At 54.9% G+C, this 57,671-nt stretch carries 52 protein-coding genes (2 of these 52 running past the window's edge); 13 read left to right on the top strand and 39 right to left on the bottom strand.

The window, feature by feature from the left end:
- The 11 genes from QWT68_RS14035 to QWT68_RS13985 form a co-directional block, all read right to left on the bottom strand.
- Positions 1-504 carry the 5' portion of a GNAT family N-acetyltransferase gene (locus tag QWT68_RS14035; RefSeq protein WP_290148698.1) on the bottom strand. The gene continues 606 nt to the left of window position 1, outside the view, so only the first 504 of its 1,110 coding nucleotides appear in the window; the start codon lies at positions 502-504; its stop codon lies beyond the left edge, outside the window.
- Between the two features lie 27 nt (positions 505-531).
- The gene (locus QWT68_RS14030) at positions 532-2,640 is read right to left on the bottom strand and encodes a heavy metal translocating P-type ATPase (protein ID WP_290148697.1); all 2,109 of its coding nucleotides are present in this window, start codon (positions 2,638-2,640) and stop codon (positions 532-534) included.
- On the bottom strand, positions 2,627-2,989 hold the full coding sequence (locus QWT68_RS14025) for an ArsR/SmtB family transcription factor (RefSeq protein ID WP_040285688.1): 363 nt from the start codon (positions 2,987-2,989) through the stop codon (positions 2,627-2,629). Before QWT68_RS14025 ends, QWT68_RS14030 begins: the two co-directional genes overlap by 14 nt.
- A 678-nt stretch (positions 2,990-3,667) precedes the next feature.
- Complete coding sequence (locus QWT68_RS14020; protein ID WP_290150490.1) at positions 3,668-6,025, bottom strand: penicillin acylase family protein; 2,358 nt, start codon at positions 6,023-6,025, stop codon at positions 3,668-3,670.
- Positions 6,026-6,543: 518 nt separating this feature from the next.
- Positions 6,544-6,924, bottom strand: coding sequence for a Na+/H+ antiporter subunit G (locus QWT68_RS14015; RefSeq protein ID WP_040285592.1), 381 nt, complete (start codon positions 6,922-6,924; stop codon positions 6,544-6,546).
- The gene (locus tag QWT68_RS14010; protein ID WP_040285591.1) at positions 6,902-7,186 is read right to left on the bottom strand and encodes a Na(+)/H(+) antiporter subunit F1; all 285 of its coding nucleotides are present in this window, start codon (positions 7,184-7,186) and stop codon (positions 6,902-6,904) included. The genes QWT68_RS14015 and QWT68_RS14010 overlap by 23 nt, the downstream gene beginning before the upstream one ends.
- Positions 7,186-7,668 carry a Na+/H+ antiporter subunit E gene (locus tag QWT68_RS14005; RefSeq protein WP_040285590.1) on the bottom strand — a complete coding sequence of 161 codons (483 nt, stop codon included), beginning with the start codon at positions 7,666-7,668 and terminating at the stop codon, positions 7,186-7,188. Before QWT68_RS14005 ends, QWT68_RS14010 begins: the two co-directional genes overlap by 1 nt.
- A 24-nt stretch (positions 7,669-7,692) precedes the next feature.
- Positions 7,693-9,189 carry a Na+/H+ antiporter subunit D gene (locus tag QWT68_RS14000; RefSeq protein WP_290148696.1) on the bottom strand — a complete coding sequence of 499 codons (1,497 nt, stop codon included), beginning with the start codon at positions 9,187-9,189 and terminating at the stop codon, positions 7,693-7,695.
- Positions 9,182-9,520: a Na(+)/H(+) antiporter subunit C gene (locus QWT68_RS13995; RefSeq protein WP_040285588.1), complete on the bottom strand. Its 339-nt coding sequence runs from the start codon at positions 9,518-9,520 to the stop codon at positions 9,182-9,184. The genes QWT68_RS14000 and QWT68_RS13995 overlap by 8 nt, the downstream gene beginning before the upstream one ends.
- A 1-nt stretch (position 9,521) precedes the next feature.
- Positions 9,522-9,947 (bottom strand): Na(+)/H(+) antiporter subunit B, encoded by a 426-nt coding sequence (locus QWT68_RS13990; protein ID WP_290148695.1) that lies wholly within the window; start codon positions 9,945-9,947, stop codon positions 9,522-9,524.
- Entirely contained in the window at positions 9,937-12,339 is a 2,403-nt protein-coding gene (locus QWT68_RS13985) for a Na+/H+ antiporter subunit A (protein WP_040285586.1), read from the bottom strand. The genes QWT68_RS13990 and QWT68_RS13985 overlap by 11 nt, the downstream gene beginning before the upstream one ends.
- Positions 12,340-12,699: 360 nt before the next feature.
- Between QWT68_RS13985 and QWT68_RS13980 the strand changes: the two genes are divergently transcribed.
- Entirely contained in the window at positions 12,700-13,374 is a 675-nt protein-coding gene (locus QWT68_RS13980; protein WP_040285585.1) for a universal stress protein, read from the top strand.
- 72 nt (positions 13,375-13,446) lie between these two features.
- Here QWT68_RS13980 and murB read toward each other — a convergent pair whose 3' ends face one another.
- On the bottom strand, positions 13,447-14,364 hold the full coding sequence (gene murB, locus QWT68_RS13975) for a UDP-N-acetylmuramate dehydrogenase (protein WP_040285584.1): 918 nt from the start codon (positions 14,362-14,364) through the stop codon (positions 13,447-13,449).
- A gap of 175 nt (positions 14,365-14,539) precedes the next feature.
- Between murB and QWT68_RS13970 the strand changes: the two genes are divergently transcribed.
- Positions 14,540-15,919 (top strand): FAD-dependent oxidoreductase, encoded by a 1,380-nt coding sequence (locus QWT68_RS13970; protein WP_290148694.1) that lies wholly within the window; start codon positions 14,540-14,542, stop codon positions 15,917-15,919.
- Positions 15,920-15,989: 70 nt separating this feature from the next.
- Here QWT68_RS13970 and QWT68_RS13965 read toward each other — a convergent pair whose 3' ends face one another.
- Positions 15,990-16,916, bottom strand: a complete 927-nt coding sequence (locus tag QWT68_RS13965) for a manganese-dependent inorganic pyrophosphatase (protein ID WP_040285582.1) — start codon at positions 16,914-16,916, stop codon at positions 15,990-15,992.
- 53 nt (positions 16,917-16,969) lie between these two features.
- Positions 16,970-17,416 (bottom strand): RrF2 family transcriptional regulator, encoded by a 447-nt coding sequence (locus QWT68_RS13960; protein WP_040285581.1) that lies wholly within the window; start codon positions 17,414-17,416, stop codon positions 16,970-16,972.
- A gap of 159 nt (positions 17,417-17,575) precedes the next feature.
- Between QWT68_RS13960 and hmpA the strand changes: the two genes are divergently transcribed.
- Positions 17,576-18,763 (top strand): NO-inducible flavohemoprotein, encoded by a 1,188-nt coding sequence (gene hmpA / locus QWT68_RS13955; protein WP_040285580.1) that lies wholly within the window; start codon positions 17,576-17,578, stop codon positions 18,761-18,763.
- 56 nt (positions 18,764-18,819) lie between these two features.
- Here the strand turns inward: hmpA and QWT68_RS13950 are convergent, their stop codons facing one another.
- The 6 genes from QWT68_RS13950 to QWT68_RS13925 form a co-directional block, all read right to left on the bottom strand.
- Positions 18,820-19,863 carry a YkvI family membrane protein gene (locus QWT68_RS13950; protein ID WP_040285686.1) on the bottom strand — a complete coding sequence of 348 codons (1,044 nt, stop codon included), beginning with the start codon at positions 19,861-19,863 and terminating at the stop codon, positions 18,820-18,822.
- A gap of 422 nt (positions 19,864-20,285) precedes the next feature.
- The gene (locus QWT68_RS13945) at positions 20,286-20,801 is read right to left on the bottom strand and encodes a type 1 glutamine amidotransferase domain-containing protein (protein ID WP_040285579.1); all 516 of its coding nucleotides are present in this window, start codon (positions 20,799-20,801) and stop codon (positions 20,286-20,288) included.
- A 74-nt stretch (positions 20,802-20,875) separates the two neighbouring features.
- The gene (locus QWT68_RS13940; protein WP_040285578.1) at positions 20,876-21,469 is read right to left on the bottom strand and encodes a DNA-3-methyladenine glycosylase; all 594 of its coding nucleotides are present in this window, start codon (positions 21,467-21,469) and stop codon (positions 20,876-20,878) included.
- A gap of 168 nt (positions 21,470-21,637) precedes the next feature.
- Positions 21,638-23,395 carry an ABC transporter ATP-binding protein gene (locus QWT68_RS13935; RefSeq protein WP_290148693.1) on the bottom strand — a complete coding sequence of 586 codons (1,758 nt, stop codon included), beginning with the start codon at positions 23,393-23,395 and terminating at the stop codon, positions 21,638-21,640.
- Positions 23,385-24,077: a uracil-DNA glycosylase gene (locus QWT68_RS13930; protein WP_052461667.1), complete on the bottom strand. Its 693-nt coding sequence runs from the start codon at positions 24,075-24,077 to the stop codon at positions 23,385-23,387. Before QWT68_RS13930 ends, QWT68_RS13935 begins: the two co-directional genes overlap by 11 nt.
- An 80-nt stretch (positions 24,078-24,157) precedes the next feature.
- Positions 24,158-25,033 (bottom strand): MerR family transcriptional regulator, encoded by an 876-nt coding sequence (locus tag QWT68_RS13925; RefSeq protein WP_052461666.1) that lies wholly within the window; start codon positions 25,031-25,033, stop codon positions 24,158-24,160.
- Between the two features lie 222 nt (positions 25,034-25,255).
- Here QWT68_RS13925 and QWT68_RS13920 point away from each other — a divergent pair, with 222 nt between their 5' ends.
- The 3 genes from QWT68_RS13920 (at position 25,256) to QWT68_RS13910 (ending at position 28,253) form a co-directional block, all read left to right on the top strand.
- On the top strand, positions 25,256-26,776 hold the full coding sequence (locus QWT68_RS13920) for a phytoene desaturase family protein (RefSeq protein ID WP_290148692.1): 1,521 nt from the start codon (positions 25,256-25,258) through the stop codon (positions 26,774-26,776).
- Between the two features lie 15 nt (positions 26,777-26,791).
- Positions 26,792-27,649 carry a phytoene/squalene synthase family protein gene (locus QWT68_RS13915; protein WP_040285576.1) on the top strand — a complete coding sequence of 286 codons (858 nt, stop codon included), beginning with the start codon at positions 26,792-26,794 and terminating at the stop codon, positions 27,647-27,649.
- A 103-nt stretch (positions 27,650-27,752) separates the two neighbouring features.
- Positions 27,753-28,253 (top strand): glycosyl-4,4'-diaponeurosporenoate acyltransferase CrtO family protein, encoded by a 501-nt coding sequence (locus QWT68_RS13910; protein ID WP_040285575.1) that lies wholly within the window; start codon positions 27,753-27,755, stop codon positions 28,251-28,253.
- An 88-nt stretch (positions 28,254-28,341) separates the two neighbouring features.
- On the opposite strand, the gene QWT68_RS13905 is transcribed toward QWT68_RS13910, so the two are convergent.
- The 7 genes from QWT68_RS13905 to QWT68_RS13875 all read right to left on the bottom strand — a co-directional run bounded on the left by QWT68_RS13905 (position 28,342) and on the right by QWT68_RS13875 (position 36,502).
- Positions 28,342-29,577: an MFS transporter gene (locus QWT68_RS13905; RefSeq protein WP_040285574.1), complete on the bottom strand. Its 1,236-nt coding sequence runs from the start codon at positions 29,575-29,577 to the stop codon at positions 28,342-28,344.
- Between the two features lie 90 nt (positions 29,578-29,667).
- Positions 29,668-31,611 (bottom strand): FapA family protein, encoded by a 1,944-nt coding sequence (locus QWT68_RS13900; protein ID WP_290148691.1) that lies wholly within the window; start codon positions 31,609-31,611, stop codon positions 29,668-29,670.
- 111 nt (positions 31,612-31,722) lie between these two features.
- Positions 31,723-32,700: a siderophore ABC transporter substrate-binding protein gene (locus tag QWT68_RS13895; RefSeq protein WP_040285682.1), complete on the bottom strand. Its 978-nt coding sequence runs from the start codon at positions 32,698-32,700 to the stop codon at positions 31,723-31,725.
- Between the two features lie 28 nt (positions 32,701-32,728).
- Entirely contained in the window at positions 32,729-33,490 is a 762-nt protein-coding gene (locus QWT68_RS13890; protein ID WP_040285572.1) for an iron ABC transporter ATP-binding protein, read from the bottom strand.
- Entirely contained in the window at positions 33,487-34,437 is a 951-nt protein-coding gene (locus tag QWT68_RS13885) for an iron chelate uptake ABC transporter family permease subunit (protein ID WP_040285571.1), read from the bottom strand. Before QWT68_RS13885 ends, QWT68_RS13890 begins: the two co-directional genes overlap by 4 nt.
- A complete protein-coding gene (locus QWT68_RS13880) occupies positions 34,430-35,380 on the bottom strand; it encodes an ABC transporter permease (protein ID WP_040285570.1) in 951 nt (316 codons plus the stop codon). Before QWT68_RS13880 ends, QWT68_RS13885 begins: the two co-directional genes overlap by 8 nt.
- Positions 35,381-35,632: 252 nt before the next feature.
- Positions 35,633-36,502, bottom strand: coding sequence for a DUF6612 family protein (locus tag QWT68_RS13875; RefSeq protein WP_040285569.1), 870 nt, complete (start codon positions 36,500-36,502; stop codon positions 35,633-35,635).
- Positions 36,503-36,717: 215 nt separating this feature from the next.
- Between QWT68_RS13875 and QWT68_RS13870 the strand changes: the two genes are divergently transcribed.
- The gene (locus QWT68_RS13870; RefSeq protein WP_040285568.1) at positions 36,718-38,436 is read left to right on the top strand and encodes an ABC transporter ATP-binding protein; all 1,719 of its coding nucleotides are present in this window, start codon (positions 36,718-36,720) and stop codon (positions 38,434-38,436) included.
- 98 nt (positions 38,437-38,534) lie between these two features.
- On the opposite strand, the gene hflX is transcribed toward QWT68_RS13870, so the two are convergent.
- From hflX to putP, 3 genes are all read right to left on the bottom strand, one after another.
- Positions 38,535-39,818 carry a GTPase HflX gene (hflX, locus tag QWT68_RS13865; RefSeq protein ID WP_290148690.1) on the bottom strand — a complete coding sequence of 428 codons (1,284 nt, stop codon included), beginning with the start codon at positions 39,816-39,818 and terminating at the stop codon, positions 38,535-38,537.
- A gap of 27 nt (positions 39,819-39,845) precedes the next feature.
- Positions 39,846-40,535: a VOC family protein gene (locus tag QWT68_RS13860; protein ID WP_052461665.1), complete on the bottom strand. Its 690-nt coding sequence runs from the start codon at positions 40,533-40,535 to the stop codon at positions 39,846-39,848.
- Positions 40,536-40,626: 91 nt separating this feature from the next.
- Complete coding sequence (putP, locus tag QWT68_RS13855) at positions 40,627-42,111, bottom strand: sodium/proline symporter PutP (RefSeq protein ID WP_290148689.1); 1,485 nt, start codon at positions 42,109-42,111, stop codon at positions 40,627-40,629.
- Between the two features lie 151 nt (positions 42,112-42,262).
- On the opposite strand from putP, the gene QWT68_RS13850 reads away from it, so the two are divergent.
- Positions 42,263-42,769 carry a nucleoside deaminase gene (locus tag QWT68_RS13850; protein WP_052461664.1) on the top strand — a complete coding sequence of 169 codons (507 nt, stop codon included), beginning with the start codon at positions 42,263-42,265 and terminating at the stop codon, positions 42,767-42,769.
- Position 42,770: 1 nt separating this feature from the next.
- Positions 42,771-43,136, top strand: coding sequence for a DUF2188 domain-containing protein (locus QWT68_RS13845; RefSeq protein WP_040285565.1), 366 nt, complete (start codon positions 42,771-42,773; stop codon positions 43,134-43,136).
- 42 nt (positions 43,137-43,178) lie between these two features.
- On the opposite strand, the gene QWT68_RS13840 is transcribed toward QWT68_RS13845, so the two are convergent.
- A complete protein-coding gene (locus tag QWT68_RS13840) occupies positions 43,179-44,813 on the bottom strand; it encodes an AMP-binding protein (RefSeq protein ID WP_290148688.1) in 1,635 nt (544 codons plus the stop codon).
- Positions 44,814-44,937: 124 nt separating this feature from the next.
- Complete coding sequence (locus QWT68_RS13835; RefSeq protein ID WP_290148687.1) at positions 44,938-46,524, bottom strand: FMN-binding glutamate synthase family protein; 1,587 nt, start codon at positions 46,522-46,524, stop codon at positions 44,938-44,940.
- 73 nt (positions 46,525-46,597) lie between these two features.
- On the opposite strand from QWT68_RS13835, the gene nfsA reads away from it, so the two are divergent.
- Positions 46,598-47,329 carry an oxygen-insensitive NADPH nitroreductase gene (gene nfsA, locus QWT68_RS13830; protein WP_290148686.1) on the top strand — a complete coding sequence of 244 codons (732 nt, stop codon included), beginning with the start codon at positions 46,598-46,600 and terminating at the stop codon, positions 47,327-47,329.
- 47 nt (positions 47,330-47,376) lie between these two features.
- Complete coding sequence (locus tag QWT68_RS13825) at positions 47,377-48,549, top strand: class I SAM-dependent methyltransferase (protein WP_290148685.1); 1,173 nt, start codon at positions 47,377-47,379, stop codon at positions 48,547-48,549.
- Between the two features lie 308 nt (positions 48,550-48,857).
- Here QWT68_RS13825 and QWT68_RS13820 read toward each other — a convergent pair whose 3' ends face one another.
- A complete protein-coding gene (locus tag QWT68_RS13820; RefSeq protein ID WP_040285560.1) occupies positions 48,858-50,252 on the bottom strand; it encodes an L-cystine transporter in 1,395 nt (464 codons plus the stop codon).
- 192 nt (positions 50,253-50,444) lie between these two features.
- Between QWT68_RS13820 and QWT68_RS13815 the strand changes: the two genes are divergently transcribed.
- Positions 50,445-50,987: a GNAT family N-acetyltransferase gene (locus tag QWT68_RS13815; RefSeq protein WP_290148684.1), complete on the top strand. Its 543-nt coding sequence runs from the start codon at positions 50,445-50,447 to the stop codon at positions 50,985-50,987.
- 161 nt (positions 50,988-51,148) lie between these two features.
- The gene (locus QWT68_RS13810; RefSeq protein WP_290148683.1) at positions 51,149-52,774 is read left to right on the top strand and encodes an MFS transporter; all 1,626 of its coding nucleotides are present in this window, start codon (positions 51,149-51,151) and stop codon (positions 52,772-52,774) included.
- A 62-nt stretch (positions 52,775-52,836) separates the two neighbouring features.
- Here the strand turns inward: QWT68_RS13810 and QWT68_RS13805 are convergent, their stop codons facing one another.
- From QWT68_RS13805 to fumC, 6 genes are all read right to left on the bottom strand, one after another.
- Positions 52,837-53,412, bottom strand: a complete 576-nt coding sequence (locus tag QWT68_RS13805) for a hypothetical protein (protein ID WP_144036066.1) — start codon at positions 53,410-53,412, stop codon at positions 52,837-52,839.
- A gap of 18 nt (positions 53,413-53,430) precedes the next feature.
- A complete protein-coding gene (locus QWT68_RS13800; RefSeq protein WP_040285557.1) occupies positions 53,431-54,096 on the bottom strand; it encodes a Dph6-related ATP pyrophosphatase in 666 nt (221 codons plus the stop codon).
- 469 nt (positions 54,097-54,565) lie between these two features.
- Positions 54,566-55,120 carry a hypothetical protein gene (locus tag QWT68_RS13795; protein WP_052461663.1) on the bottom strand — a complete coding sequence of 185 codons (555 nt, stop codon included), beginning with the start codon at positions 55,118-55,120 and terminating at the stop codon, positions 54,566-54,568.
- Positions 55,121-55,311: 191 nt separating this feature from the next.
- Positions 55,312-55,818, bottom strand: coding sequence for a DinB family protein (locus tag QWT68_RS13790; protein WP_040285556.1), 507 nt, complete (start codon positions 55,816-55,818; stop codon positions 55,312-55,314).
- 285 nt (positions 55,819-56,103) lie between these two features.
- Positions 56,104-56,655, bottom strand: coding sequence for a PCYCGC motif-containing (lipo)protein (locus tag QWT68_RS13785; RefSeq protein WP_040285555.1), 552 nt, complete (start codon positions 56,653-56,655; stop codon positions 56,104-56,106).
- A gap of 79 nt (positions 56,656-56,734) precedes the next feature.
- Positions 56,735-57,671, bottom strand: the 3' portion of a protein-coding gene (gene fumC / locus QWT68_RS13780; RefSeq protein WP_040285554.1) for a class II fumarate hydratase. Its footprint extends 446 nt past the window's final position; 937 of the gene's 1,383 nt are visible here — the last part of the coding sequence; its start codon lies beyond the right edge, outside the window; the stop codon is at positions 56,735-56,737.

Genomic DNA, 57,671 nt, shown 5'->3' with positions numbered 1-57,671 from the left:
CTTCCCGGCCATGTAGTCTTCACGCGTGATTCCATAGGTGATGGCATCGTAATAGCGGTCTTCCTCAGGAGAGAACCATGCCTGCCGCAGGTGCCCTTCTTTGACGAAGCCTGCCCGTTCGAATGTTTTTCTCATGGCCAGGTTGTCGGAACGGGTATGTCCTTCAAGGCGGATTTTCCACTCCGGCAGCCCGAACACGTAATCGGTGATGAGCCGGAGCGCTGCCGCCCCATAGCCCCGTCCCCTGTATTGATCGGCAATCCGCAGATCGAAGAGCGGGATGTCATCCTGCATATCGTGGATCTTTGCCAATCCGACTTTCTCCCCCTGATCGTTGACGAGCCAGAAGGTCTTCACTTCATCCGATTCGTATCCGCCTTCCCGGATCGCTTTTTCGATCAGCTGCCGCCCGGAATTCCGGGTTGCATGGAACGGCCACGTATTTGTCGTAAGAAAGTGGATGAGCTGTTCTTGTTCCACCATCGTCCATTCGTACAGTTGCATAATAAGGATCCCCCAAACGCCTGCTTCTTATTTCTGTATGCGCATGAGCCGCAGTGAGTTCAGCACGACCAGCAGGGTGGCGCCCATGTCCGCGAAGATCGCAATCCACAGCGTCAGCCAGCCTGGGATGACAAGAAGCAGTGCAGCAATTTTTAGTCCTACTGCAAACATAATATTTTCTTTGATGGTTCGCAATGTTTTTCGGCTCAATTGCACAGTATAAGGCAGTTGTTCCAGATCGTCGGCCATCAGTGCGATGTCCGCCGTTTCAAGCGCAGCATCGGTGCCGGCACCGCCCATCGCGATGCCGACGGACGCTGCTGCAAGTGCAGGCGCATCGTTGACACCGTCGCCGACCATGGCGACACGCTGTTTCCCCCGGCTCAGACTGCGGATTGCAGTCAGTTTGTCTTCCGGCATGAGTCCTGCACGGACGTCATCCATGCCGAGTTCTTTAGCAATCGATGCAGCGGTGTTCGGGTCGTCCCCTGTCAGCATGACCGTCGACTCGATACCGATCGCTTTCAATCGTTCGAGCACCGGACGGCTCTCGGGTCGGATCGGATCGGCGACCGCGAACAATGCGGCGAATGCACCGTCGATCACTGTGCCCATCACCGATTTCCCTTCCTGCTGGAGACGTTTTGCTTCGGATGCCGCGGTTGCTGGCAGCTCGGTAAGCTCTTCCACCCACCGGATGCTGCCGACAGCTACCTGCCTGCCTTCCACATCTGCCATGGCGCCTTTACCCGTGACGGACTGGAATTGTTCGGACTTCACTTCCTCTGATCCCCGGGCGTCCGCAGCATTGACGAGCGCGCGTGCGAGCGGGTGCTGTGACAGCCGCTCGACAGCGGCGACGCTGCGCAGGACGTCCTGTTCATTGAATTCATCTGCTGTAATGATATCTGTCACTTCCGGGTAGCCTTTTGTCAGCGTGCCTGTCTTATCAAAGGCGACAGTCCGGATGTGCCCCATTTCTTCAAGATGGACACCGCCCTTGATGAGTACGCCTTGACGTGCAGCGTTGCCGATCGCCGTGACGATGGCGACAGGTGTCGAAACGACGAGTGCGCACGGACAGCCGACAACCAGAACAGCGAGCCCCTGGTAGATCCATGTGTGCCAGTCGGCGCCGAACAGCGGCGGCAGGACGGCTGTCAGCGCGGCAATCGCGATGATGGCCGGTGTATAGTATTTTGCGAACTTGTCGATGAACTGCTGGGACGGCGCTTTTTCCGCCTGCGCATCCTCGACAAGGTGGACGATCTTCGCGATTGTCGTATCCTCGACCAGTTTCGTGACCGTCACTTCAAGCGCCCCTTCTTCGTTCAGGGTGCCTGCGAAAACGGTATCATTCAGCTCTTTGACGACAGGGATCGATTCCCCTGTAATTGCCGCCTGGTTCACGGTGGAACGTCCGCTTGACACGGTGCCGTCCATAGCGATTTTCTGGCCCGGCTTGACGATCAGCACATCACCGATCCGGATCTCCTCGGTCGGCAGTTCGATCGTCCGGCCATCGCGCAGGACTTCGGCGGACGGCGGGGCGATGTCGACCAGGCTGCTGATGGACTGCCGGGCTTTGTTCATGCTGTAGGATTCGAGCGCTTCACTGATCGCGAACAGCAATACGACGACGGCCGCTTCCCGCCACTCACCGATGATCGCCGCGCCGATGATCGCAATCGTCATGAGTGTATTCATGTCGAAATCGAGGCGGACAAGATTCTTCAGTCCGTCGATGAACATCGAGGTGCCGCCGACAACGATGGCCGCTGCGAACAGGAGGATTGCCGTCAGGTTCGTTTCACCATACTGGTTTGAAACGAACAGTCCGGCCACCAGTAAAACAAGGGAAATGAGCGAAACGATGTTTTCCCGTCTTTTGAAGAACGGCGTTTTCGGCGTCGGTTTCCTCTGGGTGACCGGGACGACCCGGATGCCGTCGAAAGCACCGGCTGATTCGAGTTCCTGGACGGTCGCATCACCCGCAAACGACAGTTTGCTTGCGCCGAAATTGACAGTGGCAGCTTCCACTTGCGGCAGCCGGCTCACATTCTTTTCAAATTTGGCTGCACAGTTGGCGCAGCTCAAGTTTTCAAGCCGGTATTCATTCTGCTTAGTGTCCTCCATCCAGTTCACCTTCCATCGTATGTTCGTGTGCAATTTTCACAAGCTGGAATACATGCTCATCCGCGAGGGAGTAATACACCATCTTGCCTCTCCGTTCGGAACGCGCCAGTCCGTTCTCTTTCAAATACCGCAGGTGATGTGAGGCTGTCGCATTCGAGGCACCGATGATCGCCCCGACATCGCAGACGCACAGTTCCTCTTTCAACGTCAGGGAGTACGCGATTTTCAGGCGCGTTTCATCGGCAAGCGCCTTGAACAGCTGCACCATGCCGCCGACCCGCGGCAGTTCCTGCTGTATACCTTCCACCACTTCGTCATGGACGAGTTTCTCATCGCACGTATCGATCATCTTCAATAGGACCGCTCCTCTGTAGTTGTTATTCAAACGATGATTTGATTGTACGTTCAGTATATGCCGGACAATTCGGTTTGGCAAGCAAAGTCAAACGGGCATTTGAACGTTAAGGAATGACCTGCCGGGAACTTTGGAAATCGCTTGCTTGGCAGAGAGGCTTAGCAGGCGATTTTCGGCTCACAGGTGATTTTTTGGCTGAGTCGCAGTTGGGCTTGTGCTTATTGCACGAAGCTCCCAAAGTTCAATCTCGTCGTGCAATTAAGGCGGCCCTTTTTGCATGAAGCTCTCCAGTTCGCCGCCGTCGTGCAATTAAGACGGCCCTTTTTGCACGGAGCTCTCCAGATTCTCCGCCATCGTGCAATTAAGACGCCTCTTTTTGCACGGAGCTCTCCAGATTCTCCGCCATCGTGCAATTAAGACGCCTCTTTTTGCACGGAGCTCTCCAGATTCTCCGCCATCGTGCAATTAAGACGCCTCTTTTTGCACGGAGCTCTCCAGTTTCACCGCCGTCGTGCAATTAAAACCTCTCGCGCGGACACGCAGCATCGTGCCGCGCAGAAACGGACACTTCAAGATCTTCCCTCTCTTAAGCACAACCCTGAATCAGTCCTCCGTCATAACGAACAACGGACAAACCAAAAAACCGGGGACTGTGCGCAGTCCCCGGTTCCATCAATTCGCTGTCAATGTCAGCACGTGGCCATCTTTCACCGAACCGTCCGTAACGGTTTCATGGAAGTCCCCTCGGACCCAGTCGTCCGCCTGGTCGTGGAACCATTCGGACTTCAGGTGGCCGCTCTGGCCCGGCCCGACAATGTGATATGCTTTGGACAGATCATTCAGATCCGCAACGAAGCGCCAGGACGCGCCGTGGTTTGCACTTCCATCCTCCTTGAACGAAGCGGCCTGCACAGTGATCCCCGATCCGCCGACCGGCTGGCGGTCCGGGTCCAGGAAGCGTGCAAGCATCGGCGACGCACCGGACAGCGGATGCGGGAACACCAGCTGATGATAGTCGCCCCACTGCCATTTCTCCGGATTGTCCCCGTAGTCCTCTTTCAGACCTGCGATCGTCTTTTCAAACGCGTCGTACACCCATCGGTCAGCACCACCGTAGTCCGCCACCCAGGACGGCGCCTCGCCGTCATATGAATTGCGGAGGAATTGATCGGTCAGCTGTGGCTTGCCGTGCATGAACGCATAGACGTCTTCCGGCATATCCGGCGCGAACATGAGTTTCGGCAGCTGCATCATCCACTTATGGAAAATCAGCGGCTGCGGCGACTCTGCGGTATCGACCTGATCCCACTCCCTCATCTGCCGGAGAATCCCTTCGTAATGTCCTTTCCGGTCCATCTTCTCAACGGAGCCGAGCATCCGGTCCAAAAACTCCCCCGCATGCAGGTTCTTCTGATCCATCTGCAGCGCCATCATGTCGTCCGCCGTGAAATCATCGCGGTCCCTGAGCACTTCCGCAATCCGTTCGTACCGGTACGGCTGCGCCCAGAACTTCGTTATATGATACGGATACTTCTCATCGACCACTTCATTGTTCGCTGTCGCAATGAACCCTTCCGGCGGATTGACGAGCGTCGGCAGTTCATCATACGGTACGTAGCCCTCCCAGCCGTATTCGGAAGAGTTGCCCGGCACCGGCAGCTGTGCATCGCCTTTCTTGCGGATCGGGATCTTGCCGTTCGCTTTGTAGGCGATCGTCCCGTCTTTCGATGCAAACACGAAGTTCTGTGCGGGCGCGCTGAATGATTCGAGCGCCGTTTCAAATGACTCCCAATCCTCCGCTTTGTTCAGATCCATGACAGCTTCGAGTTCGTTGCTCGCTTCGAGCGCCGTCCATTGCATCGAGAACACGGCACCCGGTTTTTCATTCTCATAAATGATATCCGTAATGACCGGTCCGTGACGGGTCACGAGGACTTCGAACGGGACATCGTCTTCCCCTTTGACTTTGATTGGTTCATCCCGCACGTCCGCCTGCTCCCACTTCCCGTCATACTCGAACTGGGTCGGGTCGTCCGGGTTCGGGATCTCGATATACAGATCCTGCACGTCAGGTCCGACGTTCGTCACGCCCCAGGCGATCGTGTCGTTATGTCCGAGGATGATGCCCGGAATCCCGGCGAAGATGACACCGCTGACGTTCTGATCCGGCGATGTCAGATGGATCTGATGCCAGACAGACGGCGTGCTGAGCCCGAGATGCGGGTCATCCGCGAGCAGCGGCTTCCCTGATTTCGTCTTGTCGCCGGAGACGACCCAGTTGTTGCTGCCGTTAAATTCAGGCGGCAGCGTATCAGGGTCGAACTGGTCCGCTACCGCAACCGGATTGGCCCGATTTGCCTCCATGATCGATTCGGCATTCTCCGGATAGGTGATGAACAGCTCCTTCGCCTTTTCCTCGGGATAGTGATTGAGTGCCCAGTGCCGCATCGCCTGCGGTGTCCACTTGCCGCCGAGATCGTACGCCATGTACTTGCCGATTGTCAATGAATCGATCGGTGTCCAATCTTCCGGTTCGTACCCGAGCAGCTTGAACTCATACGACAGTTTCCCGTTCCCTTTCACCTCGTGGATGAATGCATTGACCCCTTCTGCATACCAGTCCAGGACCTGTTTCGCATCGACACTGTACGTATCGTAGGACTTTTCCGCCGCATCTCGCAGGCTGAAGGTCCGGAACCGTTTATCCGTATCAACCGCTTTTGCCCCCACGACTTCCGCCAGCCGTCCGCTCGCCTGTCTGCGCGCCAGGTCCATCTGGAACAGACGGTCCTGGGCATGGACATACCCTTGCGCCCGGTAGAGATCGGCGTCCGAGGCGGCTTCGATGTGCGGCACACCGTCCGAGTCCCGTGTCACTGTGACATCCTCATCCAGGATGGTAACGGATGCTGTCCCTTCAATGACCGGTTTGGACTTCCCTATGTAAATGTTTACAAAAATGAGTGCTGCAGCTGCCAGGGCGACAAGTACACCAAGCACCCATAGGCCGATCTTCAGCGGACGGCCCATCGATTTCTTTTGTTGCCTGCGTGTTCCCACTGCTATTCCCCCTTTTCTCTTCCCCTTACTATCTATTCGCGGTCAGGAAATAAAATCCCTCCGTTCCTGTGAAGAATTTGGAAATTACCGATGTTCCAGAAAATAGAGGGCATCCTAATGGCAAATGTTCCATTTAAGTTGGATGCAGACCTTGAGAATCCTAGACGACAGCCTAAGGGCTACAGCTTTATGAGCGCTTTTCCAGGTTTGTGATCATTTTTCTCGTTTTATGATCACTTCCGTGATTTATGAGCACTTTTTCCGGTTTATGATCACTTTTCGTGATTTATGATCACTGCCCCCGAGTCTATGAGCGATTCTCCCGATTTATGAGCGCAAACCCGCTTCCCTATCCTCCCCACGAAAAAATGCGCTGCCGCGGCAGCGCATCCCATTCAGGTACTGACTTGTTCGGTTTCTGCGCGGCTCGGGTGTCCCGACCACCAGACGCCGGCCGCGGACGCAAACCGTTCCATACCATTTAATGATCACTTCTCTTCGTTCCGGTCCGCCGGCTCTTCCGCGTGCAGCACGCTGTGCAGTTCATCCTCCACCGAGATGTCGGCGAGCTTGACGTTCGAGCGGTAGGCGGCGCGGATGATCAGGTGGCCGGCGACCGGCGCAGTCAGGAAGACGAAGACGATGCCGAGCAGCACGCGCACGCTGACGAAGTTGTCGCGGAACAGGAAGTACAGGAACACGCCGATCAGCGTCAGCAGCACGGACAGCGTCGAACTCTTCGTCGCTGCGTGCGACCGGGTGTAGACATCCGGCAGCCGGATGAGGCCGAACACGCTGATTACGCTGAAGATGCTGCCGAACAGGATCAGCAGGGCACCGACGAATTCACCGGTCTCGTTTCCGTTCAATGATGACCCCCCTCTCGATATATTTCGAAAAGGCGATCGTGCTGATGAACGACAGGATGCCGAGGATCAGGATCACTTCCAAGTACGCTTTCGTTCCGTACAGCACGGATACTACACCGATCAGCGCCAACAGGTTGACGCCGATCACATCCATGGCGATGACACGGTCGGGCATGGATGGGCCTAGGATCATGCGCAGCAGAGCGATTGCAATCGTGACGGCGAACAGGACGACGGATACAGCGAGCATTCCAGCAATCATCAGCGGGTCACCTCCATAATCGCTTTTTCGAAATTCCTGAGCTGCTTGATGAGCCCGTCACGTGATTCCTGGACGTCCATCGCATGGATGTAGAGGGCTTCACTGCCGGGCGTGACTTCCATCACGACCGAGCCCGGGGTGAGCGTCAGCAGCATGGAGAGCATCGTGATCTCCACGTCACTCCGGAGCACCGTTTCATATTTGAAGACGCCCGGTTCGATCTTCAGCCGGGGGCTCAGGATCTGCCGGAGCACGATGGCGCTCGACTGCACCAGTTCCGATATGAAGATGAACAGCAGCTTGACTGCCGCATACACACGGCGCAAATAGAAGCGCGTGCCGAAAAAGCGGTGCATGAAGAACAGGATGCCGATCCCGACGAGGAATCCGGCAGCAAATGTCGAAAGCCGCAGTTCGTCTTCATCGATCAGCAGCATCCACAGGAATGCGATGAACAGGTTGAGCAGCAGTTGCGCAGGCATATGCCCCGCCCCCTTTCTATCAGTCTACCGGCCCGGCTGCGCATCGTTTCCCAGCACGGCTTCGACGTAACTGTCGGGATGCGTCAGCACAGCGGCCGCATCATTGACGAACGGCGCAAGCCAGTCCGCTCCGATGCCGATCGCGAACGTCAGGACGCCGAGGGCTGCGATCGGCAGCAGTGTCCGCTTTTTCAGCGGGACCTGTTCCTCTTCCCCGATGATCGATTCACCCATGAAACAGTTCAGGAAGATGCGCAGGAGCGAGTACAGCACGAACAGGCTCGACAGGAAAGCGAGCGCCAGCAGCAGGTAGAGCTCCGCGCCGATCAGCCCCTCTCCGAGCAGCACTTTGCCGATGAACCCGCTGAACGGCGGGATGCCGGTCAGCGATAGCATGGCGATGAAAAACAGCCAGCCGAGTTTCGGATAGTTCCGCAGCAGCCCGCTCATCTCCCCGATCCGCGTCCTGCCCGTCAGCGTGATCATCAGACCGCCCGCAAGGAACAGCATCGCCTTGACGACCATGTCATGGAGCACATAGTAGATTGACCCCTGCAGCGCAGTTTCACTGCCCGCGGCAAGCCCGGTGAGGATGAATCCGACGGCAATGACGACATTATAGGAGATGATCTGCCGGATATCCCGCGATGACAGCGCACCGATGCTGCCGCCGATCAGCGTCAGGGCCGCCATACCGCCGATCAGAGGACCTATGATTCCCGGCGCCTGATTGAAGACAAGCGTGAACAGCCGGATCATCGCATAGATCCCGACCTTCGTCAGCAGCGCACCGAACAGTGCAGCGATGGCTGCAGGCGGTGCGCCATAGGAACCTGGAAGCCAGAAGTAGAGCAGCAGGCCCGCCTTGAGGCTGAAGACGAGGAGGAAGATCAGGCCGATGACCGTCAGAATCGGATCCTGCCCGCTTTCAGCGGCCCGGACAGCGAGATGTGCCATGTTGAGCGTGCCGGCCGCCCCGTACAAATAAGCGATGGCGAGCAGGAAGAACCAGGACGCCAGGACATTGATCGTAATGTATGTAAACGCCTCGACCAGCTGCACTTTCCGGCCACCGAGCACAAGCAGCGCATATGAAGCCAGCAGCATCACTTCGAAACAGACGAACAGATTGAAGATATCCCCTGTCAGGAACGAACCGTTCACCCCGGCCAGCAGGAACAGCATGAGCGGGTATACATACATCTTCTCGAACGCTTCCCCGATCGTCGAGAAGGCGTACAGCAGGATCAGGCTCGTGACCGTGCCGGCTGCCGAGACGAGCAGCAGCGCGAACGAATCGCCGACGAACGAGATGCCGTACGGCGGATCCCATCCGCCGAAATCGAGCCGCACGATGCCTTCCGTCCGGACGCGGAGCAGCAGGTGGCTCCCCACAGCGGCAGAACCGGCGGCAGCAAGGAAACTGAGCAGCCGCTGAACGGAAAGCGACTCCCTGAAAAATGTGAGGATGACCGCAGCCAGCAGCGGGATCAGCACAGGCAGTACAAGTTCGTTAGTCATCGAGACTCCTCCTTGCGCCGTCCAGATTGTCCGATCCAGTCTCCCGGTAGATACGGTAGGCGAGGACCAGAAGGAATGCAGTGACGGCAAAACTGATGACGATCGCCGTCAGGATGAGCGCCTGCGGCAGGGCATCCGCGTAGGCGGAGCCATCCTCCGAGACGAGCGGCGCCTCCCCCTTCTTCAGGCCGCCCATCGTCAGGAGCAGGAGATGGATGGCATGGGACAGGACGGCCGATCCAAGGATGATGCGCAGCAGATTCCGGGACAGCAGCAAATAGACCGCCACCATGACCAGGACACCTACCAGAACTGTCAGTAACGTTTCCATATCATTTCACATCCTCACTGATCGTCAGAAGAACCGTGACGACGACTCCGACCACTGTCAGGGCGACACCCGCTTCGAACAGCAGCACCATGGAAATCTCCGTCGCTCCGAAAATAGGAAGCAGGACCTCCCCCTTCCCCTGGGTCAGGAACGAATTGCCGAACAGCATGGACACGGCGCTTCCGGCAACAGCCAGAAACACGCCGAGTCCTGCGATCTTCTTGAAATCGAACGGAATCCCCTGATGGACCGTTTCAATATCGTATGTCATATAGAGCAGCAGCAGGGCCGAGGCGAGTACAAGCCCGCCCGAGAATCCGCCGCCCGGGTCATGGTGCCCCGAGATGAACAGCTCCACACCGAATGTCAGGATGATGAACACGATGATTTTGGTCACCGTGCGCAGGATGACGTCGTTAATCTTCATGCGGGCCGTCCCCCTTCCGGCTCTTCAGTTTGATAAGCACATAGACACCGAGACCGCCGATGAACAGCACGACGATCTCAAGCATCGTATCGAACGCACGGAAGTCCCCGAGGATGGCATTCACAATATTGCCGCCCCCCCGCATCTCCTCCGTGTCTTCGAAAAACTTTGAAATGGGCGCCGCCAGCCGGTTCCCCTGCACCGCGAGAGCCGTGACGATCACGATAAGGCCTGTCATGACGGCAATCACCGCATTTCCCGCCTTCACTTTCCGTGACGTCCGTTCCTTCGTCCAGTCAGGCATGAAACGGAACGTCAGCAGGAACAGCACCGTCGTCACCGTCTCAACGACAATCTGTGTAAGCGCGAGATCCGGTGCACTCAGGACGACGAACAGGAATGCGACCGTGAAGCCGAGCACCCCATTCAGCAGGATGGCGATCAGTCTGGATCTGACAAACAGGATCGAGATCGCCGCCGCCATCATGACAGCGGTCAGCAAGTACTCGTTCACGTTGACGAGCGAATCATTCGACAGATCGAATGCCTGCCGCCAGATGAAGGCCAGCGCAACCAGCATCATGCCGATGAAGAACGAGAAGATATACAGAAAGTACCGGTGCAGATGCCCCGTCATGTACCGTTTCGTCAGATGATGCGAATGGCTTTCCAGCTGCACGAGCAGCAGTGAATACATGTTGTCGATCTTCCAGCTGAATGGCGGGACAGTATAAAGGACCCGCCACTTACGGAGGAACACATAGAGGAAGACGCCGGCCGTGATGATGCCGAGCGTCATCCAGAGCACCGGACTGAACCCGTGCCATGCCCGTATATGAGGCACCAGCTCCGGTATTCCGCTGTATGCCGGATAGATCGCGTCCATCGCCGGCCGGAGGATCCATTTACCAAGGATATTCGGGATGAAGAACAGCCCGAGGATCAGCAGTCCGAGGATGCCCGGAGCAGCGAGCATTCCCGGCTGCGGATCATGCGCGCCGCGGTCCACCCATGCGGGGGACTGCTGCTGCCGGCCGAAGAATGTCTGGAACACGATGATCAGGCAGTAGACGAACGTCAGGACACTCGCAAGCCATGCCACAACCGGCACCCAGACATGGATTCCAGGAAGAGACAGCTGCTGGACAGCAAGGCTGGCTTCGAGAAACATCTCTTTGCTGAGGAAGCCGTTGAACGGCGGCAGCCCTGCCATTGAGAAGCTGCCCGCCAGCGCGATCGTAAAGGTCACCGGCATGAAAACCGCAAGACCTCCGAGCCGGCGGATATCCCGCGTACCGAGCTCATGGTCGACGATTCCGATGATCATGAACAGGGCGCCTTTGAACGTGGAATGGTTGATGAGATGGAAAAGTCCAGCAAATGCTGCAGCTGCGAAGAGGCTGAGATCAGCTCCCGGTAAGTCCAACATTACGGCAGACCCCATCCCGAGCAGGCTCATGATCAATCCGAGCTGGCTCACGGTCGAATAGGCGAGCAGCGCTTTCAGGTCGTACTGCCTCACCGCGTTGAACGAACCCCATAGAAGCGTCAGCAGACCTGTGAATGTCACCAGATAAAACCATAGCTCACTTCCGCCAAACAGCGGGATGAAGCGCGCCACCACATAGATGCCCGCCTTCACCATCGTCGCAGAATGCAGATATGCACTGACCGGCGTCGGTGCTTCCATCGCATCTGGAAGCCATATATGGAACGGGAATTGGGCGGATTTCGTAAAAGCGCCCAGCAGGACCAGCAGCATCGACGGTATGAACAGATCATGCGACGGCAGATCCCCCGCCATGCCGATCATCTCATGGATGCTGTATGTCCCCGTCATCGAATGCAGCATGAGGAACCCGACGAGCATCCCGATACCGCCTGTGACAGTGATCAGCATCGCCTTCTGCGCACCTTCACGCGACCGTCTGCGCTGATGCCAGAACGCGATCAGCAGGAATGACGAAACACTCGTCAGTTCCCAGAACACATAGAGGACCAGGATATTATCGGAGAACACGACGCCGAGCATCGATCCCATGAAGAGAAGCAGATACATATAGAACCGTCCGAGTGCCTCGCGCTCGGACAGGTAGTACGTCGAATAGATGACGACCAGTGTCCCCATACCGGTGATCAGCAGGCCGAAAATCATACTGAGCCCGTCGAGATGGGTGGTGAAATGGATGCCGGCGCTGGTCAGCCACCGGATCGTATGGTAGCCGGTCTCCCCTGCAGCCACATTCGGGATCTGCAGGCAGAGGATGATGAACAGAACGAGCGGGACAGGCAGCACGGCCCATCCGATTTTTCTGCTATGTACGTATGTATACAGTGAAGGGACAAATAAGGACGCTGCAAACGGCAGCAGGATGAGCAGCGGAATGATCAATACGTCGTACCCCCAATCGTGAAACAGAACACAAACAGGCCTGCAGGGAAATGCGGCAATTCAATTCACAGGTGAAAACATGCAGGAACAGAGCACAATGAACAGCGGAGATTCGCAAATCTGCGGAGAAATTGCCGGGACGGGTTGACGCGGCCGGGAAAGCCGGCGATAATGAGTCCGACATGAGCATAACGCAGCACCCCGGAACCGGATCCGCGGTTCGGGCATCGTCTGCATGCTGCTCGCTGTGTTTTTTCGTTTCATTTCAAATTATACACGACTGCGCCTGCCTTGGCACTCGAATGGGCTGCGTACGCTGACAACTGGGACAGCAATACGATTCATGGAGGGAACGACACGATGGGAAAAGTGAAAGGACGCATGGACGAGAGCATTCTTGTCTGCGTGTATTACGGACCGAACGGTGAACGTCTCATCCGGCGGGGCTCTCAGATGGCAAGCGCTCTGGACTGCCCGCTTTATATCCTGACCGTCGACCCACTTCCGCTGGATGAGATGGATGCTGAAAAATCAGCGTACGTCGACCGATGGCGTGAGCTGGCGGAAGAACTCGATGCCGATGAATTCATCATCCGGGATAACGAAAGCCGGCCGACCGCCAAAGTCATCAAACAAGTCGCACATGACCGCAATATCACCCAGATCATCATCGGCCAGACCGCCCAGAGCCGCTGGGAGGAGATCACGAAAGGGTCGTTCATGAACGTGCTTCTCCGCGAGATCACGTTCGTCGATTTCCACGTCGTCTCTGTCGCCCGCTCCATCAAGCATGACGTGGAAGGGATGTTCGAAAAAGGTCTTCGGGCTTATTTGACGGATGACGGCGAAGGATACCGCGTGACGTTCAACTATACAAAGAACGCACGGTTCGAGGGGATCTTCTTCAAGGAGACGGGAACCGATTTCAATAATGGGATCTTCAAATTCATGCACGACGGCAAGATGTGCCAGGTCCGGATTACGGATGACCGCGTGGAAAGGCCGTCGGAAGTGAGCTGTAAACTCGACGCTTGAGAAAGCACAGAAAAGGCCTGCCCGGAAAGTCATCCGACTTTCCGGGCAGGCCTTTTGTAAAGAGCTGTGCATTCATTCAGCCGGTTCACCGACGATTTTCACTTCCCGTTCCAAGTCGACACCGAACCGCTTTTTCACTTCCGCCTGCACCATTTCAATCGTGCGGATATAGTCCGTGGCGGTCGCATTGTTCTTGTTGATGATGAATCCTGCATGTTTAGTGGAGACTTCCGCGCCTCCGATGCCTTTGCCCTGGAGACCGCTGTCCTGGATCAGTTTGCCCGCAAAATAGCCCGGCGGCCGTTTGAACACACTGCCGGCCGATGGATATTCAAGCGGCTGTTTGGATTCACGCTGAAACGTCAGATCCGCAACCTTGGCGTCGATCGCCTCCTGGTCACCGGGCTCCAGCTCGAAATCGGATGACAGAACGAAATAGCCTTCATCCGCTATGATGCTTTTCCGGTAGCCGAGCTGCAGCTCCTCTTTTGACAGTACAAAGATGCGGCCGGTCCGGTCCATGAGGGTCGAGCGGACGATGATGTCGTTGATCTCCCCGCCGTAAGCTCCTGCGTTCATGGCCATCGCGCCACCGACGGATCCCGGGATACCGCAGGCAAATTCGAAACCGGTCAGCCCGGCTGCCGCTGCAGCACGGGAGACATCGATGATATGCGCACCTGCCCCCGCGTGTACATGCGTTCCGTCAATCGTGATCGTATCCAATCTCACGGGGTGCAGCACGATTCCGCGAACACCGCCGTCCCGGACGACCATATTCGATCCGTTCCCGAGCAGCAGTATCGGGATATCATTTTCATGTGCATAGCGGACGGCCGACTGCATTTCTTCTTCCGTTTCCGGAATGACCAGCAGATCGGCATGGCCGCCGAGCTGCGTCTTTGTATAAGCTGACAGGGGTTCATCCAGCAAAAGCTGCCCCTTTGTAATTTCCGATTGTAAGTCTGTCACCCATTGCTGCTTCGTCATTGCACCCAATCCTTTCAAAAGTTCAAGACACTTTATCAGTATGCTGTGAATCTCGTTTTTTGACAAGAGGTACGAGTATCCCCATTCCTCCATTCTATGCAGAAGCCCCGTTAAATTCCCCCGATTCGGGGAATACTGACAGTACTGCTTGCCGACTAACTGGGAGGGGACCCATTTGTTGAACTCACTTTGGCTGGAAACCGCCTATCCGCGCACCGAACTGCCTGCGCTGAAGGAAGATGTGACATGTGATGTATGTATCATCGGCGGCGGGCTCAGCGGCCTGACCGCAGCCTACTTGCTTGCGAAAACCGGCAAGCATGTCGTACTTCTCGAGAAGGACCGTATTCTGGAGGGAGCTTCCGGAAACAATACAGGAAAGCTGACAACCCAGCACGACATCATCTACGCTGAACTTATCAAAAAACACGGAGCGGATGCTGCCCGTCTCTATTATAGGACGAATGACGAAGCGATCCGGTTCGCCGAGTCGATTGCGGCAGGCGATGAGCTGCGCACGAGCCAGTCTGTCCTCTACGCCAGCACGGCAGACGGACTCCAGCAGATCGAAAACGAGACAGCCGCCTACCAGGAGATCGGAATTCACGGTGACCGGAAACTGAACAGCGAGCTGCCGATCGATATCCTCGGCACACTGACGATCCATGATCAGGCACAGCTGCATCCAGTACGGTTCGGCCAGCACTTGTGCGAGCTGGCCATGAAGGAAGGTGCCGGCATCCATGAAAAGAGCGATGTCCGCTCGATGGATCTGAAGGACAAATCGCTGGAACTTGCATCTGGCGCTGTTGTCCGATTCAACGAACTCATCCTCTGTACACATTATCCGATCGAAGCCATCCGCGGATTGAACGTCCTGAAACTCGAAGTGAAGCGGTCCTATGTCGTATCGGCACCCGCAGACATGCCGCTGCAGAACCAGTATCTTTCAACCGATCAGAAAAAACGATCGATCCGGACGGCATTCATCGACGGGCGTCCCCATTTCATGCTTGGCGGGGAGGGCCATGTCGCCGGCAGCACAGGAGATACGGATGAGCGGTACAGCCGGCTGGCGCAGGAACTGCAGACCGTATATAACCTCGGCGGGCCCGCCCACCAGTGGTCTGCACAGGATCCCACCGCACCGGACTGTATTCCGTACGCGGGGCCGATCTCCGACTCCATGCCGTATGTCCACATTTGCACTGGCTTCCGGAAGTGGGGCATGTCGAACTCATTGGCTGCTGCGCGTATCATCACGGACGTCATCACAGGTACGAAAAATCCGGCAATCAGCTTATACGCACCTGACCGGACGGGGTTCGGGTCCCTGCTGTTTCAGGCGCTGAAGACAACCGGTTATGTCGCAAAGGAATTCACAACGGGGCATGTCCAGCGCACGGATACCCCAATCTGCACGCATATGGGCTGCAGAACGCGGTGGAACAAGGCGGATGAAACATGGGACTGCCCATGCCACGGGTCGCGTTTCCGGAAGGACGGAACTGTGCTCGAAGGACCCGCTGTCCGCCCGCTCGACCTGTCCGAATAACATCATGCAACCAGCAAAAAAGCTGCCCAGTGAGGGGATACCCGCTCACCGGACAGCTTCTTTCCATTGTTCACTTAAAGGCTTCCGTTAATACAGGGACAATCTGTTTTTTGCGTGACACGATCCCTTTCAGCACCGCCATATCATTCGCAGGGACTGTATGGAATGCCGACATGGCGGCGAATGCTTTCTCGCCGACCGCAATTGCGACGGAATCACTGTTAATGATATCCGTGATGACAAACAGGAATAGATCGAGTTTCTTCACAGATACTACATCTGTCAGCAGGGAGACGAGGTCATCTTTGCGGCCCAGCACATCATTCAGGTCGACTGCATTCACCTGTGCGATCTCCATCGTTACATCGCCGACTTCGAAGGTCTTCGCATCCAGTGTGATAAGTTCTTCCAGTGATTTGCTGCTGAGATCGGCGCCTGCCTTCAGCATGCTCATGCCGTACTCTTCTGCATGGACACCCGCTTTTTCCGCCAGCTCATCCGCCGCTTTCCTGTCCTGCTCCGTGAAGGTCGGTGATTTGAACAGCAGGGAATCCGAAATGATGGCGGACAGCATCAGGCCCGCGATGTTTTTCGGAATTTCAACGCCGTGCTCCTTGAACAGTTTGTTCAGGATCGTCGCCGTGCAGCCGACCGGTTCCGCCCGGTAATAGAGCGGATCGCTCGTCTGGAAGTTCGCGACGCGGTGGTGGTCGATCACTTCAATGACTTGGACATCATCGATATCGTCGGCACTCTGCTGTTTCTCGTTATGATCCACGAGGATGACCTGTGCTGCTTCATCAGAGACACGCTCTGTCAGACGCGGTGCTTTGAAGCTGAAGGTATCCAGCGCGTATTGTGTTTCCTCGGAGACCGCACCGAGTCTTACCGCCTCTGCGTCCATGCCGATCTGCTGTTTCAAATAGGCGTATGTGATCGCAGAAGCGATGGAATCCGTATCGGGATTTTTATGGCCGAATACAAGCACTTTGTTCATAGTTCCATTCCTCCTAAGTACGTTTGCGTTTTGCAATCCTTTTCATCTTACCATCATGTCAGGGGTCCCGGAAACAGAAGCTGTTCAATCTCCTGCCGATTTTCGACAAAGTCGGCGATTGTGTAATCGTCCAGCACCCGTAAGTAGGCATGGAGCGCTTCCTGCAGCACCCCTTTCAGCCTGCAGGCAGGCGCGAGCACACACTGATTCGATTCCCTGTTGAAGCATTCCACAAGCTGGAAGTCGTCCTCCGTCTGCCGGACGACCATGCCGACATTGATCTGCTCCGGCGGCAGTTTCAGCCGGATGCCGCCGCCTCTGCCGCGGACCGTCTCGATGTATCCCGCTTTTCCGAGTTCATGCACCACTTTCGTCAGATGATTCTTCGATATATGAAAAGCCGCCGAGATCTCCTGGACCGTCGCCCGTTCCCCCACCGGCTTGGCACCAAGGTATATGAGCACACGGAGCGAATAATCCGTATAGAGCGTTAACCGCATTCTGTTCACCGTTCCTTTTTCGTTATTGAATTGTTGACCATTTTTTGAATGAAATGTGGCTAACCTTTGAACATTGCGTAAAGATGTATTTTCTATATAGCTTTTAAAATCCATGTGCGGTACGATGAATTCACCAACTACGAGAGGTCGTGTCCAATTATGTTATCCCAAGAGACAATCGATATCGTTAAATCTACTGTACCTGTTCTCGAACAGCATGGCAAAACAATTACAACTGTGTTCTACAAGAACATGTTCGAAGCCCACCCTGAACTTTTGAATATTTTCAACCACGTGAACCAGGAGCAGGGCCGTCAGCAGACAGCACTTGCGAATACTGTGCTCGCAGCAGCGAAATACATCGACAACCTGGAAGCGATCGTTCCGGCGGTCGTCCAGATCGCCAACAAACACGTGTCACTCGGAATCGTACCCGAGCAGTATCCGATTGTCGGGAAATACCTGCTCGGCGCCATCAAAGAAGTGCTCGGCGACGCAGCAACCCCTGAAATCCTCAACGCCTGGGAGCAAGCGTACGGCGTGATTGCGGATGCGTTCATCGGCGTGGAAGCAGGCATGTATGACCAGATGGAAGCGGAAGAAGGCGGCTGGAAGCTCTTCAAAGGCTTCGTCCTTTCCGACAAAATCAAAGAGAGTGAAGTCATCACTTCCTTCTATTTCAAGCCAGTGGACGGCGGCAAAGTCCCTCAGTATAAGCCTGGCCAATTCATCAGCATCAAACTCGACATTCCCGGTGAGAAAAATACATTGATCCGCCAGTACAGCCTGTCACAGGCTCCGAATGGGGAAACATTCCGTATTTCCGTCAAACGGGAAGCGGACAACAATCCGAACGGGAAAGCGTCCGTCTATCTCCATGATCACTTGGACGTGGGCGATACAGTTGAACTCAGCGCACCTGCAGGTGATTTCTATCTGGACATGGAAATGGATACACCGGTCACACTGATCAGCGGCGGTGTCGGTATCACGCCGATGATGGCGATGTTCGAGACCATCGCAAGCACTGCACCTGAACGTCCGGTCGCCTTCCTGCATTCCGCACGCACACGGAACCACCAGGCGTTCGACAAAGTGGTCCGCGAGATGAATGACTCCCTGTCTTCATCAAACTACGCAGCCCTCTACTCCGAAGAAGGCGACGGATTCATCAACCGTGAATTCCTGGAGAAGAATGTCCTGGATGGCAGTGACGTCTATGTCTGCGGACCGACTCCGTTCATGCAGGCAGTCATCAGCGAGTTGTATGCAATGGGGTTGGATGAAGAAAAAGTCCACTTCGAATTCTTCGGACCGAAAGTCCAGCTTGAACTGGCACATTCCTGATAATTGAAAAAGCCGCTGTCGCGCAAGAAACACGACAGCGGTTTTTTTGTAAGGAATCAGTTGCTGCGTGCAGCCTTCTTCGGAAGACGGAACGAAGCGATCAGTAGCGTGAGCATGAGGAACAGCCCGATGTAGCCGATGAACGGATACAGAATATCGAGCAGTTTGGAGAAACCGACGAAACTGAGGCCGAACCCGACCACCAGGATAACTAGCACAAACCGGCGGAAACCGGCAGTGCCGCGCCGGACGAACCGGGCACCGAACGAATAGAACATACTGACAGCCGTATTGAAGATCATGCCGTACAGCACGACAGCCATAAGCACCGCCAAGATCGGCGAGATGTCATTGATGATGGCGAGCATCGGCAGGTCGGCATCTTTGACAATGTCGATTTTGGAGAAGATGGCCAGATGGCTCAGTAAAATCATGATGCCGAGCCCGAGTCCGCCGACGAGCCCTCCGAGTGCGGCCGCTTTTTCATCCTTCTCCGCACCGCCCATGACGAGTGACATGGCTGCACCGACAGCAATGTTGAATGATACGTAGTTGATGGCGGAAATCCACCAGTTCGGCAATGGTGTATCGATCGATGTCGCAACACCGTTCAGGCTCTCGAATGATCCGGTCATCGTCGTGAGACAGTAGACTGATACAACGATTACAGCAAGAATCAGAAAAGGCGTCACACTTCCGATGACCCCTACCACCCGGTCCACGTTCAGCAGGACCGTCAAGTAGACGAGCACGACCATCAGCAGACTTCCCGCAAACGGCGGAAGGCCGAATTGCTGATTCAGGTTGGACCCCGCTCCTGCAATCATGACGACGCCGACCGAGAACAGCGTGATGACGATGACCGCGTCCACGATGAGACCCAAGTATTTCCCGCTGATCCTGTAGACTGCTTCCTTGTGCGATATCGTCTGCATCCGGCTGCCAAGCCGTGTCAGCACCATCCCGAAATAGGCGAACAGCACGGTCGACAGGATGGCACCGATGATGCCGAGCATACCGAAGCTTGTGAAATACTGGACGATCTCCTTACCGGAAGCAAAACCTGCTCCTACAATGATTCCGATGAATGCGCTTCCCATTTTCAAGACTTTCAAGCATCTTCCCCCTTGTTCAGCGTACGATCTGCAGATAGTGCCTTTTGGCTGTCCATCCGATCTCTGTTGGTGGTTCTCCAAACAGACCCGTAAATTTATGCTGCACCGGCACAAGCCGGATACCTGGTAAACATATGTACGGCAGCACGCATGCGCAGATTCTCTCAGCCGCATACCGGACCAGCAGCTAGCCATCTGCAGACGACGCCTCCTGACTTTTCAGTCTATTTACTTTATGTACACACTTCATTTAATCTACCACTCAAGGAATCTCTTTTCAACCGGAGGGACGGGCAGCTCCTGCCCAGATCAGGCATCACACAATGACAGAACAGAAAGAAAGACCACCCGGAGGCGGTCTCTGTCCGACCGCTCCAAGCAGTCTTGCTAGTTCTTCTGCTGACCGATCAGGCTTCCAGCAGTTTCAGTGCTTCGCGGTTGAATGCAGGAATATCGTCCGGCTGACGGCTCGTGACGAGCTGGTTGTGGCAGACGACGACCTCTTTGTCGTGGAACTTCGCTTTTGCATATTCCATATCGACCTGGATCGACTTGTAGCCTGTTGCATCCCGTCCTTCCAGCGCTTTGGCCGTAATCAGTAGCTGCGGACCGTGACAGATCGCAAACACCGGCTTGTCCGCATCCATGAATGCTTTGACGAACTTCACGAAACGGTCATCCGCCCGCAGCTGATCCGGTGAGAATCCGCCCGGGATGAACAGCGCATCGAATTCATCCGGTTTTACGTCGTCAATTCCTTTGTCGATTTTGACGGGCGTCTGTTTTTTCATGCCCTTCACTTCTTTGCCCGCTTCTTTTTCGATAGTAATCACATCATGACCTGCGTCCTTGAACGCTTTTGCAGGTTCTGTATACTCCGAGTCCTCGAACATGTCTGTCAGTACGGTTGCAATTTTAGCCATTTCTGATGAACACTCCTTCTTTTTCGATTTCGTTCTCCACTGATATGTTTTCCTCTAAATTCCTTCAGATAAACCTATGGGCGGTATTTCGATACGAAGGCATTGTCCTTCTCGAAAAATCGGTATGGATAATGGACGGCTTCGCCTGAGTTGGAAATACCCACCCTCGGGCCCGTCTCAATTTCACCTGCGGCGCATGCATCCGCTATGAACAGCGGCCGCTCCGCCCAGTGGTGTCCGTAGTAATCCATCGTGATGCCGAGCGCTTTCGTCAGCTTGCCAGGGCCGTTGGTCCAGTCTTTCATCGCCAGCTTCTCCCCCCGCCGTTCACGCATATACTCAAGTCCTTCAACCGGTTCCCCCGCACGGATCAGGACGGCATGCGGTGTGCCGACCGGACCGCAGACGACATTCATGAGCGTGTGTGTATGCATCCGGTACGTGTAGACGCTGCCCGGTTCGCCGAACATGACTTCCGTCCGCTTCGTCCTGCGGTTGCCGTAACTGTGCGCCGCCCTGTCTTCAGGTCCATGATAAGCTTCTGTTTCAACGATACGGGCGATGACCGGTCCGCCGGGCAGTTCATGGACGATCAGGTGCCCGATCAGCGATTCCGCCAATTCCAGAACCGGCTTTTGGAAGAATTCCTTATTCACTGGCCGATACATTGATTCGCCTCCTCTCCCTCCTCCTTATACAGCTTAGAAACAGGATTGCACCGTGTCAGCTGCGAGGTTTCTTACTAAGGTTTACCCAATTTCATTTTTCACAATCGTATTTTGCTCAGCCGGCAGCCGCACAGAAAAAAGGACCTCCCGGATGGAAGGCCGTTCTTATCAGGCCAAGCCTTGGCCTGCTGCAAATTCTTCGTATAACCCGTGGGTCTTCAGCAGCTCGGCATGCGTACCGATGCCGGTGACCTTCCCTTTCTCCAGGAAGATCAGCTGATCGGCGCCGATCACCGTGGAAAGCCTGTGGGCGATGATGAGCGTCGTCCTGCCTTCCATCAGCCGGAGCAGCGCTTCCTGGACATGCGTCTCCGAGCCGCTGTCCAGATTCGACGTCGCTTCGTCCAGCAGCAGAATCGACGGATCATGCAGCAATGCCCGGGCGATTGCAATCCGCTGCCGCTGACCGCCTGACAGTTTCATACCGCGCTCCCCGACCAGCGTCTCAAAACCCTCCTCCATCTCTTCGATGAACCCGAGTGCGTTCGCAGCGGCGGCTGCTTTGCGGATTTCAGGAAGTGGCGGCCGTTCCGCAAGTCCGTATGCAATATTGTCGAGGATCGTTCCGCTGAGCAGCGGACTCTCCTGCGAGACATAGCCGATTCTGCTGCGCCAGTCGGCAAGACTGATGTCTGCGATCGGGCGTTCTCCGAGACGGATCTCGCCGCCAGTCGGCTGGTAGAACCGTTCGATGAGGGAAAACAAGGTCGTCTTCCCGCCGCCGCTCGGCCCGACAAATGCGGTGACGGTTCCCGGGGCTGCCTGGAATGTGATCGCATCAAGCACGGGTTTTCCGGCTTCATAGCCGAACGACACGCTGTCGAATGCAAGAACAGCCTCCGGTGCACCCGTTACGCCTTCTGGACGCTCACTGTCCATGCGCAGCAGCTGCTGGATCCGCTCCGTTGCACCGACCGCTTTCTGGAATACGGTGAAAATCTGGGCCATCTGCGCAAACGGGACGATGATCTGGAACATCAGGAAGATGATCGCGACGAGCGTACCAGCTGACAGCGCGCCGGACGCCACCTGCGCACCGCCATAGCCGAGGATCGCCACCAGGATCCCCATCATGATCAGTGTCATGACCGGGGAGATGACCGCCTGTATTTTCGCTTCCCTGAGGCCGTACCCGAACAGGGAACGGACAGCCGCAGACCCTTTCTCCTGTTCATCCGGTTCCGCCCGGTATGCCTTCACCAGCCGGATGTCACCGAGCACACGGCCGAGATGACCGGAGAACTTCGCCATTTCAGCCTGCGTCGCTTTTGCAATCTTGTGCATGATCCGTCCGAGCGGCAATATGATCGCCATGCTGACCGGGATACTGATCAGCATGATCAGTGTCATCCGCCAGTCAAGGTAGAGCAGGATCGCAACGGCTCCTGCAATGGATATGAGACCTGTGATCAGGGAGACGAGATGATCGGAGACGAGCTGCTTCAGGATTGTCGTGTCCTGTGTGATCCGGCTCATCGTCTCACCTGTCTCCGTATCGTCGTAATAAGACACGGGCAGGCGCAGCACTTTCCCCCATAGTTTCGTCCGCAGGTCCGCAACAATCGTTTCGCCGATGTAGGCGAGCATGTAATACGAGAGTCCGCCTAACAGCGCCTGGACGATGAATACCACAAACAGGAAGACGGCACTTTTCCAATTGAACAGATCACCGCCTGTCAGCGAGTCGACCAGCTGTTTCGTCACGAGCGGGATTGCGAGACTCGCGATTGTTGAGAACAGGGACAGTACAAGCGCTGCGGCCGTGACGCCTTTCGGCCAATTCAGCTGCTTCAGCAGATCGGCGAATTCTGTTAGAGTCCCCTTTGTATTCATCCGTTCCTTTTTCGCTTCCAGTTCATTCACCATCCGGTTCTCCGCCTTTCACTTCCTCTGTCCCATTCAAAATACGGCCGATCTCCAGCCAATCCGCCTCCATGGCCGGACGATGGGAAGGGCGGTAGAAAACAGAAGCCGGATGGAAGGTCGGAATGATCCGGTAAGCCTCCTCCGTCCAGTCCAGCTGCTTGTCTGCCAGGTCCCGCAGGAAGCGTACCTGCTGCTCGATCGGTTTCCCATGCATCTCCGTAACTTTCGCATGCGGTCCGATCAGCCGCTGCAGTCCTACATTGCCAAGCGTCACGATGAGTTCCGGCTGAAGGTTCGCGATTTCATAGTCGAGGACCGGTGCATGGGCAAGCAGTTCCTGCCGGGTCGGCGGCCGGTTGTACTTCCGTTCTGTCAGCGTGCCGTCCCTCTCTTTGCGATGTCCGTATTTGTACGGCCGGCTCCGGACGGCACTCGTGATATAGACATCTTCCCGGCTGAGCCCTATGGATGCCAGTGACTTCATCAGCTCCTTACCGGCTCTTCCTGAGAACGGTATCCCCCCTATGGCTTCCGTTTCCCCCGGCGCTTCACCGATCAGCATCAGTTTCGGCCTGTGAGGGCCTTCTCCATATACAAAACCTTCCACAGGAAATCCTTCAATCCGCTTTCGTCCCAGTTCAGCAACAAACTCCGGAATCCGGAACGGCTGTTTTCCATCCATACTCCTGCACCTCGTTTCCCTTTACATGTTTCCGTCAGTTCCCTTCTGTACGTCCATCGCCCCGGAAAGTTCCATTTCACTCAGTCCAGTATTTCCGGCAGCGCACCGGTAATCCGGATACGATGCGGCTCCAGGAAGACCGCATGATCCAGTGCACCCTGCCCGCCCAGATAGAACGCTGTCCCGGGATACCGTCCGGCAATCGCCTCAAGCTTATCGAACAGTTCAGGATCTCTGTCGAACGGGACACTTGTCACCGCTGAAAGGAACATTTTCTCCGGGCGCAGCCGCCTGACGAGGAACTCGATGGATGACAGCTTCGGTGACGGTCCCGCAGCAATCGTCCGCCAGCCTCCCATCATCGCCTGCAGCAGAATGATCTGCAGAGGAATTTCATGCAGCTCGTTCGGAAGGCAGCAGCCTAGTATTTTCGGCGCGTCCGCGGGCAAATCGAAATTCCTGCGGATCTGCACGAGGAAATCCCGGATGACCAGGCTGGTGATCGACTCCTGGCTTTCATCCCATTCGCCCGACTCCCAGTTTTCACCGATCTTCACCAGGAGCGGCTGGATGGTGGTCGTCAGGAACGCTTCCAGACCATACCGATGGTGCGCTTGTTTCAGAAGCAGCATGATTCCGGCCTCATCATACGCCGCCCCTTTTTCCAGCAGGGCCTGTGCGTAGTCATCAAGCGGCAGCGACACGGACGCCTCGGCTGAATATCGTCGTCTGTGCAGCTGGACGGCCTCTTTGACACCGTGCCCCTGATCGCGGAGTTTCCGGATATGCATGAGTACATTTACATCTTCTTTCGAATAAAGACGATAGCCGTTCTGATGGCGTTCCGGACTGATGATGCTATACCTGTCCTCCCACTTCCGGATGACTTGGCGCGACAGTCCGGTCAGCCGTGACACGTCGCTTATGAGGAGTTTAGGTTCTCTGTCAGTTTTCAAGCGGTGTTTCCCCTTTCCTGCAGACTCTCAATCACGGGTCCGTCCTGCTTCCTCACGAACATTGTACAAACATCCGCTATGTATAATGTTTGAACTTCAGTATAATGGGAAAAAACCTACTAATTAGTAAGAGTGAACTGTGCATTACTCTGTATAATGTTAACACAAAAGATTGTACAGGAAAAAGAAATAAGCAATTGCATAGAATTGGGGAGATGACTGATGAGGAAGAGTGTGACAGTGATCGGTGCGGGGGTGGCCGGTCTCGCTAGCGCATGCCGGCTGCAGCATGCAGGATACGATGTAACATTATACGAGAAGGAATCTTTACCCGGCGGCAAGATGCACCGGATTCGGCAGGACGGCTACCAATTCGATCTCGGCCCGACCATTGTCATGATGCCCGAACTGTACAGGGAAGTATTTCAGGTGTGCGGCGTCGACCCGGATGACTATATCCCGATGCAGCGGCTCGACCCGATGTACAGTGTCTTTTTCGGGGACCGCGCCGAGGACCATTATGAAATCAGCTCGGACCTGATCGAACTGACAAAGACATTGGAAACGTTCGGCGATAAGGACGCACAGGGATTCTTCGAGTACCTGCAGGTCATCTACAAACGGTTCCTGGTCGCCAAGGAGCACTTCCTGCAGAAACCTTTCCGGAAACCATCCGACTTCTATAATCCATCCATGATCCGGCAGGGACTGAAGCTGAAGACGTTCGATAATGCGGATGCGTTCATCAGCAAATATATCAAAAGCGAGCGCCTGAAGCAGATGATCAGTTTCCAGACGCTCTATATCGGTGTCTCCCCCTACAGCGGGCCGTCCCTGTATACGATGATTCCGATGATCGAGTTCCTCTATGGTGTGTGGTTCATCAAAGGCGGCATGTATACGATGGCCCAGTCACTGGAGAGGCTGTTCAAAGAACTCGGCGGAACGGTCCATTACAATTCATCGGTTGATGAAATCCTCATCGAGGACGGCATGGCAACGGGTATCCGGATCGGCACGGACGTGATCCCTTCGGACTTTGTCATGTGCAACGCCGACTTTCCATACGCCATGAAGAACCTGGTGAAGGAGCCAAAAGCGAAAGGGAAATACACGGATGAAAAAATCGACAGTATGGACTATTCGTGTTCCTGCTTCCTGATGTACCTCGGCATGGATCGGAAATACGACGACGTGAAAAATGCCCATAACTTCATCTTCAACGAGGAGCTGGAACGCAATTTGAATGACATCTTCACCGGAAAACGCCTCGAGAAGGCTTCGTTCTATGTCTACATCGGCTCTAAGCTTGATGACAGCCTGGCGCCGGAAGGGAAAGATGGTCTCTACATCCTTGTCCCGGTGTCCGACAAATCATGCTGTGAGTATAAGTGGGATGACGGGACGATCCGCCACTACAGGGAGTATGTACTGGAAGCTCTTGAAAAAGTACCGGGTTTTGAAGGTGTACGGGACGATATCGTTTCCGAATCCTATATGACGCCGGATGATTTCGAACAGCGTTTCAATGCGTATCACGGTGCTACATTCGGCCTGCAGCCGACTCTTGCGCAGAGTAACCATATGCGTCCGCAAAGCAAGGCGACCCATTGCGAGAACCTTTATTTCACCGGAAGCAGCACACACCCTGGTGCAGGTGTCCCGATCGTCCTGCTGTCCGCCCGGATCGCCACGGAAGAATTATTGCATGATGACAGAGGGATTCTGTTCCATACACGATGAAAGGGGGAAACAGCAATGACCCGTACAGTCTCCTTACAAGAGGACTTCCGTTATTGCGAGCAGGTCATCAAACGGCATTCCAAAAGTTTCTATTATGCTTTCTCACGGCTGCCCGATAGAAAGGCACAGGCTGTCTTCGCCATCTATGCATTCTGCAGATCCGCAGATGACAGTGTAGATGAAAATACAGGCAGTGCCGCCCAGCTGGCCGCACTCGATCAGCTGGCGTCTGAACTGGACCGGTTTTCCCGGCGCCAGGAGCCGGACCATCCGCTTTGGCGTGCTCTGCGGCATGTGTTCGATACGTATGATATGGACTTGGGCCCCTTCTATGATCAGCTGAAAGGGCAGCGGATGGATATTTCATTTACAGCACCGAGAACAATGGAGGACGTGGAGGCATACAGCTATTATGTAGCCGGATCGGTCGGCAGGATGCTGTTGCCGATCATTGCATCTGGGGCCTCCGCTGATTGCACGCCAGCCGCTGTCAATCTTGGAATCGCCATGCAGCTGACCAATATTCTCCGTGATGTCGGAGAAGACTACCGTGACAAAGGGAGGGTCTATCTCCCCGAGGAAGAAATGGCGAAAGCCGGCTATACACTCGAACAGCTTGCGGAAGAGCGGATTACCGACCGTTTCATAACAGTATGGGAAACACTCGCAGTCCGTTCCGAGATGTTATATGATCAGTTTTTGCAATATATCGGCGAGTTCGACAAAGACAGCCAGTTTGCGGTACTTGCCTCTGCACAGGTGTACCGGAGAATCCTGACAAGCGTGCGGCATAATAAGTATGACTGCTTTGCAAAGCGCAACTTTGTCACCCGGCGCGAAATGGTCAGGATTTTGGCTGAGTCGATCGGATGAGAGATCTTCCAGGGAAGCAAGGTAAAGAAAGGGAGGCAAACCCTGACCAGACGGTTGCTGTCCTGCGCTGCAGGCTGTACAAGATTGGAAAGGATGAGCGGCCATGCCTGTAGTCGACCTGCCGATCGGCTGGATCATCGTCTTGGACGCCGCGGCATGGGCTTTTTTCCATTTAGCCATCTCATTCGCCGCCGTCCGTATACCGGATACCTGGCTGGTCCGGCGATCCTCTTTTTTCCGTCCCCGCGCTTTTGAGCGGAATGGTGCGCTTTGGGGGCAGCTGGTCAGAGTGAAGCATTGGAAGCATCTGATCCCCGACGGGACGATGTTCATCCGGAACGGGTACAGCAAACAGCGGCTCCACGGGACAGACCGGGGTTCCCTGGAACAGTTCGCTGTGGAATCCAGGAGAGCCGAGCTCACACATTGGCTGTCCATCCTGCCGGCTGCCCTGTTCTTCCTATGGAATCCGATTTGGGCCGCCTGGCTGAATGTCGCCTACGCGCTGGTGTTCAACCTGCCGATCATTATCGCACAGCGATATAACCGGCCGCGGCTCGAACAGCTGATCGCCCGGAAAAAGAGCAGACCGGTTTCGGGCTGACGACAGCCGATCCCTTTCGGCGCTGGCTGACTCCAAGAGGATAAAACAGAAAAGACGCTGCAAGTACGCTGCAGCGTCTTTTTTCCAATCATTCCAATTCCATCTGACTCGTTTCCGTTCCGAGAAATACAACTGCGAGCACCCCGATCAGGATGGCCCCGCAGAAAATACCGAAAATCACGCCGAACCCATATCCCGCCGTCAACAGGGAGCCGACGAGCAACGGGCCGAAAATCCCGCCGATCCGGCCGATGCCGGCGGCCATACCTGCTCCTGTACCGCGTATGGCCGTCGGATACTGCTCCGGTGAATAGGCGTACAACGCTCCCCATGCGCCGAGGTTGAAGAAGGACAGCAGCGCTCCAAACAGCATCAGCATCGCAAGCGAATCGGCACTTCCAAATGCAAGCGCACTGGCTGCGGTCCCGATCAGGTAAACAGACAGGACGAACTTCCGTCCTGCCCGCTCGATGAGCCAGGCCGCTGAGAAATACCCCGGGAGCTGGGCAAGGGTCATGATCAGGACGTAGCCGAACGTTTTGATCATCGCGAACCCTTTCAGCACCATCACACTCGGCAGCCAGAGGAACATGCCGTAGTACGAAAAGACAACCATGAACCAGACGACCCACAGCATCAGCGTCCGCTTACGGTACGGTTTCGCCCATAAAGCAGCCGTTTTCTGCAGGAATGACTGCTGCCGAACCCCTTCTTCTTGGAACTTAGGTGAATCCGGCAGGTTCCGGCGCAAGTATAGTGCGTAAAATGCAGGCAGGGCAGTGATGATCAGTGCAGTCCGCCAGCCGAAGGACGGGATCACGAAGTAGGCGATCAATGCCGCGATGAGCCATCCGGCAGCCCAGAAACTTTCCAGCAGCACAACTATGCGCCCCCGCTCTTTCGCCTCCACGCTTTCCGAGACGAGTGTGGAGGCGACAGGAAGTTCCCCGCCAAGCCCTGCGCCTACGAAGAAGCGGAGAATCAGGAACGCCGTGAGTGTCGTCGTCAGCGCGGACAGGCCGCTGGCCAATGAGAACAACAGCAACGTCACCATAAAAACTTGCTTTCTTCCGATGCGGTCCGCGAGCATGCCGAACAGGATTGCCCCAACCATCATTCCGAGAGAGTTGACACTCCCGACCCAGCCGATAGCCGACGGGGATAAGTTCCATTCCACCGCTATGGCCGCTACGACGAAGGACAGGATTCCGACATCCATTGCGTCGAACATCCAGCCTGTCCCTGATATGACGAGCAGTTTGTTCCGTGATACTGGTTTTGCATTCTGTTTCTTGTTTGATGAATGAGCGATCGTATGCGCCATCAGTTTCCCCTCCATGTCTAAACGTCTGTCATGACACTTGTCATTATACAGTCTGCCAACAGGACGGTAAAGAACAATTTCACTTCATACTCAGCGGATCCGCAGTACTCCGTCTTCCATCTTCGCTGTAATACCGAGCTGCAGTTCCGTCACCCGGTACGACTGCTCGCCGACGTACAGGATAGTTTCCGGATGGGCGATGCCGATGACAATCGACCCGTGCGCGTTCGTGCGGATGACTGTCGGGACACCTCTCTTCGAACCGCACTCCCGGATCGACACGGACCGCTCACCTGTCAGTTCGCCTCCCCGGCAGACCCCGTCGGATATGATATCCGTTTTTGCATGGACTTCACATTGGGCCAGCCCCTGCCCGGTGATCCGGATTGCCCCTGAGCAGCACAGCATACTGTTTACAGCGTACGACAGCGTCAGTTCCGCAGCCTGGCAGACCGGATCGGGCTGGAACATTTCATATAGCCGCTCCGCCGACTCGATGAGCGCCAGGAACTCGTTACCTTCCTTTATGCCAGCATGCATGGTATTGATGAAAAAGTTATACAAGGTCGTTTGGAGATCGCCCCATTCCTCACTTGCGTTATCGGACTTCAGCGTCAGGAAGGACTGCAGCCGATCCCGGAACAACGGGTACCGGTCACCGAGCAGCACTCTGAGAATCTTTTTCAGCTCCCCGCCGTTTATAGCAGCCGCACTCGACTGACGCAGCACTGCAGCCGCTTTCGTCAAGTCCCCCATCGTGCCAAGCATTGGCAAAATCGATCGGAGCGATTCCGCATACACCCTGTCGTCCGTCATCTGCTGTCCCGCCGCTATTCTGGAAGACGACACATGCCCGCCGATATGGACGGCTTTTTCAGCTTTCACTTCAGCTTTCCGGACGTCTCTGCCGATTTCGATCCTGCCGGCAGCCTCGACAACGCACCCCTGGCTGACACTCCCTCTCACAGCAACATCCCCATCGAACCGGACATTGCCGCTCGCAAGGTCCACTTCCTGCATTGTCAATGTGTCGGCGATATCGATAGAAATACTGCCGTTTTCCCTATCGATCAGCAGTTTGCCTGCACAGGCCGCGAAAATGTGACTGCCTGTCCGCGTGACATTCCTGCCCAATCGGATGTTTGCCGCTTTGCCATCTTCAGCCGGTATGATATTCCCGAACACATCCATTCCCGGCTGTCCCGGGATAGGAGGCAATACAGCAGCCACCAATTGGCCTTCCTCGACAAGCTGCACAACCGGCTTTTCCCGATAATCCACTTTATCGTATTCCGTAAGCGATTTGCCGTCCATATCGATCTGGATTTCAACATCCCCGTCCAGTCCTGGTTTCGGAAAGATACCGCGTGCGATGATCGCCTCATAGGGCACGTCCGTCTCACAAGATTCCCAGAGGACCCGCTTATCCAGCACCGCCGTAATGCCGAGCTGGTCGCAGGCATCCCGGATCATCTGCTGGGACAAATCATTCACGGTCTCCTGGAATTCATCTGCCTCCGCCTTCAAATGACGGGTGAAAGGTGCATCTTTCACGCTTCGTGTCAGTTTCCTGCCCGGTATGACACTCAAGCTTGCGAGCGCACCGTGCTCACGGATGGTGATCGACAGCTGAGCTCGGGTCAGTTCGTCGATTGTCCGGATATATACGGCATCCCGCTCAGATACAGGTGCTGTGCCTTCTGTTTTTTGCCCGTTCACAATTACTTGTACACCTTGTCCCGCCTCTATGGACAGCTGTCCTCCGCTATCTCCGGAGCGGACCTCCACTCTGCCGGAAATGATCCGGATACCTGTGGAGGGCGGTTCACCGTTCCATTCCAATGCATCCGGCATTTTGTACTGCACGGGCGTGACGACGACCTCGGCAAAACGCAGCGCACCGGGTGATGTACCCGTATCCGCTGTCCGGCTGACATGGATCCGGACATCCTGAAGCTCGAGCCCGAGTATTTCCAGAGCTGCTTCCACCGCCTCCTCGACTGTCTTCCCCCGCACTGTAACCGCTTTTCCCATGAGTCACCCTGCCCCCTCTCGTTCAAGTTGAGCTTAGTGTAGCACAGCCGATTTTTTTCGGGCAGACACAAAAGACCGATTCCATGGGAAGGAATCGGTCTTTTGCCGTTCTTATAGTCCTGCTTCGACTTCTTTGATCATTTCTTTCATGGACTTCAGACCGCCGCCTGACAAGTACCAATACTCCCCGTCCAAGTAGACGATCTTGTCGTTCGTGAATGCGTTCGTTTTCTTCACGAGGTCATTCTCGATTGTGTTCTTCGCATTTGCGCCTTTACCGATGGCAGCATCGCGGTCGATGACGAACAGGACATCCGGATTGGTTTCCAGAATGTACTCGAATGTGATGTTCTGACCGTGTGTCGACGCTTCGATTCCTTCGTCAGCCGCTTTGAAACCGAACACGTCATGGATGATACCGAAACGGGAGCTTGGTCCGTATGCACTGACTTTTCCTTCAGTCGCAAGGGTGATCAGTGCTTTGCTGTCGGATTCAGCTGTCTTCGACTGGATGTCGGCGATCTGCTGATCGACGTCCGCCAATTCCTTTTCCATTTCGTCTTTCTTATCGAACACTTGGGCGATGACGTCCATGTTATGCTTGAATGAATCCATGTAGTTCGTGTAGTCGATTCCCACGTAGATCGTCGGCGCGATTTCGCTGAAGTCATCATACAGATCCGCCTGGCGTCCGGAAATGAAGATCACGTCCGGCTTCATAGCGTGCAATGCTTCGAAATCAGGCTCTTTCAGGCTGCCGAGGTTCGTGTAATCCGAACCGGCATATTTTTCAAGATACGCAGGCATTGTCGCTTGCGGCACGCCTGCCACTTCGATTCCCAGTTCATCCAGCGTATCCAGCACACCGAAGTCGAAGACCGCTACTGTTTCCGGTGTCCCTTCCAATGTCGCTTCGCCAAGTTCATGCTTGAAAGTCATTTCTTCTGTCTTCGTCTCTTCACTGCTCGCTGTTTCATCATCTGCTCCTGCGTTCGATGCTTCCGGCTTTTGCTCGTCTTTTTCAGAACCGCATGCAGCAAGGACAAGCATTAATGCAAACGCCAGCAGGAATACGGGAATTTTTTTCATTTTCATGTGAACATACCATCCTTTTGGTTTATGAGTTGAAGTAGACGCAGATGCGGCAATTGTTCATCTGCTGGATCGGGATATCCATGTCGTAAATCTCCCGGAGTGATTCCGAATTGATGATTTCGTTCGTCGGTCCGTCTTTCACGACACGTCCCTGCTTCAGAGCAACGATCCGGTCGGAGTAAACGGAGGCGAAGTTGATATCGTGCAGAACGATGACGACCGTCTTGCCGAGCTCATCGACGAGCCGGCGCAGAATCTTCATGATCTGCACGGAATGTTTCATATCCAAGTTGTTCAGCGGCTCATCGAGCAGGATGTAATCCGTGTCCTGCGCGATGACCATGGCGATGAACGCCCGCTGTTTCTGACCGCCCGACAGCTCTTCCAAGTACTGGTGCTGCATGCTCATCAGATCCATATAGTCGAGCGCCTGGTTGACGATCTGGATGTCGTCAGCCGTCAGACGTCCTTTCGAGTACGGAAACCGTCCGAATGATACGAGCTCACGGATCGTCAGCCGGACATTCATGAAATTCGATTGCTTCAAGATGGAAACCCGTTTCGAGAAGTCATTGGACTTCATCTTTTTGACGTTATCGTTATCGACGAGCACTTCACCTGTATCTGCATCCAGCAGGCGGCTCACCATTGAAAGCAGCGTCGATTTCCCTGCACCGTTCGGTCCGATGAAGGACGTGATCTTACCCGGATGGATGTCGACACTCACCTTCTCCACGACTGCTTTGCTGCCGTATGACTTTGTCAATTCCCGAACTTGGATCATGCAGATCGACTCTCCTTCAATAGTAAGTAGATGAAATACGCACCGCCGACGAAGTTGATGATGACACTGAGCGTTGTCGAGAACGTGAAGATCCGCTCAACGACCCATTGCCCGCCGACCAATGCAATGATACTCATGACAGACGCACCCGCCACCAATACCGAATGCTTGTATGTCTTGAAAAACTGGTACGACAAGTTGGCGACGATCAGACCGAAGAATGTGATCGGTCCGACCAGAGCTGTGGAGACCGCAATCAGGACGGACGACAGGATGAGCATCATTTTGACGATTTTATCGTGATTCACCCCGAGGTTGATGGCCGTGTCCCGGCCGAGTGACAGGACATCGAGCTCATTGAACTTCCTTGCACCGATGATCAGCGCAGCGACCAGGACGCCGAGCGCCCACCAGACGAGGTCTCCGTTAATGTTGTTGAAGCTTGCGAATGACTTATCCTGGACCCGCAGGAATTCGTTCGGATCGATCAGCACCTGCAAGAATGTCGAGATGCTTTGGAAAAATGTACCGACGATGATGCCGACAAGCAGCAGGAAGTAGATCGGCCGCTTTCCCGCCTTGAACAGGAACTGGTACAGCAGCAGTGCGAACACGACCATGGCGCCGACGGACAGGACGAAGTTCACCTGCTTATTGACGAGCGTCACATGGGTGGATCCCAGGAAGAAAATCAGGACCGTCTGCAGCAGGATATACAGGGAATCGAGTCCCATGATACTCGGCGTCAGGATCCGGTTATGGGTGATCGTCTGGAAGATGACCGTCGAGTAGGCGATCGCGACACCTGTCAGTGCCATCGCCAACACTTTGATACCTCTGCGCGGCAGTGCGTAATCATAGCTCCCATTCAGCCCCTGGAACAGATACAGTCCTGAAAAGAGGGCGGCCAGAACAATCAGGATGATGAACTTTGTACGGTTACGCATATGCTCTCCTCCTAAACAGCATATAGAGGAAGATGGCGCTGCCGATGACACCGACCATCAGACTGATCGAGATTTCGTACGGGAAAATGATGACCCGGCCAAGAATGTCACAGATCAGCAGGAAGATGGCACCGAGCATGGCCGTGTGCGGAAGTGTCCTTTCCAGATTGTCCCCTTTGATGATCGATACAATATTCGGGATGATCAGGCCGAGAAACGGAATGACCCCTACCGTCAAGACAACAGTGGTTGTAATGAGAGCGACCAATATCAGTCCAATATTGACGATCCTCCGATAAGCAAGCCCCAGGTTTTTCGAAAAGTCTTCACCCATCCCGGCAACAGTGAACCGGTTCGCATAGAAATAGGTGATGATGAGGACGGGGATACTTATGTACAGCAATTCATACCGGCCTTTCATGATCAGTGAAAAGTCTCCTTGCAGCCAGGAAGCCATGTTCTGGATCACATTCGCTTTATAGGCGAAGAATGTCGTGATCGATGATAGGATGTTCCCGAACATCAGGCCGACAAGAGGGATGAAAATTGCATCTTTGAATTTGACCTGATCCAGTATTTTCATGAACAGCAGCGTGCCGCCGAGCGCAAATGCGAAAGCGACCAGCATCTTTTCGATGGTCGATGCGTTCGTGAAAAGAAGCATGGATACGAGGATTCCAAGTTTGGCAGCATCGAGCGTTCCCGCCGTAGTCGGCGAAACAAATTTGTTGCGGCTCAGCTGCTGCATGATCAGCCCGGTGATACTCATGCCGGCCCCTGCAAGTATGATAGCGAGCAGCCGGGGCAGACGGCTGATCAGGAAGATCTCAGTTTCTTCTGATTTGAAGTCCAGCAGGTCTTTCGGTGAAATATGGCTGACGCCGACAAATAGCGAAAGCAGCGACAGGGCTATCAGCGCTGTGAATAAATAACGTTTCTTCATGAAGAACTCCGATATCCAGATATTTGCGGACCCGACTTGTTTAAATGAAAACAATTATCAGTTAGCCGCAGTTCCCATTATAGCAAAGCTTAAACGGAAGTCAACCGATAACTGAAAACGATTATCACTTGCATCCCTACTGATCGTGAACGGAAAAAAAACTGCGCCGGCGCCTCTTTGGCGGCCATCCGGCACAGTCTTGGTATCATGGTTCCCTCCTTCGTCTCTGCAACCGAGAAGATCTCCCTTCAATCATTTACCCATCGACACGGCATTAGTACGGATCTCCTCCGGTATGTCAAACGGCTCCACTTCATTGATTTCCGTTACATCACCGGATACCGTCTGGAGGACGACCGTCCGGTACCCCTCGATATCCATGATTGCATCAAGTTTCAGATCATACGAATCTGTATAATACGTCTCTTTGTCGAGATACACAGTCAGTTCAATCTTTTTCACATCGATATCCCCGACTTCTCCATCAGTCGCTTCTGCAGTGTCCTGTTCCATCAGCTCTTTCAGCAGATCGCTGAATTCCTCGCCCGCGGCCGAGAAGTGCATCACATACTGATCCTCTTTTTCCTCCATCGTGAACTTATCGTCGAACTCCTGGAAAAGACTCAGTTCAAGCATGGCGTTGGAGCTGTCCAGTCCATCAAGTATTTCATCGTGCATGTCTGCGGGGATGCTCATCCACTGCCCTTCCATATCATCCGTCTGCAGATACAGTTCACCGTCCTGCGCATACATTTCCATCGTCGCAGCTGCGTCGGGGCCGCCGTCCATTTTCATGACCTGGTGGAGTTTCATAGGGTCCGTGATGACGTCCATATCGAGTGAGATCTTATTTTTCGCACGCATGGAGTCATCATCCACGACTTTCATGTTCTGATCGATCGTGATCTGTCCGTGAAGGCTTTCGATCGTCTCCGACGCATCGACCGCTTTCTGATAGACTTCCTTGGTTGTCATCTGATTTCCATTCGTTTCTGCGGATTCCGTTTTTGCGCCCGTTTCTGCAGAAGCACCGCTTTCCGTCTTCGGTGTATCATCTGATCCGCAGGCCGCAAGTGTCAATGCCAACAGTGTGGCTGCTGTCCCTTTTAACAAGTTTTTCATAGTCTCGTCTCCTCTTCACTTTTTCACTCTGTCTATTCTTACTGACTATAGCTCAGTTAGTTTCATAATTTGTCGAATTTATCGAGATTCCAACTTTTCCTCCAGCTTTACTTTCGCATCCAAAGTCCCCCATATTGGTCTCCCGACTATTTTTATCGAACTTTTCTACCGATTCCTGTATACTTACCCAGACATCACAGTAAAGGATGGACATCATGCTCAAACAATTTTTCTCCTATTACAAACCGCATCAGCGGCTGTTCATCATCGACTTTTCAAGTGCCGTCTTTGTGGCGCTTCTCGAGCTCGCGTTTCCTGTCGCTGTCCAGTGGTTCATCGACAAACTGCTGCCGGAAGGCGACTGGGGGCTCATCGTCACGACGAGCATTCTGCTGCTGGCGGTCTATCTGTTCAGTACGTTCCTGCAGTATATCGTCAGCTATCTCGGGCATAAGCTCGGCATCAACATCGAAACCGATATGCGCGAGGAATTGTTCACCCACGTCCAGCGGCAGTCGTTCCGGTTTTTCGACAACACGAAGACCGGTCACATCATGACACGGATCACGACTGACCTGTTCGATATCGGCGAACTCGCCCATCATGGGCCTGAAGATGCCTTCATCGCCGTCATGACGGTCATCGGGGCATTCGGTATCATGTACACCATCAACCCTCAGCTTGCATTGATTGCCATCGTCATGGTGCCTGTGCTGATCGTGGTGATCGCATTCTGCAACAAACGGATGAACGCCGCCTGGCTCAACATGTACGGCAAGATCGCCGAAGTGAACGGCCGTGTGGAAGACTCGGTGTCGGGTTCCCGTGTTGTCAAATCGTTCACGAATGAAGATTTCGAGCTGTCGAGATTCCGCCGGGACAACGGCAATTTCCGGATGGCGAAACTTGTCGCCTACCATGTCATGGCCTGGACGACGTCTTCCATCTATATGATGACGCGGCTCGTCACCCTGATCATCCTCGTCGTCGGTGCCTGGTTCACGTTCCAGGACAAGCTGACGATCGGAGAACTGGTCAGCTTCATCTTGTTCATCAACATCCTCATCAAACCGATCGACAAGATCAGTGCGCTCCTTGAGATGTATCCTAAGGGCATGGCCGGGTTCAGCCGGTTCCGGCAGCTGCTGAACCAAGCACCGGAGATCAACGACCGGAAGGATGCTGTGGCCGTGCCCCATTTGCGCGGGGACATCGAACTGCGCGACGTCACTTTCGGCTATGATGCCGGCAAGCCGGTGCTCAACCATCTGAACCTGTCCATCCGTTCCGGACAGACGATTGCGTTCGTCGGTCCGTCGGGTGCGGGGAAAACGACCATCTGCTCCCTCATCCCGCGGTTCTATGATGTCGATGCCGGTCAGATCACCATCGACGGCATCGACGTCCGCGACATGACCCAGCGGTCGCTCCGCCGGCAGATCGGCATCGTTCAGCAGGATGTGTTCCTGTTCACGGGCACTGTCAAAGAGAATATCGCATACGGTGATCTGTCCGCACCAGATGAGGCGATCTACGAAGCAGCACGCCGTGCCCACCTGGAGGACTTTGTCGCCGGCCTGCCGGAAGGGTATGAAACCCAAATCGGCGAACGGGGACTTAAATTATCCGGCGGCCAGAAACAGCGGCTCGCAATCGCGAGGATGTTTTTGAAGAACCCACCGATCCTCATTTTGGATGAAGCGACGTCCGCCCTCGATACGGAAACGGAACGGATCATCCAGGAATCCCTCGCGGAGCTGTCCGAGAACCGTACGACACTGGTCATCGCCCACCGCCTTGCGACAATCCGCGATGCGGACCGCGTCGTCGTCGTGACACCGGACGGCATCGCCGAAGACGGCGGGTATGCTGAACTCGTGAACAAGAACGGGATTTTCGCCCGGCTGCACGCAAATCAGTTCAATGAGGTTTAAGGCTGGCGGAAGCGGGCATACTAGAACTATCCCACCCCCCTTTCTCTTATAGAAAAAAGAACGGCAGCGCGGAATTCCGCGCTGCCGTTCTTTTGCCGTCAATGGCTGATCATATATGGATTGAACTTTTTCCGCTCCCGCTCCTCCATTTCGACAGTCAGCAGCGTCCCGTTCTCTTCATAGTCCGTGTCTTTCACGTTTGCAAAGTCATTCAGATAAGCGACGAGATCCCCGCGATCGAACGGAATGAGGACTTTACACACCGAATACCGCTCGTACACTTTCTTTTCGATCAGTCCGGTAAGTTCGTGCATCCCGCCCCCTGTTTTGGCGGACAGCCAGATCTGGTCATCCTGCACCCGCGGATAGCTTAATCCTTCCGCCTGATCCGCCTTGTTATAGACATACAGGACAGGGACATCTTCCACACCTACCGCTTCCAATGTCTCATTCGTCACGTCGATCATATGACGATATTCAGGATTCGAGACATCGACGACATGCAGCAGCAGATCCGCTTCCCTCGCTTCCTCCAATGTCGATCGGAACGCCTTGACGAGATGATGCGGCAGTTTGGAGACGAATCCGACCGTATCTGTCAGGATGAACGACTTATGATCGGGCAGCGTCAGTTTCCGGACCGAGGTATCCAAGGTAGCGAACAGCATGTCTTTTTCAAGCACCTTCTTCGCCTGATCCCCTTCCGCCATGGCGAGCATCCGGTTCATGAGCGTCGATTTTCCCGCGTTCGTATACCCGACGATCGATACGACAGGCGTCCCGCTGCGGACACGCTGCTGCCGCTGGATCGTCCGATGCTGTTTCATCGTCTCCAGTTCCTTCCCGAGCTTCGAGATCTGCTCTTCGATCTTCCGGCGGTCCAGCTCCAGCTTCGTTTCACCGGCCCCTTTGTTTTGGAATCCGCCGCCTGTCCCGCCGCCCTGACGGCTGAGTGATGCACGCAGACCGACCAGACGGGGCAGCGTATACTGCAGCTCTGCAAGTTCCACCTGCATGCGGGCCTCCCGTGTCCTTGCACGCCGCGCAAAGATATCGAGGATGAGCATCGTCCGGTCGATGATCTTCACTTCGATATCCCGCTCCAGGTTGCGCAGCTGGGATGGCGACAGCTCATCATTGAAGATGATGAGATTGGCATCCATCGTTTCAGCCGCACGTTTCACTTCCTCGATCTTCCCTTTGCCGATGTAACTTGTCGGGTGCTTCCTCTCCAGCTTCTGTTCCACACGCCCGATGACACGCACGCCGACAGCTTCCGCCAAGTTGGCGAGTTCTTCCATTTCATAGGCGAAGTGGTCGTCCTGCTGCTCTTCCACGCCGACCAGTAATGCGGTTTCCTCCAGCCATTCCAATTCGTCCATGCTGTTCCCTCACTTTCATGATTGCATTCAAGATTCAGTATGACCCGTTGTCACTGCGGTCAGTCGGTGACGCGGTCCAGCCGCCTCCTGAAACCGGAAACGAATGTTGCCAAGCAGGAAACTGTCAACCGTATCCGGCCGGACATCAAGCAGGCGGCACCAGTTTCCGATAGCGGCCTGCGGATCATCCGTCTCAAGCACGCACTCTTCAATCCGTTCGGAAGCACCGGTCTCCCCGAGGAATCCTTCTTCCATGAGGACATTGCGCCGTGTCTCTTCATCCTCTTCCCATTGGATGAAAAACGGAAACGGCAGCTTATCCGTATAGGATTCCTCTATGAACAGCAGCTTCCATTTTTTCAGGCTGCCCGCTGTACTTTTCCGGGACGCATTCAGAACACCGGATGTCTTGAACCCCGCAGTTGTCAGACGTGCGTCGAGCTGATCGATTCCGTCGGTTGAAAAGCACAGTGTCCCCCAGCCTTCACCGTAGGCTGCCAAGTCATGGAGCAGCAGCCTGACGAGCGGATTGCCGGACTGGCCCGCTGTTTCCGGATCTTCCACTGCCAGCCATTCGATGTAGCCGTTCTGCAAATACTTCAGCGCATTATAGGTGCCCCATTTCTCATGGCTGCCGCCCCGGTACGTCCCTTCGTATTGACCGGCAACCGTGTCCGGTGTTCTCTCGGTGAACCATACTGCATGGTCGAGCTTCATCGCCATTCCCCCTTTTCCACCATCATACAGGACAGACTGACGGAAGCCATATAAAAATGCCGCCCGGCTGGCCGGACGGCGTTTGGTATGCTCAGCGTTCCCGCTTCAGCATGTCAACTGACTCGGTGAACTCACGCTGGATTTCCTTGTTTTCTTTATATGTCGCAAGACTCACGAAATATGTGACGAGCAGGCAGACGATGAATCCCGGAACGATTTCATAGAGCGTGCCGGTCAATGATTCGATATTGCCCCAGACGAATACGACGACCGCCCCCGACACCATCCCGAACAGTGCACCTTTCACCGTCAGTTTGCGCCAGTAGAGCGAAAGCAGGATGATCGGGCCGAACGCGCCGCCGAACCCTGCCCAGGCGAAGGAAACGAGCTTCAGGATGGATTCGTTGTTCGGCCATGCGAGGATCATCGCAATGATTGATACGACCAGTACAGCCATGCGGCCGAGGAACACATATTGCTTATCGGTGCCGTCCGTCTTGATGACCGCTTTGTACAGATCCTCGATCAGTGCGGATGACGTGACAATCAGCTGGGAAGAGATCGTACTCATGACCGCAGCCAGTACCGCCGCAAGCATGATCCCGGCGATGAACGGATGGAAGATGATCTGACCGAGGGCGATGAAGATCGTTTCGGAATCGACCAGTGTTTCACCCGGGTTCTGCTGATAGTACGCAACCCCGACAAGCGCAGTCGCCACGGCACCGGCAAGGCTCAGGATCATCCAGCCGATCCCGATCCGGCGTGCGGATTTCGTTTCCTTGACGGACTTGATGGCCATGAAGCGCACGATGATATGCGGCTGGCCGAAGTACCCGAGCCCCCATGCCAGTGACGAGATGACACCGAGAACAGTAGCTCCTTTGACAAGACTGAGCATGTTCGGATTGACTTCTTTGATGGACGCGGCCGTATCAGGAAGCCCGCCAGTGATGAACACCGCAACGACAGGAACGAGAATAAGTGCTAAGAACATGATGAGTCCCTGGACGAAATCCGTGTAGCTGACGGCGAGGAAACCGCCGAACAGCGTATAGCCGACAACGACGATCGAGACGATGATCAGACCGAGGTGATAGTCCAGTCCGAATGAGCTGAGGAAGAACTTTCCGCCCGCCACCATCCCTGAAGAGACATAGAATGTGAAAAATACTAGGATAATAAGTCCTGATGCGATACGCAGGAGTCTCGACTTGTCTTTCAGACGGTTCTCAAGAAAACTTGGGATCGTGATTGAATCATTCGTAACTTGGGTATAGACCCGGAGACGCGGTGCAACGAAGAACCAGTTCAGATAGGCACCTGTTGTCAGTCCGATCGCAATCCATATTTCGACAAGACCCTTGTCGAAGATGGCACCGGGCAGTCCCAGCAGGAGCCAGCCGGACATGTCCGCAGCTCCGGCACTGAGCGCAGTGACTGCCGGTCCGAGTGAACGGCCGCCGAGCATATAGTCCGTCAAATTGGACGTACGGCGGAATGCATACCAGCCGATGAAAACCATCGCAGCCATATATGCGATGATCGCTATCAATTTATACGTATCCGCTGACATTTGAAATCCCCCTTATATTCTGTATTTTTCCCGGAAGCGTTTTCATCAGCCGCCGGTCAGATTCATTATAAGCAAGTACCTGTAATTGTGCTATCCCTATTTTCGTTTTATTTCCCGGGAAATCGTCCCAAATCGACAAGGAGGCATCATGATGGATCACGAACGTTTTTTGAATGAAGCAGTCCGTCTTGCTAAAGGCAGTGTATTCGAAGGTGGCGGTCCTTACGGCGCTGTCATCGTCCGCGATGGAGAAATCATCGCAAGCGGGGTCAATACCGTGGAAGGTGATCATGACCCGTCCGCCCATGCAGAGATGGCGGCCATCCGCGAAGCATGCAGGGTCATCGCTTCGACAGACTTGTCCAATACGATCCTCTACGCAAGCGGGGAGCCGTGTCCGATGTGCCTTGCCGCTTCCTATCAGGCCAAGATCGGTGAGATCTACTACGCCTGCAGCAAGCAGGAGGCAATGGAAGTCCTGCCGACAGAGGATAAGACCAGGAATTTCTACAGTGACCGCGAAAAACCGGGCCCGCTGCGGGATGTTCCCTTCATGTATATGGAAACACCGCATCGGCTGGAACCATTTGAAGCGGCAGCCAACAGCCGCGGCGGCGCAGCTGCAGAGATGCCGCAAAACCCGTCAGGAGGTGCTTGACATGCCTTGGACAAAAGATGACTACCCGGCCACGTTCAAGAACGAAACTCCCGAAGTGCGCAACAAAGCGATCGAGGTCGCGAATGCGCTGCTGCGGGAAGGATACTCGGAAGGCCGTGCCATTTCCATCGGTTTAGCACAGGCACGTGAAACAATTGAAGGTGATCCGGGCGACAGACCTCATTTCGAGGCGAAGACCGATAACGATGACTGGGTGCTCACGAAGAAAGACAGTTCGTCCGTCATATACCGGGAAACTTCGAAAAAAGATCTGCTGGACAGAGCGAAACCGTACGTAACGGATCATGAAGGGATCCTGACGATCTACCACGCGGACGGAACGGAAGAGGACACACTGTACAAGTGAGTACAGAAAACGCATGCCCGTGACGGGCATGCGTTTTCATGTTCAGTCCGCGGCCGCTGTCTGCGACATCTCCCGCAGTCTGAATTTCTGTATCTTGCCCGATGCGGTCATCGGATACGCATCCGTGAACTGGATATAGCGCGGAATCTTATGGTAGGAGATGGCCCCTTTGCAAAACGCACGGATATCCTTCTCATCCAGAACAACTCCGTCTTTCGGAATGATCCAGGCCATCAGTTCTTCACCGTATTTCTCATCCGGCACACCGACGACCTGCACGTCCGCTACTCCGGGACATGTGTATAGGAATTCTTCAATTTCCCGCGGGTAGATATTCTCCCCTCCGCGGATCACCATGTCCTTGATACGGCCGGTGATATCAAGGTACCCATCCGCATCCAGCTTCGCGATATCCCCTGTGTGCAGCCAGCCGTCTTCATCGATCACTTCCCGGGTCGCTTCAGGATTGTTGTAATAGCCTTTCATGACATGGTAGCCCCGCGTGCAAAGTTCGCCTGCTTCCCCGGTCTCCATTTCCTCGCCTGTGACCGGGTCGACAATCTTCACTTCCACGTGCGGATGCGGCTTCCCGACAGTGGACACACGCTTTTCAATCGGGTCATCCGTCTTCGTCTGGGAAATGACCGGCGATGCTTCCGTCAGCCCGTAACAGATCGTGATTTCATCCGCTCCCATATCCCCGATCACCTGTTTCATCACTTCGATCGGACAGGTCGAGCCTGCCATGATGCCGGTCCTCAAGGAGGAGGTATCGAACTTGCTGAAGTCGGGATGGTTCAGCTCTGCGATGAACATCGTCGGGACGCCATGGAGTGCTGTGCATCTCTCGCCTTCAACGGCCCGCAGGACGCGGAGCGGGTCGAACTGCTCGACGATGACCATCGCTGCCCCGTGTGTGACTGCGGCCAGCGTGCCGAGGACGCAGCCGAAACAATGGAAGAACGGAACCGGGATGCAGACGCGGTCTTCACTTGTCAGCTTCATCGTCCCGCCGATCATACTGCCGTTATTGACGACATTATTATGTGTCAGCATGACGCCTTTCGGAAAGCCTGTCGTTCCGGATGTATACTGAATATTGATGACGTCATCGGGATCCAGGGAATTGAGCCGCTCTTCCAGCTCGCTGTCCTCCACGGAATCCGCATGGCGGAGAAATTCGGACCATTTGTAGATGCCCTGCTCACTCTTCTCTGTCATCAAGATGATGCGCTTCAGATGAGGAAGTTCTTTGCATTCAACACGGCTGCTGTGGGACTGCCGCAGAGACGGACAAATGGATCGGAGGATTTCCAGATAATCCGTCCCCTTGAAGCCTTCATCGAGAATCAGTGTTGTCGCTTCGGATTGCTGCAGCAAGTACTTCAATTCCGCTGCCTGGTAATTCGTATTCACTGTGACCAGGACGGCCCCCATCTTTCCCGTGGCAAACTGACTCAGCAGCCATTGTGGTTTGTTGTCTGACCAGATGGCGACATTCTCCCCTTTTTGGATACCCATCCCCATGAATGCCTTTGCCAGACGATCTGTTTCTTTGTCGAATTCGGAATATGTCTGACGGATCTGCCGTTCGGGGTATACCATTGCCTCTTGTAACGGATACCGTCCCGCCTGCTCCCTCAAGACTGCTCCGACCGTTTTGTTCAGAAGTTCCATTTCCCCATCCCCCCTGTTTTCGACTGATTATCTCCTATGTTATCATATTTTTCAGATTGTGTAGATTATTAATTTATTTTCAAACAAAAACAAGCAGAGGGCAATCCCCCTGCTTGTTTTCCGTTCAGCTATCCTGATTGGTTGTGACAGGTGTTTCAATAGGCAGGACATTCCCGCGCTCATCTTTATAGAAGACATCGCTTCTGGTGAATTTAGTCGGCGAATCCAGTCCGGCCGCTGCCGCAATACGGAACAGGCCTTCCCGCATCGTCAATATATAATTGGTGACACGGAATTTCTTCTCTTCCACCACAAGTCCGCGCTGCAGATGGGGATCCGTTGTCGCAACACCCGCCGGGCACTCGTTCGTATGGCAGCGCTGCGCCATGATACAGCCGACGGAAATCATGAAGCCGCGGGCGATCTGGACGAGGTCCGCTCCCATTGCCAAGGCAATGGCGGCTTTGTCGGGTGTCGTCATCTTGCCGGATGCGATGATTTTCACCCGGTCACGGACACCGTACTTGCGCAGTGCATCGTCCAGCAGCATGAGCGCAGACCTGACGGGCAATCCGACGGAATCGGCCAGATCCTGATAGGTCGCGCCCGAACCGCCTTCCGCCCCGTCGATCGATATGAAATCGGGGCCTTTGCCGGTTTCCTGCATGAACCGGGCGAGCTCCTCGGCTTCCAACTTCCCGCCGATGACAATCTTCATGCCGACCGGCTTTCCGGAATGGTTCCTGATCTTCTCGATGAACTCGAACAGCCCAGGGAAATCATCGAACTGGTTGAACCGGTTCGGACTGTTGATGGTCCGGAAGGGGACGACATTCCTGATTTCTGCGATTTCTTCCGTCACCTTTGCGCCTTCGACATGGCCGCCCCGCATTTTCGCTCCTTGGGCCAGCTTCAGTTCGAATGCCTTCACTTTCGGATTTTCAGCTTTCTCCGTCAGCAGGTCCCAGTCGAACTCCCCTTCTTTCGTCCGGAAACCGAACAGGCCGGAGCCGATCTGTGCGATGATATCCGCATCGCCTGCCAGATGATGCGGCGACAGGCCGCCTTCGCCGGTATTCATCCACGCACCGGTCGCCATGCCGATGCCTTTGGACAGGGCGGTGATCGCATGATCGCCAAGCGCCCCGTAACTCATCGCGGACTGTCCGAGCATACTGCGGACCCGGAACGGATTTGCGCAGTCCGGTCCGATGACGATCGCGTCTTCCTCCGGCAGGAGCCATGGATTCGCTTTGATTTCCTCCCTGTGCTCTTTCCGGGAGAACAGCCCTTCGTCCGTCACCTGGTAGCGCATCGTTTCGATCTGCGTCTCATTGTCCACCCGCATTTCGTCGTTCTGTTTGGTGAACATGGCATTCCGCAAATAGTAGCCGGGCGCCTCGAAATCACGCTTCGACCCGAACCCGATCACGCTGTTCAAGTATTTCCCCGGCATGACCATATGCAAATACTCTTCCCTGCTGAAAGGTTTGCCTTCATTGTCACTGTCGAACAGGTATTGACGAAATTCGGGTCCCACTTTCTCGATCATGTACCGGACACGTCCGAGTATCGGATAATTGCGTAAAATCGCATGCTGTTTCTGTTTCCGGTCGAACAGGAACAGGTAGAGGATGATGGACAGCGGCACAAATATCAGTACGAGAATGACGATCATCGTCGTCATGGATACGCTTTCCAGCCAGCTCATAAGCTTCACTCCTTTTCTCTCTTTCCAATCTGGTGTACCATTGAACTCAACTACTTGTTGGAGGCGAATGAATATGGTGATCGACTTATTGACTTCCCACTCATCCGTGCGCACCTACACCGATGAACCGATTCCTCCAGAAACCGTACGGGAACTGCTCGAAGCCGGGCAGCATGCCGCCAGCTCCCATTTTGTCCAGGCTTGCTCGGTGATCCATCTGACGGACGGATCACTGCGCAAAGCGGTCGGGGACGCGTCCAGGAATCCGCATCAGTTCAACGGGGCCGGAGCCGCCTTCGTCTTTTGCGCGGATTTCACCCGTCTGCAGGCAGCAGCGGCGCTTCACGGTCGCACGATTGACTTCTCACATGCCGAAGCGATGCTTGTCGGAACGGTGGATACAGCCCTTTTCGCACAAAATGTCGCAATTGCCGCAGAGTCGAAAGGCTACGGGATCTGCTATATCGGCGGAGTCCGCAATAACCCAGAGGAAATCAGCAGGATGCTCGGACTGCCAGCGGGCACCGTTCCGCTATTCGGCATGACGATCGGCGTGCCGGCCAAACGCAACGAGGTGAAACCGCGCCTGCCGCTCGATGCCGTCCTTCATGAGAATATGTATGATGCCGGCAAGTACGACGCCCTGCTTCCACAATATGACGAAACCATGCAGGAGTATTACGGCTCCCGGAGTTCCAATCAGAAGCAGGCCGGCTGGACGGAGCAGATGGCGGATTTCCTGGAGACTGCCCAGCGTCCCTATATGAAGGAATACCTGCAGAGCAAGGGGTTTCTCCTTGACTGACATTCCCTCTAGTCTTCCCTACCTCACTTGCAAAGGAGTCAAACCTTATGGAATTTGAACAAGTAATCACGGATTTGGCGAAACGGCTGACCGACGGGTCGTTCATCCGTGCGACATTCAGCCAGCCCCGGACAAAAGAGGAAGGCCTGCTGCGCATCAAGGCGAAGCCCATCGAGCTGAAAGGCGAGCTGTTCATCCAGTTCGAGGAGCAGTTTGAACGGGTGCTGAAGCATCACAATATTTCGGAGGATGGGCTGGAGCTCTTCCTGACGAATGCGCTCATGCGGTTCCGCCAAGTGCAGGCCGAGTTCACGGATGAGACCGTGCAGGTGCAGCTCTCCAAGAAGTTCAAGATCTCCTGGAAATCGAGCGCTGCGGCGTCATCGAAAGTGCCGGACCTTTCCCACAACCGGAAGAAGAATTATTTGCTGGAGGACGGCAGACCGTATCCGTTCCTGATCCGGCTCGGTGTCCAGACAGCGGACGGGCAGGTGAAGAAGCAGAAGCATGATAAGTTCCGGCAGATCAACCGGTTCATCGAATTCATCGACGATGCGCTCACCCATCTGCCGACCGGCCGGCCGGTGCGCATCCTCGATTTCGGTTCCGGCAAATCGTATTTGACATTCGCTCTCTACCATTATCTCCGGATTGAGAAAGGGCTCGATATCCGGGTGACCGGACTCGATCTCAAGAAGGAAGTGATCGAGGAATGCCGGGAGATTGCCAAGGATCTCGGCTATGAGCAGCTCGAATTCCTGGTCGGGGACATCAACGATTATGAAGGCGATACGGCGGTCGACATGGTCGTCACGCTGCATGCATGCGATACGGCAACGGACATGGCGCTTGCCCGCGCAGTCCGCTGGGGGGCGAGTGTGATTTTGAGTGTACCTTGCTGCCAGCATGAACTGTTCAAGCAGCTGCAGGCTCCGGAACTTGACGTGATGCTGCAGCACGGGCTCATCAAGGAACGGTTCGCAGCACTCGCGACCGATTCGCTCCGCGCCGAGCTGCTGACGCTCGCCGGCTACGAGACGCAGCTGCTGGAATTCATCGATATGGAACACACACCGAAAAACATTCTGATCCGCGCCTACCGTTCGGACAAGCAAGTGACGGCGGACGCAGCAGAAAGGTACAAAGCATTCCGCCGTCTGCTGCACGCCCGGCCGTTCTTGGAACGCGAGTTAAAGCTGGATATATTGAAGGAAGATTGACTGGAGACGGGTCCCGCTGTGGCTGGGCCCGTTTTTTTGGTGTGCCCGGGGCTTGAGCGTTTCAAGAAAGGAAGATATGAGCGGTTTGGTCGGGGAATGGAGCGGTTCTGGAGTGGAAATGAGCGGTCAAGGAACAAAATGGAGCGGTTCGCGGGCCGAATGGAGCGCTTAGCCGTAAGATAGGAGCGGTTCGGTCGGGGAATGGATCGCTTCCCCGGTCTGCAGTATTTACTTTGCAAGCCGCCCGATCGTTGCATGCCATCCAAGGCAAAAAGCCGCACTCGTCATGGAGTGCGGCTTTTGTCTGTTCACAATTCGGATACAGCTGGATCGCGGGGCATCGCTTCACCGTATTGCTCGGTGTCGAGTTCTCCCGTTACCCGGGCGGCGGTCACACCGGCGGTCATGGAGCCGCTGACATTCAGTGCAGTCCGGCCCATATCGATGAGCGGTTCGACCGAGATCAGGATGCCGGCAAGGGCGATCGGCAGGTTCAATGCCGACAGGACGAGAATGGCCGCGAATGTGGCACCGCCTCCGACGCCCGCCACACCGAAGGAGCTGATGGCGACGACGGCAACCAGTGTGATGATGAACTGCGCATCGATCGGCTGGCCGACGGTAGGAGCGATCATGACCGCGAGCATCGCCGGATAGATACCGGCACAGCCGTTCTGCCCGATCGAGAGGCCGAACGAGCCCGCAAAGTTCGCAATCCCTTCCGGCACGCCGAGACGGGTCGTCTGCGTAGTCAGGGTCAGCGGGAGAGTTCCCGCACTGGATCGGGATGAAAACGCGAACAGGAGTGTGTCGCCCGCTTTCTTCACGTAGTTGAGCGGGTTCAGGCCTGTGAGGGCGAGAATCGCCAAGTGGACTGCAAACATGACGATCAATGCGGCATAGGAGGCGCCGACAAATTTGCCGAGGTTAACGATTGCACCGTAGTCGGACACGGCGACTGTCCGCGCCATGATGGCAAGGATTCCGTACGGCGTCAGACGGAGGACGATTTTGACGACGGCCATGATGAGTGCGTACACCGCGTCAATGCCTTTCTGGACGACCGCTGCCTGTTCAGGCTGTTTCCTGCGGACGGCCAGGAAGGCGAAGCCGAGGAAGGCGGCAAAGATGACAACACCGATGGTCGATGTCGGGCGGGCACCTGTGAAGTCGAGGAACGGATTCGCCGGCAGCAGATCGAGCAGCTGATCAGGCAGCGCCTTATCGGCCACAGTCGAGGCTGTCTCTTCGAGGGAGATTCCCCGGGCGGCTTCCGCTTCCCCCTGCACAATCTGTTCAGCATTCAGGTTGAACAGCAAGGCGGATCCGATACCGAGCATGGCAGCAATCGCTGTCGTCCCGATGAGCATGCCGAGAATGACAGCGGCCTGCTTCCCGAAGTTTTTGCCCGCTGCCACTTTCGTGAAGGCCGTAAGGATGGAAATGAAGACAAGCGGAACGACGATCATCTGCAGCAGCTTGATATAGCCGGTTCCGATGATGTTGAACCAGGGGATCGAGTTCTGGAGTGCCGCCCCGTCTGCTCCGTAGCTGATGTGAAGTACGATTCCGTACACGATTCCGAGCCCGAGCCCTGTAAACACCCGTTTCGAAAATGAAACATGCCTGCGGTTCATCCAAAATAGGATTCCTGCCAGTACCAACAGGCCCGCAACGTTGAGCAGGATATATCCGATATCCATGGTGAGTCCCCCTTTAGTTATTCAAGTTATGTTTTTCTGACTCCATTTATATTATGTACTTAATTCCGATATGTCAACTAGGTTTTAAGTTTTTTTCATTCCGCCTCACAATTTCTTTGAAAATATCTGCACTGAAATTGAGGAATGGCAGCTTTTTGGTACAATGAAAGGATTACAGAATGGGGGATGTCTATGTTTGTCATGAAAGTCTCGGAAACCGTGTCACTGAAACTGCTGGAACAGGAGGATGCGGAGGAACTGTTCCAGACGGTCCACAGCTCACGCGGTCACTTGCGGGAATGGCTGCCGTGGGTCGATGGCGCGCTGTCGCCGGAGAGCTACCGCCCCGTTATCACCATGTGGCTGCAGCAGTTTGCCGGCCATGACGGGTTCCAGGCGGGTATTGTGGTGGATGGAGAACTTGCCGGCATGGTCGGGTTCCATACCATCAATTGGACGAACCGCAGTACGAGCATCGGCTATTGGCTCGCAGACGGACATCAGGGGAAAGGGGTCATGACCGCTGCTGTCGGCGCCCTGCTGGACTACGCGTTCACGGTCTACAAACTGAACCGGGTCGAGATCCGCTGCGGGACGGAGAATTTGAAGAGCCGGGCAATCCCCGAACGGCTGGGGTTCCGGCTGGAAGGGATCCAGCGGGACGGCGAGTTCCTGTACGATCACTTCCATGACTTGGCGGTCTACAGCATGCTGGCGGCAGACTGGAAGGTATGAGATCCGGCAGACCGCTGTTGCAGGTGAGGTGGCTTCGCTGCCTGCTGAACTTGTAATCTTGCGTTTATCTTACGTTCACCTGCGGGTGGTACAGTAGGTAGATAAGATGATTTCCAGCGAGCAGCAAGTACAGCTGCAGCAAGTTACCAGATGGAGGTGTAATGAACATAGCAGCGGAAAAAACTTCGAAAGTCAATATTGGATTTGTCGTCCTGCTGGTCGGTGTATTCATGGCGGCGCTCGACAACGGGATCATCAGTGCAGCGCTTACGACCATCAACTCTTCCTTCGATGTGAGCGCAACGCAAGGGTCCTGGGGCATTACGCTATACACATTGGGTCTGGCCGTGATGACACCGATTGTCGGGAAACTCGCCGACCGGTATGGCCGGAAAAAATTATTCCTGATTGAAATCGCAATCTTCACGATCGGGTCCCTCGGGGTCGCACTCAGTCCGAACTTCAGTCTGTTCCTGGCAGCCCGTCTGTTCCAGTCATTCGGAGGTGGCGGGATCTTCATCATCGCGAGTTCCCATGTCCTCAGTACATTCACGAAAGAGAAGCAGGGCAGCATGCTCGGCCTGCTCGGCGGCATGAACGGGATTGCGTCTGTCGTCGGTCCGAATATCGGGAGTTTCCTGATCGACCTGACCGGCAACTGGCACTGGCTGTTCCTCATCAACGTGCCGATCGGGATTGCGCTGGTGGTGTTCGGGATCTTCTCCCTGCACGAAACGAAATCATATGTCATGTCGAAGATCGACTTCCTCGGCATCAGCCTGCTGTCGTTCTCGATCCTCAGCATCATGTTTGCTGTGAATAATATCGGTCAGGGCGGTTCGTTCACTGAAGACGCGGCGAAATGGAGCGTTCTCGGATTGCTGCTGCTCGGTATTGCAGTCTTCGCAGTGCTGATTTACGTCGAGAAACGGAATGAGCGAGGGGATGCCATCGACCCGATCCTCCCCTACAGCCTGCTGCGCAAACCGACGTATGCAATGACCATGGTTATGGGACTGCTGTCCGGTACGTTCATCGGCGCGATCATTTTCATCCCATCATTCGCCCAGCAGATCCTCGGCATTTCCGCCGCGAAATCCGGGTATTGGATGACTCCTCTCGCGCTCGCATCTGGAATCGGCGCGGGCGGAGGCGGTTACTTTGTGGATAAAAAAGGTCCTTTGAAAACGCTCATTTTCGCTGGATTGATCGGCATCATCGGATTCGGCGGTCTCGGCCTCTTCACGGAGACGAAGCTGACGTTCATCATCTTCTCTGTCATTGCAGGGATCGGATTCGGTTTCGTCCTCGGCGCCCCGCTGACCGTGCTGACATCCAATGCGGCCGGCACGCAGAAGGGATCCGCCATCGGCACGCTGTCCGTCGCCCGGCAGATCGGCCTGACGATTTCCCCCACCATTTTTGCGGTATTCATCCAGAACGGGTTCAGCAAGATCGGTGACCTGATTCCGCAGAAACTGAAAGAGCACGGTGTCAATCCGGCCGATATGCCGGCCGGTTCGATGGAGCAGATCCAGGGCGGCAGCTATGGCGATCTCCAATCGAAGATCGACAAGATCCCGTCGCCGGATGTCCGCGATGCCATCCACGAAGCGTTCCAGCAGGCGGCCCATCAGGCTTATGAACCGATCTACATCACGACGGCCGTGATGGCGCTGCTGATCATCGTGATCACCGTCCTGTTCAGCAGGCAGTATAAGCAGGATGCTGCGGACAGTGAACGGCTGGAGGCAGAGGAACAGCAGCTGGCCGCTTCTGGTCAATGAACAAGAAGACCCCCGCCCGGGACCTGGATCCCGGGTGGGGGTTTTGCATGCATAGGATCTGCCTACTTCGGCCATTCCGCCTTCACGAGGAGGCATCTGTCATTCTCCTGCAGACGGGCGAGCATGTCTTCATCCGACGGGTAGACGGTTTCGACACGGCCGCTCGCAGAGACGATATAATAAGCGAGTACCGCCGCTTCCCCTTTTTTCAGGACGAGTTCCTTCTCGAAGGCAGGTGCAAGCGCCGACCCGCCAGGCATCGCTTCGAGCTCCGGCATCAGCCGCTCTTCCGTCCCGCTGAACAGCAGCCGTTCGGGTGTGTGGTCGTCCGCCGGCTGCACACCGAACCCGATATGGGCCGGCCGGTCGTCTCCGCCGATCCATGCCGTTTCTCCAAGTGTTGCAACAAAGTTCCCCTGTTCGAACTGTTCCAGTGACAGCTGGATCGTCTCACCTGCGGGCAGTCCTTTCTCCGATGTGAAGTGGAGGGCATCCACCCCGCCCGCTGCATAGATCAGCTGCTGTTCGTCTTCGGTCAGCGGACGGTGTGTGAACGTGACGGATTTCGTTCCGAAACACCCTGCCAGCAGGCTGCCGCACAGCAGAAGAAGCACCGTTCCTGCCATGATCCGTTTCACATGCATCCCCTTTGTCTGTTAGTCGGCCTCCGCAATGTGCGTCGGCAGGAATAGATAATTCCCGTGTGTCACTGCTTCACCGAACCGGAGCGGAATCCGGCTGCTGAAAATCGGCCCGTCCGCAACGACAGTATGGAATTCCCCCGCTTCCCCGCAGCTGTCGATTCCGAGCTGTTCGAGTTCATCCATCAGACTGACGGTGAACCGCCGGCCGAGGAACTCTGCGGGCATCCTTGCAGTGTCGATGACAATAATATACGCTTCGAACCCCGCGCTGATGAATTCTTCGAGCAATTGCCGCCGGGGGATATCCCACAGCGGGTGCAGCGCCGTCACCCCGGCGCGCCCGCTCATCTGCCGGACCCACGTGCGGTGATCCTCCAGATCGATGTCCCCGAACACACCGAAGCGGATCCCGTCGTTTGCCGACTCCTGCATTGCATCGATGAATTGGGCTTCGTACGTTTCCCATGACGCCCGCCGTTTTACGAACGGGGCACCGAGGCTGCCGGCCTGCGCACGGAGGACCGCTTCCGGCAGGGCATGGGAGCGCGAACGGTCCGCCTCCTCTTCGAACATGGTCCAGACGCGTGCGAGCTCATCCCCTTGCTGCACCGCTTTATAGACAGCCATGGCGGAGTCCTTGCCGCCGCTCCAGGACGCTGTGAATTTTCTGTTGGTCATGCTGCATTCCTCCTTCTGCTTCGATGCTCCCAGTATAGCAGACGGCAGCAGGGTGGGCGGTGGAGGAACGTGAGCACTTTTTACGCGGGGTAATGAGTACTGGTGCAGCTGGCGCAGTTCTTGTACGGCTCCACAGAAAACGCGGAGTGAAACGGAGCCACAAGCAGGTCTTTGACTTGCCTTTTTCTTAGCGGCTGGGCGGCACGGCTGGCAGTGGAGCCGGACGCGGGCGGGAATGATTACTTTCGCGGGTTTATGAGCGCTAATCTGGGTTTATGATCACTTTTGCTGGGTTATGAGCGGAAACTGGGATTTATGATCACTTTCACCGGTTTATGAGCGGAAACTGAGATTTATGATCACTTTGCCAGGTTTATGAGCGGAAACTGGGATTTATGATCACTTTCAGCAATTCTCGACGGACTGCATTGGAAAACCCTCCGGCTGCAGGGCAGCGGGAGGGTTCATGTCAGTCGGCCATTGCTGTTTCGGCCGCCGCCAGCCCTTCATAGACGACCCGGTCGTGTTCGAAGGATTTTTCATATGTGCGGAGTCCGTGGATCTGCATCTCGTTCAGGCGCTTCGGGTCCACCAGTCTGCACATCCGGTTCATGCGGGATGCGTTGTGCCAGGCGGTTTGTTCGAATGCGTAATCCCGTTCATTTTCGTCGATGAGTTTCTTCATCAGCGGCATACTCCGGGATAGTTCGCGCCAGCTGTACCGACGCTTCAAGTCAATGATCTCACGCGTCTGCGGCAGTGAATCAAGAAGCGCTTTTCTGTCCATGGCGTGGCCAAGTTCATGCAGCGTCAGTGCTGTGACATACTCCAGAAGCGGCAGCGGTTCTTCCATTTCCAACCTCGCTTCGCACAGCCGCTCTATGTCGACTAAAATACAATGGTCGATGAAGTCATACATCATGTTGACGCCAGTCGTCTGTTCAATGATATCCAGCTCCATACTCACAGCTGCCATCGTCGTGCGGATTGTCCCGAGGATCTGTTCATTCAATTGTTCGTTCATTCTCTTCCCTTGCTCTCTCTATATATCGTCCTTCCAATCGTGTGAAAGGTACTATGTCAGTATAGTATATGCAGAGGAAATTACAATACTACATGTAAAATGTCACAATTTCTTCAACACATTTCTATCCAAAGTTCATAGAACAAAAAGCAGCCCCTGCATCTTACGCAAGGGGCTGTCTTATAATATAGTCAAATCGCCTTTTGCAGCTGCAGTGACTCGATTGTGTCCCGCAGCTGCTTCAGGTGCCGTTTTTCGTGAAGACCGACGAACGGGAACCATTGGCAGAGAGGAATCTGGCCGAAGATCGGATGCTTGAATGATTTGGCCATCAGGCAGTCCTTATTGCTGCTGTCATAGACGTCCAGCAGGAACAGACGGGAATTGTGCAGTTCCTGTTTCATTTCACAAAGCGTTTTGAATGTATCGGAAGGAACAGTGCGTTCCGGTGCGTCGACTTTGATGATCCGGTTGGTGGAAATGGAAATCGGTTTTTTCATCGCTTTCGGACTGTCTGGATTTTTCAATTCCTTGGCGACATTCGATGCGATCAGTGTTTCCATGAGCGAGAGATGCTCGAGGATCTGCTTCGGCGACCAGCCGCCGTCCGCAGGTTTCCGGTTGAACTCCTCGTTGGTCAGTCCTGCGACTGCCTGCAGTATTTTTTTGCGTATTTTGTTATTGCCTTCAAAAACCATTGTACCCCTCCTACGCAGTGTTCACGTCTGCATACTCTCAAAAAATCTATTAGCAAGCATACGCCCATCCATACGAAAAAGGAACCCCATTTCATACTGTCAGAATAGTAAATATCCGTCCTTTTCCCGCTCGCATGACAATGATCATAGACCACCTGTGAACGGAATACAACCATAATGGTTCAAGCCCGTCCTGAAAGGGTTTTCAGGTGTTTTCAGTACACCCGGATTACGTCGTTCTGCACGCAAAAACAGGCCCTCCGGAGAGGACCTGTTCTGTTCGGTTCATGCAGGCATCGGCGTGTCAGTCGGACGCGCGTAGCCTTCCTTATAATCGCTGTCGATTTTCTCCCGGATTTCCTTCAGCGTTTTTCCTTCTTTCGCCATGGTTACCGATTTGACCGCGATCTCCACACAGACGTTGCAGCGGGTGCCGTGATCATCCCAGACGACCGCGCCGTCTTCCCGGATTTCATCGACAAAACAGTTCAGGTTGCTGCCGTGCGCTGCGCTGTCCGCGCATCCGCAGTAGCAGGGCATCCACTTCAGGATATCCTCCGCATTGCCTGCGACTTGGTAGACGAGCTGCAGGTCTTCGGATTTCTCCGCAAGGAAAGCCGGCAGCTCATCAGCGGATGCTGTAACCTGCAGCAGGTCACCGTTCGGCAGCTGCTGCTGTTCCCCGACAGCAAGATCTGCGCCTTTGCTCTGTTGGACGGCACTGCTGTCTGCCGCACCTGTGCCGCCATGCTCGTGGACCGGTTTTGCCGCTTCCTTGCCGCAGGCTGTCAGGACCAGCAAGGACGCAAGAATGAGGGGCATGAATAGTTTTTTCATCATGTCGACTCCTTTTCCATGGTTGTCCGTTCAGCATACCGCAAATCACCGGGGCGTGCGGTTACAACTTTGTGGCGGCTCAGCGTCCGGTCATTTTCGACGGATCGACCCACTCGTCGAATTGCTCTTCCGTCAGAAGGCCGGTCTTCAGGGCCGCTTCTTTGAGTGTCGTGCCTTCCTTATGTGCAGTCTTTGCGATCTTCGCAGCATTTTCATACCCGATATGCGGGTTCAGTGCTGTCACGAGCATCAGGGAGTTTTTGACTTTGCGGTCGATCTCTTCCCGGTTCGGTTCGATGCCGACGGCGCAGTTGTCATTGAAGCTGACCATGCCATCTGCCAGCAGTTTCGCCGTCTGCAGGAAATTGAAGATGATGACCGGCTTGAAGACGTTCAGCTCGAAGTTCCCCTGGCTTGCTGCGAAGCCGATTGTTGCGTCGTTCCCCATCACTTGCGCGACGACCATCGTCAGGGCTTCGCTCTGCGTCGGGTTCACTTTGCCCGGCATGATCGAACTTCCCGGCTCGTTTTCAGGGATCGTGATTTCACCGATGCCGGAACGCGGACCGCTTGCCAGCCAGCGCACGTCGTTTGCGATTTTCATGAGGTCCGCAGCGAGTGCTTTCATGGCACCATGTGTATAGACGACTTCATCATAGCTCGTCAGCGCATGGAACTTGTTTTCGGCCGATGTGAACTGGATGCCGACCGACTTCGTGATCTCCTCCGCCACTTTGTCGCCGAATCCTTTCGGTGCGTTCAAGCCCGTTCCGACCGCCGTACCGCCGATTGCCAGTTCTTTCATCGACTGGACACTGTCTTTCAGCATCTTTTCGGTCTTTTCGAGCATCCGGTGCCAGCCGCTCATTTCCTGGCCGAGCGTCAGCGGGGTTGCGTCCTGGAGGTGCGTCCGTCCGATCTTGATGATGTCCATGAAGGCTTCGGATTTTTCGCCCAGTGTTTTCTTCAGTTTCTCGAGCGCCGGAAGCAGTTCCCGCTCGACGGCGATCACACCC

It is taken from the genome of Sporosarcina trichiuri (genome assembly GCF_030406775.1).
In the GTDB taxonomy this organism is placed as follows: domain Bacteria; phylum Bacillota; class Bacilli; order Bacillales_A; family Planococcaceae; genus Sporosarcina; species Sporosarcina trichiuri.
Note: the sequence above shows the minus strand (reverse complement) of the source record. Positions and strands in the feature narration are given on the sequence as shown.

Coding starts and splice junctions, on each gene's coding strand:
- QWT68_RS13820 (WP_040285560.1), bottom strand. CDS start 50,252: ATGGATATCGGATATATCCTGCTCAACGTTGCGGGCCTGTTGGTACTG.
- hmpA (WP_040285580.1), top strand. CDS start 17,576: ATGTTATCCCAAGAGACAATCGATATCGTTAAATCTACTGTACCTGTT.
- QWT68_RS13860 (WP_052461665.1), bottom strand. CDS start 40,535: ATGAAGCTCGACCATGCAGTATGGTTCACCGAGAGAACACCGGACACG.
- QWT68_RS13920 (WP_290148692.1), top strand. CDS start 25,256: ATGAGGAAGAGTGTGACAGTGATCGGTGCGGGGGTGGCCGGTCTCGCT.
- QWT68_RS13845 (WP_040285565.1), top strand. CDS start 42,771: ATGCCTTGGACAAAAGATGACTACCCGGCCACGTTCAAGAACGAAACT.
- QWT68_RS13995 (WP_040285588.1), bottom strand. CDS start 9,520: ATGGAAACGTTACTGACAGTTCTGGTAGGTGTCCTGGTCATGGTGGCG.
- QWT68_RS13875 (WP_040285569.1), bottom strand. CDS start 36,502: ATGAAAAACTTGTTAAAAGGGACAGCAGCCACACTGTTGGCATTGACA.
- QWT68_RS13940 (WP_040285578.1), bottom strand. CDS start 21,469: ATGTATCGGCCAGTGAATAAGGAATTCTTCCAAAAGCCGGTTCTGGAA.
- QWT68_RS13905 (WP_040285574.1), bottom strand. CDS start 29,577: ATGGCGCATACGATCGCTCATTCATCAAACAAGAAACAGAATGCAAAA.
- QWT68_RS13850 (WP_052461664.1), top strand. CDS start 42,263: ATGGATCACGAACGTTTTTTGAATGAAGCAGTCCGTCTTGCTAAAGGC.
- QWT68_RS13825 (WP_290148685.1), top strand. CDS start 47,377: ATGGAATTTGAACAAGTAATCACGGATTTGGCGAAACGGCTGACCGAC.
- QWT68_RS13990 (WP_290148695.1), bottom strand. CDS start 9,947: ATGAAGATTAACGACGTCATCCTGCGCACGGTGACCAAAATCATCGTG.
- QWT68_RS13880 (WP_040285570.1), bottom strand. CDS start 35,380: ATGAAGAAACGTTATTTATTCACAGCGCTGATAGCCCTGTCGCTGCTT.
- QWT68_RS13965 (WP_040285582.1), bottom strand. CDS start 16,916: ATGAACAAAGTGCTTGTATTCGGCCATAAAAATCCCGATACGGATTCC.
- QWT68_RS13840 (WP_290148688.1), bottom strand. CDS start 44,813: ATGGAACTTCTGAACAAAACGGTCGGAGCAGTCTTGAGGGAGCAGGCG.
- QWT68_RS13915 (WP_040285576.1), top strand. CDS start 26,792: ATGACCCGTACAGTCTCCTTACAAGAGGACTTCCGTTATTGCGAGCAG.
- QWT68_RS13910 (WP_040285575.1), top strand. CDS start 27,753: ATGCCTGTAGTCGACCTGCCGATCGGCTGGATCATCGTCTTGGACGCC.
- QWT68_RS13810 (WP_290148683.1), top strand. CDS start 51,149: ATGAACATAGCAGCGGAAAAAACTTCGAAAGTCAATATTGGATTTGTC.
- QWT68_RS13930 (WP_052461667.1), bottom strand. CDS start 24,077: ATGGATGGAAAACAGCCGTTCCGGATTCCGGAGTTTGTTGCTGAACTG.
- QWT68_RS13835 (WP_290148687.1), bottom strand. CDS start 46,524: ATGAGCTGGCTGGAAAGCGTATCCATGACGACGATGATCGTCATTCTC.
- QWT68_RS13945 (WP_040285579.1), bottom strand. CDS start 20,801: ATGGCTAAAATTGCAACCGTACTGACAGACATGTTCGAGGACTCGGAG.
- hflX (WP_290148690.1), bottom strand. CDS start 39,818: ATGGACGAATTGGAATGGCTGGAGGAAACCGCATTACTGGTCGGCGTG.
- QWT68_RS13900 (WP_290148691.1), bottom strand. CDS start 31,611: ATGGGAAAAGCGGTTACAGTGCGGGGGAAGACAGTCGAGGAGGCGGTG.
- nfsA (WP_290148686.1), top strand. CDS start 46,598: ATGGTGATCGACTTATTGACTTCCCACTCATCCGTGCGCACCTACACC.
- QWT68_RS14030 (WP_290148697.1), bottom strand. CDS start 2,640: ATGGAGGACACTAAGCAGAATGAATACCGGCTTGAAAACTTGAGCTGC.
- QWT68_RS13790 (WP_040285556.1), bottom strand. CDS start 55,818: ATGGTTTTTGAAGGCAATAACAAAATACGCAAAAAAATACTGCAGGCA.
- QWT68_RS13890 (WP_040285572.1), bottom strand. CDS start 33,490: ATGATCCAAGTTCGGGAATTGACAAAGTCATACGGCAGCAAAGCAGTC.
- QWT68_RS13935 (WP_290148693.1), bottom strand. CDS start 23,395: ATGGTGAATGAACTGGAAGCGAAAAAGGAACGGATGAATACAAAGGGG.
- QWT68_RS14005 (WP_040285590.1), bottom strand. CDS start 7,668: ATGCCTGCGCAACTGCTGCTCAACCTGTTCATCGCATTCCTGTGGATG.
- putP (WP_290148689.1), bottom strand. CDS start 42,111: ATGTCAGCGGATACGTATAAATTGATAGCGATCATCGCATATATGGCT.
- QWT68_RS13885 (WP_040285571.1), bottom strand. CDS start 34,437: ATGCGTAACCGTACAAAGTTCATCATCCTGATTGTTCTGGCCGCCCTC.
- QWT68_RS13950 (WP_040285686.1), bottom strand. CDS start 19,863: ATGGGAAGCGCATTCATCGGAATCATTGTAGGAGCAGGTTTTGCTTCC.
- QWT68_RS14025 (WP_040285688.1), bottom strand. CDS start 2,989: ATGATCGATACGTGCGATGAGAAACTCGTCCATGACGAAGTGGTGGAA.
- QWT68_RS13800 (WP_040285557.1), bottom strand. CDS start 54,096: ATGACCAACAGAAAATTCACAGCGTCCTGGAGCGGCGGCAAGGACTCC.
- QWT68_RS14000 (WP_290148696.1), bottom strand. CDS start 9,189: ATGACTAACGAACTTGTACTGCCTGTGCTGATCCCGCTGCTGGCTGCG.
- QWT68_RS13960 (WP_040285581.1), bottom strand. CDS start 17,416: ATGCGGTTAACGCTCTATACGGATTATTCGCTCCGTGTGCTCATATAC.
- QWT68_RS14020 (WP_290150490.1), bottom strand. CDS start 6,025: ATGGGCCGTCCGCTGAAGATCGGCCTATGGGTGCTTGGTGTACTTGTC.
- murB (WP_040285584.1), bottom strand. CDS start 14,364: ATGACGAAGCAGCAATGGGTGACAGACTTACAATCGGAAATTACAAAG.
- QWT68_RS13870 (WP_040285568.1), top strand. CDS start 36,718: ATGCTCAAACAATTTTTCTCCTATTACAAACCGCATCAGCGGCTGTTC.
- QWT68_RS13815 (WP_290148684.1), top strand. CDS start 50,445: ATGTTTGTCATGAAAGTCTCGGAAACCGTGTCACTGAAACTGCTGGAA.
- QWT68_RS13980 (WP_040285585.1), top strand. CDS start 12,700: ATGGGAAAAGTGAAAGGACGCATGGACGAGAGCATTCTTGTCTGCGTG.
- QWT68_RS13795 (WP_052461663.1), bottom strand. CDS start 55,120: ATGAACGAACAATTGAATGAACAGATCCTCGGGACAATCCGCACGACG.
- QWT68_RS13785 (WP_040285555.1), bottom strand. CDS start 56,655: ATGAAAAAACTATTCATGCCCCTCATTCTTGCGTCCTTGCTGGTCCTG.
- QWT68_RS13895 (WP_040285682.1), bottom strand. CDS start 32,700: ATGAAAAAAATTCCCGTATTCCTGCTGGCGTTTGCATTAATGCTTGTC.
- QWT68_RS14010 (WP_040285591.1), bottom strand. CDS start 7,186: ATGATTGCTGGAATGCTCGCTGTATCCGTCGTCCTGTTCGCCGTCACG.